The organism is Caballeronia sordidicola (assembly GCF_000729995.1).
GTDB classification, from domain to species: Bacteria; Pseudomonadota; Gammaproteobacteria; order Burkholderiales; family Burkholderiaceae; genus Caballeronia; species Caballeronia sordidicola_A.
Genome location: NZ_JNFG01000206.1, coordinates 1 through 57,671 on the forward strand (window position 1 = coordinate 1; position 57,671 = coordinate 57,671).

The window sequence follows — 57,671 nt, forward strand, 5'->3', positions numbered from 1 at the left end:
GTGCCGTGTTGATCGACGGCAGCGGCCACGGCGTCATAGAACGGAAGTGCGACACCAGCCCGGCAGGACCGTTATTCGGCCATACGGCGCTGAAATCCGGCCAGATCAGCTTGTAATCGAGGCTGCCCAGTTCGTGCAGCGCAATCTGGCGCGCGTAGAACAGCGCGCCGAAGAATGCCCCGAAGAACATGACTTCGGAGAAGATGAACCAGCTCATGCTCCATCGGTACGACAAATCGACATTCTTGCCGTACATCCCGCCTTCGGATTCCCCGATGGAGTCTCCAAACCAGTGCCACAACGTGTACAGCAGCCAAAGCAGGCCGACGACAAATGTGATCGGCGCCCATGGTTCACCATTGACCCACGACGCCAGCGAAGCCATCGAGATCAGCAGCCCGGTGGCGGCCATGATCGGATGTCTCGACGGCTGCGGGACGAAATAGTACGGGCTTTCGTTGTGACCGCTCATTATTGATTCTCCACTTCGATCCAGTTGCTTGAATTTTTTGCTGCCACTGCCGCCGCCTGATTCTTCCCCAGCAACGCCACTGGCGTTATCTCACCACCGCCCGCACCACCAACAGCAACACGACGATAAACAACGCCGCTCCGATAACCGCCGCCGCGATCAGATGCAGCGGGTTCAGCGAGGCATCGCTCTCCAGGTCGCTGCGACGGCGCACGCCGAAGAACGACCAGAAAACCGCCTTCAGCAACCGGAGAAAGCTGTTCTTCGGCGCCGGCTTTTGTGTTTCAACCATCTCACGTCTCCACCGCTTGCACGGCTTATCTCCTACCTCGCCGCGCGTGCTTGCCGAAAGCGCAGTGGCTAACTAAGTACCGCTTCGCGACACCGACTCAGGCGCGGTCAGTTCAAAGAATGTGTACGACAACGTGATCGTTTTCACATCCTTGGGCAGCTTCGGGTCCACTACGAACACCACAGGCATGCGCCGGGTCTCGTTCGGCTTCAGCGTTTGCTGCGTGAAACAAAAGCACTCAATTTTCTTGAAGTACTCGGTGGCCTGCATGGGCGCGTAGCTCGGAATGGCTTGCGCCTGAACCGTTCGGGCTTGCTGGTTGGTCACCTCGTACATCACCGTCATGACTTCGCCCGGATGCACGTCCAGCGTGTTCTGTTCCGGCTTGAACTGCAATGGGCCGCGCGCGTTTGCATCGAATTCGATGGAAATCTTGCGGCTCATGTCGACCTGCGTATTCTTCGCTTCCCGTGCGCCCACGTCGCGCTGCACAAGATTGTTGATGCCGGTAATCGAGCAGATCGCGCGATACATGGGCACCAGCGCAAAACCAAAACCGAACATGGCCGCCGCCACCACGATCAGCTTGACCAGCATCGAGCGGTTGAACGCGCGATCTTCCTTGATCTCCTCAGGCGTCGACACGTTCCCTACCCTCTGGAACGCACGTACTGATCGACAACTACCGCCGCGAAAAACACCGCGGCTACTGCCAGCAGGATCAGGCCAAGCCGCTTGTTGCCCGCGCGAACTTGTGCGGGCGTGCGTTGCTTCTGTGAATTCCGGGTCATCCGTTCAGGCTTTATTCCGCTAGTCATGCGCTTCGCTGTCATTGTCCTGCTTGGCGCGCGTCCCGTTTCGCAAAATCCGGAACGCGCTGCGTGGCTTTATTCCACGTGCGGCGGTTGCTCGAACGTGTGGAACGGAGCCGGGCTCGGCACGGTCCATTCCAGACCTTCCGCGCCGTCCCACGGCTTGTCGCCGGCTTTCTCCAGATCGCCACCGCCCCGATACGCCGGCAATGCCACCGCAAACAGGAAGTACACCTGCGCCAGACCGAAACCAAATGCGCCGATAGTCGCAACCTGGTTGAAGTCCGTGAACTGCGCCGGGTAATCCGCGTAACGACGCGGCATGCCGGCGAGGCCCAGGAAGTGCATCGGGAAGAAGGTGATGTTGAAGAAGATCATCGACGCCCAGAAGTGGATCTTGCCGCGCGTCTCGTTGTACATCCAGCCGGTCCATTTCGGCGACCAGTAATACCACCCGGAGAAGAGCGCGAACAGCGACCCTGCCACCAGCACGTAGTGGAAGTGCGCCACCACGTAATAAGTCCCGTGCATCTGGATATCAAGCGGCGCCATGGAGAGGATCAGGCCCGTGAAACCGCCCATGGTGAACACGAACAGGAAGCCGATGGCGAACAACATGGGGGATTCGAAGCTCAACGAACCGCGCCACATGGTGGCGACCCAGTTGAACACCTTAACGCCCGTCGGCACCGCGATCAGCATGGTCGCGTACATGAAGAAGAGCTGACCCGTCACCGGCATGCCGGTGGCGAACATGTGGTGCGCCCAGACCATGAACGAGAGAATCGCGATGGACGACGTGGCGTACACCATCGAGCTATAACCGAACAGCGGCTTGCGCGAGAACGCAGGGATCACCTGCGACACAATCCCGAACGCCGGCAAGATCATGATGTACACCTCGGGATGCCCGAAGAACCAGAAGATATGCTGGTACATCACCGGATCGCCGCCACCCGCTGCGTTGAAGAACGACGTGCCAAAGTGGCGATCGAACAGCACCATGGTGATCGCGCCTGCCAGCACCGGCATCACGGCAATCAGCAAGTAAGCGGTGATCAGCCAGGTCCAGCAGAACATGGGCATCTTCATCAGCGTCATGCCGGGCGCGCGCATGTTCAAAATCGTCACGACGATATTGATACCGCCCATGATCGACGATGCACCCATCAAGTGGATCGCGAAAATCGCGAAGTCCATGCCCGGGCCCATCTGCGTGGAGAGCGGCGCGTACAGCGTCCAGCCGGCAGCGGTTGCGCCGCCGGGAACGAAGAACGACGTGATCAGCAGGATGGCGGCCACCGGCAGCAGCCAGAAGCTGAAGTTGTTCATCCGTGCGAAGGCCATGTCCGACGCGCCAATCTGCAGCGGAATCTGCCAGTTCGCGAAACCGACGAACGCCGGCATGATCGCGCCGAACACCATGATCAGGCCGTGCATGGTGGTCAACTGGTTGAAGAACTCGGGACGCATGATCTGCAGACCCGGCTCGAAGAGCTCGGCGCGGATCATGAGCGCCATCACGCCCCCTGACAGGAACATGATGAACGAGAACAACAGGTACAACGTACCGATGTCCTTGTGGTTGGTCGCGAACAGCCAGCGACGCCAGCCGTACGGCAGTTCGTGCGCGTGCTCTTCGTGGTCATGACCGTGATCATGAGCGTGGCCATGTTCGTGGCCCGCGGTTACATCGTGTCCGATGCTAGACATGACAATCTCCTAAAGCGAATTCTGCGGCACTTGGGCGTTACGCTACGCCAGCTTCCTTTCAGAAAGAAGCTAGCCGTTTGGGTACGACCGTCAGGCAGCCGGACTGATCTCTACACGCCGTGCTTCTCTCGCGTCGGTACCGCCCGTGATCGTTTCCGGCTTCTTCAAAATGATGCGGTCTTCCGCCACGCCCGCAGCCTTCAGCGCGTCGCGAACAGCCTGTGCACGCGTCTTCGCCAGTTCGGCGTTCTTCGTGGCGGAGCCGGTTGCGTCGGTGAAACCTGACAGCGTCAGCTTTGCGTCCGGATGCGCCTTTGCGTAGTCAGCTGCAGCCTGCACCGCGCTGGCGGCATCGGCAGGCAATGCATCCTTGCCCGTCTCGAAGTACACACTCGCCGGCAACGAAGCCGCAGGAGCCGATGCGTCCGACGCCGCAGCAGATGCAGCCGGAGCCGCACTGGCTGCGTCCGAACCCGCCGCTGCACCGCTCGCAGCTGCGTCCGAACCGGCTGCCGCAGCACCCGCGCCCGCCAGATGATCGCCGCCGGCCGGCATCTTGCCGTTACGTGCGTCGGTAACTTGCAAGGGTTGCAGGATGTCGCCCGTGTGGTTGCCCCAGGTATTGCGTTCGTACGTGATCACCGAAGCGATCTCAACGTCGTTAAGCGTCGCGCCCCAGTTCGGCATCGCGCCCTTGCCCTTGAGCACAATGCTCACGTGGTCCGCGATCGGGCCATTGGCGATCTTGCTGCCATCGAGCGCCGGAAACTGACCTGCGCCCTTGCCGGTTGGCTGGTGGCAGACCGCGCAATTTGACGAGTAGACCTGCGCGCCGCGCGCCTTCAGCTCGTCCATCGTGTAAGTCTTGTTCGGATCGTCCGCGCTGGCCGCCATTTTCTTCTTCTGGCCATCGACCCATGCCGCGTAGTCGTCAGCCGACAAAACTTCGACCACGACCGGCATGAACGCGTGTTCCTTGCCGCACAACTCGGTGCAGAAGCCGCGATACGTGCCGACCTTCTCAGCCTTGAACCACGTGTCGCGCACGAAGCCGGGGATGGCATCCTGTTTCACGCCGAATGCCGGCACGTACCACGAGTGCACGACGTCGTTGGCCGTGGTGATGATGCGAATTTTCTTGTCGACCGGAACCACGAGCGGGTTGTCGACTTCCTGCAGATAAAGTTCGCCAATCGGTGCCTGGCCGTTCGTCTGGCTACGCGGCGTGGACAGCGTGGACAGGAAGTTGATGCCTTCGCCCGGCCCCTTCACATAGTCGTAGCCCCACTTCCACTGATAGCCGGTCACTTTCACGGTCAGGTCAGCGTTCGTGGTGTCTTTCATCGCGACCACGGTCTTCGTGGCCGGCAGCGCCATCAGCACGACGATCACGAACGGGACGATCGTCCAGATGATTTCGACGGTGGTGCTTTCGTGGAAGTTGGATGCCTTGTGTCCCTTCGACTTGCGGTGCATCAGGACCGAATAGAACATCACGCCGAACACGCCGAGGAAAATCACCGTGCAGATGATCAGCATGAACGTATGGAGGCTGTAGAGCTCCTCGGCGATCTTCGTCACCGGCGTCTGGAAGTTGAGTTCATTCACTCCAGGACCGCCGGGAACGTCAGTGACCGCCAGGGCTGCGCCGGCGAACAGGAGTCCGCTTAACGCCAGCACGCCCGAGAGGGCTCGCTTGATTGTTTTCATAGCTTCCTTACCCAAAATTTCCATTCAGACCCTCGACCCCCGTAGGCACCCGTCCGACTCATGCATCGCCTCCCCTGGAAACGATCTACTCGGCGGCGCGTGTCGATGCGTGTGCCGCTTGCTACGTCCTTCCATGCTTCTTGCCTTTTTGCGGCGCGCTGCCATTCGGACACCCTGAATGCGCCCAGCCGGCGCATTTCAGACCATCAGCCGCAGCGCGTCAGCCACATCCGTAACTCGACGGCAAACTGCTTGCGACGATGCTGCGCCAGATATATCCCGACCGGCACCGACTCACCACGCGACACCAGCTTCACCGGATCTCTCGGCGTTGCCCCTGGCTCGACTCTCACCCAGCGCGGATTGAACTCCATCTGTGTAAGCGTTTCAGCATCCATCCGTTCAATCAGAAGCCGGTTGTGAAACAGCAGAATCCGCTCATAGTCGACAGCATGCCGCGCATAAATGACGAACGCGACACCAACCGCCAATAACTCGATACCCGTAAAAGGCAGCACCAGCCAAGCGCCCGCCCACATCAGCAAACTCGCGATCAGCAACGAAAACAGCGCAAGCGACACGTAGAAGGCCACGAATTGCCGCGGTGAGGCAGAACAGTTTCGCTTGATCAACCAATCTTTTACGACCGGTTCAGCGTCCTTCGGCAGATCAGTTGCTTGCATCGCCGTCTCCCGCGTCAGATTTGTCTCACCCGCGCTGCGTGTTGCTTATCTGCTGCCTAACTATTGCTTACCTGCGTATTGCTCACCCGCGCTCACCTGTTAGCCGCCGACAATCTACTCGGAATACGCCCAAAATCATGCCAGCCAGGCGACAAACTGACGCATTATAGGCGCGTTGCCCAGCATCCACAAGCAAGGTGGTGCACGCCGCAAAGCCAAGCCGCACAAGCCTCTGCGCCCTTTTGCCGCATCCTTTTGGATGCTTGTCAACGCGCGTATTCGAGGGGTGGGAATGGCCTTTTTGACTGGTTTACTTGCTCCGTTTTGGGCCTCGTCCTATGTCTTCAAGCCTTACGATACCGTGCCCTTCGGCCGTCATTCGCGGCACCGCCTTCCATGCGTGTCCATAGATCACTTCAAACGTCAGCGGGATCGTGCCGTCTTCGCGGCGGCGCGCTTCAAGCGCCGCGTGAAGCGCGTCACGCAACGCGCGGGCATGCGTTTGCGGCGCAGCGTCACGCGGATAAGCACCCCAGCGGCGCACGTCCTTCAGCAGCGATTCCGGCGACTTGTACGTGATCGTCAGCACCTCCTGATCCATCACCGGAATCTCGAAACCGCTCTCGACCAGCATGTCGCCGAGATCGTGCATATCGACGAATTCGATGGTGTGCCGCTGTGGCGCCAGGCCCAGTGATTTTTCTGCCTGCGCGTACGCGCCGCTGAGCTCTTTCAGTGTGTCGGGACCGAGCGTGCTGAACATCAGCAGGCCGTTCACCTTGAGCACACGGGCCCACTCGGGAAATACGAGGTCGGGCCGTGCGTGCCAGTGCAGCGCGAGATTCGACCAGAGCATCTCGAACGCGCTTGCAACAAATGGCAGGTGAGCGAAGTCGCCCTGCGCCAGTTGCGGGCCGCGCGCGCCGAATGCCTTGCCCAGCGTGGCGGGAAGAAACCGCCGCCAGCCGGCATTGGCTTCGGATTCGGCCATCTCAGCCTGATTCGCCCGGGCCAGCATGGCCGCCGACAAATCCATGCCGAGGACCGATGCATCGGCGAAACGCTCGCGCAGGCCCGGCAGGTCGGCGCCCATGCCGCAGCCCGCGTCGAGCACGCGCACGGGCGTTACCTTGATGTAGTCGAGCCGCTCGCGCATGCGCTGCGCGATCTCGCGCGGCAGGAACGCGACGTCATCGAACGTCGCGGCACGACGGTCGAAAATGCGCTGCAAACGGCGCGAATCGTAGGCTGGACGGCCAGCGTTGGCAGGAGTTGGGGACATGACAACCTACTTTCTAAGAGTGCGAAGTATACTCGGTCGATTCCTGAAACGTTCAGCCAAACCAGGCAGTGCAACGGTTCCCGCCAGTTCTCCGGCGCGGTCGCTCGTTCACTCGGGCCGGATTTTCGCGCTGCCGCACATTATTTGGATCGGACGTATGAAGCTACGGTTTGGTGTCGCATCGTGCGGTCCAGGCTCGCTGCGCGCGGCTTCTGCCACGGCGCTGCGGCGGCTCGGCCAGATGCGCGACATCGCCTTACCCAATCAGTGCGCATTGTGTGGCAATTTGTCGCAGAAGGTGTTGTGTGCCGGCTGCGATGAACAGTATTGGAACCAGACACGCACACGATGCCCGGTTTGTGCATTACCCGTGCCGGTGCGTGCTGCGGCATCGGCCGCATCCGCTGGCGTTAAAAGTGGAGCGCATCTGCCTTGCAGGCGGTGTATTGCGGAGCCCCCGCATTTCGACGCGACCATTGCGCTGGCCGACTATCACGCGCCACTCGATACACTCGCGCTCGATCTCAAGTTTCACTCGCGGCTCGCAACGGCCGACGAGTTCGCGCGTCAGTTGCAAGCCGCATTCGAGAACACCAACGTGGGGGCGCCGGATATCGTCGCACCTGTGCCGCTGTCGCCAAGGCGCCTGAGGACGCGTGGTTACAACCAGGCGTGGTCGATCGGGAAACCGCTTGCGCGCCGGCTCGGCGCGTTGGCTGATGCAACGCTGATCGAGCGCACTAGAGATACGGCGCCGCAAGCAAAGCTCGATCTCGATACGCGGCGCAAAAACGTCGGCAATGCGTTCACGGTGCTACGTGAGATACGCAACCTTCACGTGGCGATCGTCGACGACGTCATGACCTCCGGCGCCACGCTAGACGCGCTGGCCTTTACGCTGAAAGCCGCCGGTGCGCGGCGTGTCACCAACTTTGTCGCGCTGCGCACGCCGCAAGACTAACTTCAAGAGTTATCGCTTATGTTCAACGTCGTACTGGTCGAACCTGAAATTCCGCCGAACACCGGTAATGTGATCCGGCTGTGCGCCAACACGGGCGCCTGCCTGCATTTGATCGAACCGCTCGGTTTCCCTCTCGACGACGCCAAGATGCGCCGCGCCGGCCTCGATTACCACGAGTACGCGCAGATGCATGTGCACGCCAACTGGGACGCGTTCCTCCAAACGGAAGCGCCCGACGTGAGCCGCATGTTTGCGTTCACCACGCGCGGCTCAACGCCATTTTTCGGGCACACGTTCCAGGCGGGCGACTGGTTTGTCTTCGGTGCCGAGACCCGGGGTCTGTCAGACGCGGTGCTCACGCAGTTCACGAACGACCGGCGCGTGCGTTTGCCGATGCGCCCGGGGAACAGGAGTTTGAATTTATCGAATACGGTGGCGATCGTGACGTTCGAAGCCTGGCGTCAAACAGGCTTCGAGGGTGGCGAATAGTCTTTTCGCCCCCCTCACTCCGCTTTTGCGTCACGGCTTAACAACGCGTGAACCGCGTCACGTGGAGCGACGTTTTCGAACAACACGCGACACACCGCGTGCGTGATCGGCATCTCGATGCCATGAGACTCCGCCAGCGCCTGCACGGCACGAGCGCATCGCACGCCCTCGGCCACATGACCGAGCGCCGCGAGAATGTCGGTGAGCGACCCGCCGCTTGCCAACTGAATGCCAACCGTGCGATTACGCGACAAATCTCCGGTGGCAGTGAGAATCAGATCGCCGAGCCCGGTCAGTCCGGTGAAGGTTTCCGCGCGGCCGCCAAGCGCCACACCGAGCCGCGACATCTCGGCCAGTCCGCGCGTAATCAGCGCGGCCCGGGCGTTCAGGCCCAGGCCGAGTCCATCGGCAATGCCGGTTGCAATGGCCAGCACGTTCTTCACCGCGCCGCCCACTTCCACGCCAATCACGTCGTCGCCTGTATAAATGCGCATGGCGCCGTGATGAAACGCGGCAACGGTCCGCTCGCCAAGCGTGGCCGACGCGCTTGCGATCGTCAGCGCCACTGGCAAACCCAGCCCGACTTCGCGCGCGAAGCTTGGGCCCGAAAGGGTGCCGTTGCTTATCTGCTGCGGCAATTCGGCCGCCACCACCTCGTTCGGCAGGCATTGCGTATCGGCTTCGAAGCCTTTGCACAACCAGACGATATGCGCCGGAACAATGCCCAGTTCCCGCATGTTGCGGCACATCGCGCGCAAACCCGCGACCGGTGCTGCAACCACGCACAGAGCCTCTTCGGCCGCACCGTGGGCCAGCGCTGAAGCGAGATCGGGGTCGTACTGAAGCGCTGCGGGCAGCAGTATGCCGCGCAGGTAGCGCTCGTTTTCGTGCGTTTGGGACAGGGACTCGATGAGCGCGCGATCGCGCGCCCAGAGCACCGTGGGGTGGCGAGTGGCCAGATGGCCAGCCAGTGCGGTGCCCCACGCACCGGCGCCGAGAACGGCTACTTGCATGCCCGGCTCCGGAAAGTGCGTAATTTAGTTCAGCGTCGCGCCGTTGGCCACGCCTTCCTGAGCTGCCGACAACTGCGAAATACGTTGTTCGTACAGCGCCTGGAAATTGATCTCGGCGAGGTGGATCGGCGGGAAACCGGCGCGGGTGATGGCGTCGGCAATGTTCGAGCGCAGGTACGGGAACAGAATGGTCGGGCACGCAATGCCGACCAGCGGATCGATTTGATCGGCGGGAATGTTGCGGATATCGAAAATACCGGCTTGCTTCGCTTCGATCAGGAACGCGACCTTTTCCGAAACCTTCGCGGTCACGGTGCCCGTTACCAGCACTTCGAACACGCTTTCCGCCAGGCGCTCGGCCTTTACGTCTACTTCCACTTCCACCGACGGCATTTCCTGCTCGAGGAAAATGCCCGGCGAATTGGGCTGCTCGAGCGACATATCCTTCAAATAGATGCGCTGGATGTTGAAGAACGGCTGGTTGTTGTCGTCAGACATGGTTGATTCCCTTGATTATTTAATGTGCCGCTCGCGATTTTTCCGGTTTTTTCCGGCTGAAAACCGCGGGCAGCTTAATTGCGCAGCGAACGCATTCACGCCGACGCGCCCGGCCTGGGCGATCCGCTGCTTGTTCAGGCGGCTTCGAGCAGCGGCACCAGGCCGCCTTTGCGATCGAGCGCGGACAGATCGTCGTAACCGCCAACATGCGTCTCGCCGATAAACACCTGGGGCACCGTTCTGCGCCCCGTACGCGTCATCATTTCGTCACGCCGCGCCGGATCACGGTCGATCAGCACCTTCTCGACGTTTTCCACGCCGCGCGACTTTAGTAGACGTTCGGCCATCTGGCAATACGGGCACACCTGCGTGCTGTACATGATCACTTTATTCACTTTACCGCTCCTTGTTTCACGACCGGCATGCCGGCTTTCTGCCAGGCATCCAGCCCGCCCTGCAATACGTGGACTTCGGCGTAGCCGGCATTGCTCACGATCTGGCTCGCCTTCTGGGACTGTTGGCCGGTCTGACACACGAGCAAGACCGGATTGCTCTTATTCTTCGCGATTTGGCCACTTTTTGCTTGAAGCTCCGAAATATCGAAGTTTCGCGCCGCCGGCAGATGCCCTTTCGAATACTCGGCGGCCGGCCGAACGTCGATCACGGAAGCGTTGCGGCGATTGATCAGTTGAACTGCCTCGGGAGCGGTAACACTCCCGCGGCCACGCCGGGCAAACGTCGGCCAAAGCAGCAACCCACCAGAAATGAGGGCGACGGCGATAAGAACAAGGTTGGTGTAATCGGTGAAAAACTTCACGTCGGGACCGCCGGATTGGGAGTGTGGAAAAATGAAAGGTCGAAAAAAATCGGGACAATCCAGCCATTATAAAATAACCATCCTCCGCGATGGACTCGACCGATCGGCCGAGTTGCGCCGGAACGCATTGCCGCACAGAATCGATGCCAGTTTCCAGCTTTTTTGCCGCTTCCTAACTAACCGACCTCTCAACGGACATCATGTACAAGCTAGTGCTCATCCGCCACGGCGAATCCACGTGGAACAAGGAAAACCGATTCACAGGCTGGGTCGACGTCGACCTGACAGAACAAGGCAATCGTGAAGCCCAGCAGGCCGGTCTGCTGCTGAAGGAAGCCGGCTTCAGCTTTGATCTGGCTTACACCTCGGTGCTCAAGCGCGCGGTCCGCACGCTCTGGCACGTGCAGGACCAGATGGACGAAATGTATTTGCCCGTCGTCCATTCATGGCGGCTGAACGAGCGACATTACGGTGCGCTCTCCGGCCTGAACAAGGCTGAGACCGCCAAAAAATACGGCGACGAGCAAGTGCTGATCTGGCGCAGGAGTTACGACACGCCTCCGCCTGCACTCGATCCGTCCGACGAGCGCACCGCATTCAACGACCCTCGTTATGCGAAAGTGCCGCACGAGCAGTTGCCATTGACCGAGTGCCTGAAGGACACGGTTGCCCGCGTCATGCCAATCTGGAACGAGTCAATCGCGCCGGCCATCAAGTCGGGCAAGCGCGTGCTGATTGCCGCGCATGGCAATTCCATGCGCGCGCTGATCAAGTATCTGGACGGCATTTCCGACGATGACATCGTTGGCCTGAACGTCCCGAATGGCGTGCCGCTGGTATATGAACTCGACGAGAACCTGAAGCCGATCAAGCATTACTATCTCGGCGACCCGGAGGCGATTGCCAAGGCGCAAGCGGCGGTTGCGAAACAAGGAAAAGCGGGTTAACGGCCTCTGTTCCAAGATTGACCGGCAGTCGCGGGTGCTTTGATCCGGCACTCGTGACCGTTGGCTTGAAGCATCGTCGGGGGTTTTCCTCGCTGCGCAAATCGCTCGAGGCGCTAAGCACAGAGGAATCTGCCGTGCGGGGTCGCGTGCGTGCTCGCACTCGGCACCCGTGATCCATCGGCCTCGCGGCGCGGCTTTAACGCGACGCCACCTCTTGCCTGCACGCTTTATGCCGGCACAGTCCAGATTTGGCCAGCATCCGGGCAAGCGCACGGACGCTTCATTCCATCGGCTCACCAGCGTTTATCGTCCGAATGGGCGAAAATAAGCGGCCCAAATTCTCCCTTCGCGGATCCTCTTTAAACCGGGCCCGACATTTGCGGTCGGATAATGGTTTGGAAACCGCCGCACACAAAAAGAACCCGCCCATTCAATTTCCGGCGAAGCCCTTTAAGCTGCGTTTAAGTCGTGGTCCGAGGCTTGCAGTTATACTGCCCAGTCAACCACGACGCAGCCTAATCCGCTTCCGACCGCAACAGACTCTATGCGAAAGAACCTGAAAAACATCGGCCTGATCGCCGCGGGCCTTGCTACCGGCGTATTTGCAACGCTGCAACTGTCCGCATCCGCCCAGCAAGCCGCTACCGCGCCTCTCCCGCTAGATCAATTGCGGTTGTTTGCCGAAGTATTCGGGCAGATCAAGCATGAATACGTCGAGCCGGTCGACGATAAAAAACTTCTCACCGCGGCTATCAAGGGCATGGTGTCGAGCCTCGATCCGCATTCGTCATATTTAGATAAAACCGATTACGAAGAGCTTCAGGAGCAGACCAAGGGTCGCTTCGCGGGCCTGGGTATCGAGATTTCGTCGGAAGATGGCTTGATCAAGGTGATTTCGCCTATTGAAGATACGCCGGCGTTCCACGCCGGCATTCGTCCGGGCGACCTGATCACGCGCATCAACGACAAGCCGGTACGCGGCATGACGCTGGATAACGCCGTCAAGCAAATGCGCGGCGATCCGGGCACGAAGGTCACGCTGACCATCTTCCGCAAGACCGACGACCGGACCTTCCCGGTCACGGTCACGCGCGCAATCATCCGCGTGCAGAGCGTGAAGATGAAGGTTCCGGCGCCGGGTTACGGCTACATCCGGATCACGAGCTTCCAGGAACGCACCGTGCCGGATCTCGCCGCGAAGCTGCAGGATCTCGCGCGCCAGCAGCCGGACCTGAAGGGCCTCGTGCTTGACCTGCGTAACAATGGCGGCGGTTTGCTGCAGAGCGCGGTCGGCGTAGCCGGTGCGTTCCTGCCGGATAACGCCGTGGTGGTGTCGACGAATGGACAAATCGCGGACGCGAAGCAAACTTTCCGCGATACGTACGACAACTATCGCCTGCCCTCCTTCGACTCTGATCCGCTGAAGAATCTTCCGGAAATCTTCAAGAAGGTGCCCATGGTCGTGTTGACCAATGCGTACTCGGCGTCGGCCTCCGAGATCGTCGCGGGCGCGCTGCAGGATCATCATCGCGCGTTGATCGTCGGCAAGACCACATTCGGCAAGGGCTCGGTGCAAACCGTCCGGCCGATGACCGCCGACACAGCGCTGCGCCTGACCACAGCGTATTACTACACGCCGAGCGGCAGGTCGATCCAGAACAAGGGCATCCGCCCGGACGTTCCAGTCGATCAATACGCCGAGGGTGATCCGGACGACGCGCTCGTCACGCGCGAAGTGGATTATTCGAACCACCTGGCCAATACGCAGGACCCGGACGAGAAGAAGGAACAGGAAGCGCGCGAAGCGGACCGGCTCGAGCAACTGCGGATTCTTGAAGAGCAAAACGACAAGAAGACGCCGGAGCAGCGCCGCAAGGATCGCGAGCGCAAGCCCGTCGACTTTGGCACGTCCGATGACTTCATGCTCACGCAAGCGCTGAACAAGCTTGAAGGCAAGCCGGTGCAGGAATCGAAGTCTTATTCCGAACGCAAGCTCGCGCAGGATAAGCCGGCTCCGTCGGCTTCGGCTCCCATCGCTGTCAAACCAGCGTTGCCGGCTACACCAGGGGCGGACACGCCTGCGTCAGGTGTGCCGGGTGCCAACGCTACGCCGGTGCCCGCATCTGCACCGGCGCCCGCTTCGGCTACACAGTAAGTTTTGTCTCGGTTTCAGTCGGCGCGGGCTTGATATCCGCGCCGACTGATTCAGCCGCAACCAGCAGCGAATTCACCTCACCGCTTTCCGGCAAAACATCGCGCCGCGCCAGTCGCACTCCTCCGCCTCCCATTGCCCCCGCGTCCGTCCCCAGCATCTTGTGATTGCATGGGACCGGAGCAAGTACTCCGCACCAACTCACCTCGACACACGATTAAAATAGCGGTTTCGCGACCGCGCGCCTGCGCCCGTTTCCTGCAGCCAGCGTTCCGGTCGTAGCCCACTTGAGCGCTCGATGAACGACGATCAGCTTCTCCGCTATTCCCGGCACATCCTCGTCGACGAAATCGGCATTGAAGCGCAACAACGCTTTCTCGATGCACACGCCATCATCATCGGTGCGGGTGGGCTCGGGTCTCCGGCTGCGATGTATCTGGCGGCGGCGGGTGTCGGCGAGATCACGCTGGTCGATGCCGATTCCGTCGACCTCACCAATCTCCAGCGCCAGATCCTGCACACAAGTGCATCGGTCGGTGAACCGAAGGTGGAGTCGGCCCGCGCTACGCTCGCCGCGCTCAACCCCGGGGTGAAGGTGACCACAGTCGCAGTTCGCGCCGATACGGCGTGGCTCGACGCCCACGTCCCGAACGCCATCGTGGTGCTCGATTGCACCGATAACTTCGCCACCCGCCACGCGATCAACGCAGCCTGTTTCGCCCACGGCGTGCCGCTCGTCTCCGGTGCAGCACTTCGCTTCGACGGCCAGATCAGCACCTTTGACTTTCGGTCGGCGCAATCGCCCTGCTACGCATGCGTGTTTCCGCCGGACGATGCGTTCGAGGAAGTCGCGTGCTCGACCATGGGCGTCTTCTCGCCGACGGTCGGGATCATTGGCGCCATGCAGGCGGCCGAGGCGTTGCGCGTGATAGGCGGGTTCGGCACGACGCTCGAAGGCCGCCTGATGATGCTCGATTCACTGCGTATGGAATGGAACACGATGCGCATTGCGCGGCAGGCAAGCTGCCCGGTATGTGGAACGCACGCACAGAAATAGTCTGTTCAAGGGCGACGACAGCACCATGCCAAAGCCCCATCTACCCGCCACGCGAACGTCTATTCTCTCTGCCGTCTCAAATTTAAGAGTTCTCCAATTTTCCTAAGCGCCGAGCCAGCCTATCTTGGTCACGACGCTTTTGACGCAATTGGAGAACACATGAACGAGACTGAAACCCGGCACACTCAACGCGGCAGGACCGAAACTGAATTCGCTCAGCCTGGTGTTCCGTCCCAGACCGGACCCGAAGGCATCCTTTACGATTTCAATTACGGCTGCCGCGTGCAAGTGCCTGTAGACGGATGGCGCGTCCGGATGATCGACCTCGACACGTTCAATGTCCTTCTCGACGAAACCGCGGAAGCCAATGCGGTGATCACAAGCAGGCGCAAATATTTCGTGCGTTTCCTGCTGGAAGTATTCGATGGCAAGCGACTCGTGTTCCGCCATTTGTTCGATGCAACCAACCAAAAAGTGCGTATCCACATGCGCTCGCTGGCCTTAGGCGATTCGCTCGCATGGTTGCCGGTCATCGATGCATTCCGTGAGCAGCATCAATGCGAAATCCACGTGCCGTTGCCGCCGCATTTGGAAGCGCTTTATCGCAACAGCTATCCCCACTTTCACATTGCTACAGAAGCCGAACCAGATCGCAACCCAAACAGCTTCTACGCGACGTATTACGTCGGTCTGTTCAAGCCGTTCTCGGAACGCGATCATCAACCCACCGATCCGCGAGTAAGCAATCTGCAGGACATCGCCGCGTATCTGCTCGGTGTGCCGTGCCAGGAACGCAAGCCGAATCTGGTCATCGCGGATAAGACGCGCAAGATTGCCGACCGTTACGTATGCATCGCGACGCAGGCCACCGCGCAATGCAAGTACTGGAACAACCCGCGAGGCTGGGCAACGTTGATCGAGCATTTGAAAGCGCGGGGTTATCGGGTGTTATGCATCGACCGTGACAAGCGGTACGGCAACGCGCAGCACGTGAACGCCATGCCGGAAGGCGCCGAAGACTTCACCGGCAACCGGCCATTGCAGGAACGCGTAAGTCTGCTGCATCACGCGGATTTTTTTATCGGATTGGGGAGTGGGCTGTCGTGGCTCGCCTGGGCGGCAGGCACGCCCGTCGTCATGATCAGCGGTTTCTCGCATCCGTCGACCGAGTTCCACACGCCGTATCGCGTGATCAATTTTCACAGCTGCAATAGCTGCTTCAACGATACGACCGCCGAGTTCGATGCCGAGAATTTCGCGTGGTGCCCGCGCCGCTTCGACAAGCCGCAGCCGTTTCAATGTACGTCCATCATCACGCCTGAGTTCGTGATGCGCGTCGTCGATAAACTCATCGACGAGCGCAGCCTCGCTCAGACCTTCTGAAGCAACGCCAAAGCGGCGAGCAACTCCGCGGGTTCATACGCGGCGAGCACGTCCGCTACCGGCTTTTGCAGCGCCTTCAGATCCGCCCGCAGGATCTCCTGCTTGACCACGAGCAACTGGCTTGGGTGCATCGAAAACTCGGTGAGGCCCATGCCGAGCAGCAGGCGCGTCACGGCAGGGTCCCCAGCCATTTCACCGCACACGGACACCGGGACGCCCGCGACCTTCGCTTCACGCAGCGTGAACGCGATCAGGTGCAAGACCGCGGGATGCAGCGGGTCGTAAAGATGCGCGACGGCGTTATCGGCACGATCGATGGCCAGCGTGTACTGGATCAGGTCGTTGGTTCCGATCGACAGGAAATCCAGCCGCTTCAGGAACAGCCGCACGGCAATCGCGGCCGCCGGAATCTCGATCATCGCGCCGACCTGAATGTTGCGATCGTACTCAATACCCGCGTCGTCAAGCTGACGCTTCGCTTCGTGGATCAGGTCGAGCGTCTGGTCAATTTCCTGCGCATGCGCAAGCATAGGGATCAAGATCTTCGCGCGGCCAAACGCCGATGCCCGCAAGATTGCCCGCAATTGCGTCATGAACATCTGCGGCTCGGACAGGCTCCAGCGGATCGCCCGCAAACCCAGCGCCGGGTTTTGCGCGGTCTCGTAACCGTCGCCGCCGCTCATGGATTCGAGCGGCTTGTCCGCGCCCACGTCGATCGTGCGAATGGTGACCGGCCGGCCCTTCATCAACTCGATCGCACGCCGGTAAGCCGCGAATTGCTCTTCCTCTTCCGGCAGCTCGTCCTTGTGATTCATGAACAGGAATTCGCTGCGGAACAGGCCCACGCCCATTGCGCCCGCATCGAGCGCGGTCTTGGCGTCGTCGGGTAATTCGATGTTCGCACACAAGTCGATCTTCGTGCCGTCCAACGTTTGCGTTGGCGAAAACTTGAGGCGCTGCAGCTTGCGCTGCTCCAACACCTTTTCGCTCTGCCGATACGAATACTCTTCCAGCACGATCGGCGCCGGATCGACGATCACAATGCCGTGATCCCCATCGACAATGATCAAGTCGTTCTGCCGGATCAGCGTGCTGGCCTGCTGCACGCCGACCGATGCGGGAATGCCGAGACTGCGGGCGACGATAGCCGTGTGCGACGTGCGGCCGCCAAGGTCCGTCACGAAACCCTTGAACGCCTGGGTCTTGAACTGCAGCATGTCGGCGGGCGCTATGTCGTGGGCGACCACGATCATGTCGTTGTGGCCGTTGGTCGCCGCCCCATCCACTACCAGCGTAGCCGTGGAGGGCGCACCGGCCAGTGCCTTCAGCACGCGTTCCACGACTTGTTGAATATCGGCTTTGCGCTCGCGCAAATATTCGTCTTCGATATCGTCGAAATGGCGGCTGAGGATTTCAAGCTGCTCGGTCAGCGCCCATTCCACGTTGTAGCGGCGCGTACGCACGAGATCGATGGTTTCGTGAACGAGCATGGCGTCGTTCAGGATCATGGAGTGGACGTTGATAAACGCGCCCATCTCACTGGGGGCATCCGCAGCCAGATCGTCGCGCAGAGCGTCCAGCTCCGCGTGCACTTGCGCCTGCGCTGCGTGAAAGCGTTCAATTTCACTGTCGATGCGATCCGGTTCGACCAGATAGTGATCGACATCGAGTGCAGCCGCCGCGATCAAATACGCGCGGCCGATGGCGATACCGCGCGAAACGGGAATTCCATGCAGCGTGAACGACACGCGCACCTCTCTCTAGTTATGGGTGTCTCACGGTTTGTCGACCACCGGCTGGCGATGCGAGTCCGCGCACCATTATAAATTCGAACGCGATTCGGCACCCTTTGCGGTGCAGCAAGTTTCTGTCACAAAATGACGTTTTTTATTGCACGCTGTGTCAGGGTCACTCATGTCCGCGTCGGTCATGTCGGTGCAGTGTCTACGGACACAAAAAAGCCGCGTCGATGCGCGGCTTTTTTCAGTGCTGCAGGCAGGACAACGTCATTGTCCTTCGCCAAATTTATCTGCGATGAGCGCAAGGATGCCCTTCATTGCTTCGGCTTCGTCGGAGCCTTCGGTTTCAATTGTCACCGTGCTGCCGATTCCCGCTGCGAGCATCATCACGCCCATGATGCTTTTCGCATTGATCCGGCGGCCATTGCGGCTCATCCAGATTTCGCATTGAAAATTTCCTGCCAGTTGTGTGAGCTTGGCCGAAGCACGCGCGTGCAGCCCCAGCTTGTTCACGATGGTTGTTTCCTGTTGCAGCATGATGCTCCGGGCGCTAAGTGAGAGGGCTGACACGATGCAGCTGGGTCAATGCTTTTTTAACGGACTTTTCAACGTGCTGCCAGTGTGCTGCCAGCAGGGCAACTCAACTCAGCCGGACGCGACTCAGTGACTTGCCACCTTGGCGGGCATGCAACTGGTCGCGGCAGCACCCACAGCGCAACTGGTAACGGCAGCAGCAGCGGCGGCTGCCGCACTGGCGATTGCGCAAGGGTTGACGGGCGTCGAGGCATCGAGTTCCTGAATGCCCTTCGATCCCCCCTGCAGCGACTTTTCAGCCAGCGTGTCGAGCGGCGTGGTCCTGTAGCAGACCGCGCGCACCAGCATTGGCAGATTAACGCCGGCGAGCACGCGAACGCTACCGCTTGCCAGGCTTTGCGCGATATTCGCAGGCGTTGCGCCGAACACGTCCGTGAGGACGATCGCACCGTTTTCTTCCTTCAGACGGTCGATTTCGGAGCGTGCAAACGCGCGGACTTCGACGGGATCGCAATCCGGCTTCACATCGATCGCACCGATGCGAGCGGGCAAACCGCCGTAGATGTGGGTAATGCACTCACGTAACGCCGAAGCGAACGGAGCGTGCGCAATAATTAGAATGCCAGCCATGTCAGAGTGTGCTGCCCCAAAACGACGAGATGCGTCGGAAATCGTGGGAACTTGCGTTATATATGCCAATTGCGATGCCAAATACTGCAAAACGCGACTGCAACATCGATCCGGGTGCAGAAATCTCAACAATCGCCTATACGTAAGCTTAGTCGGATTTTGCACGCTATGCTGCAGCGCAACGCGCTGCAGCAAGTTTCCACTTTCAATTTCGGGGCCGGATCGCGCCACGAAACGAATCTCATGAGGGGGAGATTGTAACAGTCTGGGAGAAATCAACGGGCGGACTGCCCTCTTCGACAGTCGCCTCTAATTTCTCGCTTCTTGTCCCTGCTCACACGACTAAGCCGCCGCTCGTTCCAATGCATCGATGAACATGCCGGCGACATCGAAACCTGTCTGGTCCATGATTTCGCGGAAGCACGTCGGGCTGGTCACGTTCACTTCGGTCAGATAGTCGCCAATAGCATCGAGCCCGACCAGCAGCAAGCCGCGCGCGAAGAGCGTCTGTCCCAGCGTTTCCGCAATCTTGCGATCGTTTTCCGTGAGCGGTTGTGCGCGACCCAATCCGCCCGCTGCCAGGTTGCCGCGTACTTCGTTGCCTTGCGGAATCCGCGCAAGCGAATACGGCACGGGTTGTCCGCCGATCAGCAGGATGCGTTTGTCGCCATCGGTGATCTGCGGGATGAACTTTTGCGCCATGACGCTGCGCGCGCCGTTATCGCTGAGCATTTCCACGATCGTGCCGAGGTTCATGCCATCGGCCTTCACGCGAAACACCCCCATACCGCCCATGCCGTCGAGCGGTTTCAGGATCACGTCGCCGTGTTCGGCATGGAAAGAACGCAGGCGCGCGGCATCGCGGGTAACCAGCGTGGGCACGACGAACTCCGGCCACTCGCCGATCGCCAGTTTCTCGGAGTGATCGCGGATCGCGCTCGGCTTGTTGAAGACGCGTGCGCCGGTCCGTTCGGCCAGTTCCAGGAGCCATGTGGATGTCACATATTCCATGTCGAACGGCGGGTCTTTGCGCATCAGGACCGCGCCGAAATGCTTGAGGTCGAGGATCTCCGGCGCAGCAGCTTCGTACCACGGCGAGCGCGCGGAATCGGCTTCGTCGCCGACTATGGTCACGCGCTGCACTGCCGCTTCCACTTTCGTGCCGACCCAGGCCAGATGCTGCGGCTCGCACACATAAATCGTGTGTCCGCGACGCGCGGCTTCGGCCATCATCGCGTAGGTCGTGTCTTTGTAGATCTTGAAGTGATCGAGCGGATCGGCGATAAAAAGGATGTCCATAAGCGTCCAGAGCGGCCGTTCGGCCTTGATTTGATCGATGTAAATACGCGTTGCCGTCAGTCCTGCAATACGCGATTTCTAACACGTCGCGCGCCTTCGCGCCTGAAGTGCAAAACGGCCGCAACTTTGTGCGGCCGTCGTGATGGGGTGAAGCTTAGACCTGAATGGCTTCGGGATCGGTCTTTTCCAGCTCCACCGATGCCGCGAGCAACCCCAACCTCGCCACCACGCCATACATATAGAAGCGGTTCGGCGGCGCGGCGCCGGGCTTCGCGTGGGCGTCGGGCAAGGCCGTGTGCTCGAAGCCGAGGGGCACGAAATGCATGCCCGGTGCGTTGAGGTTCTGGTCGCGGTCACGCGAATCATGCACACGATAAAACCCGCCGACCACATACCGGTCGATCATGTAAACCACCGGCTCGGCGACCGCATTTTCCACGCGCTCGAACGTATGCACGCCTTCCTGCACGATCACGTCGTGGACTTCGAGGCCATCCTTCGCGTCGTTCATCTTCACGCGTTCGCGCTTGGTCAGCGCGGCGACTTCGGACGCATCGTGCACCGTCATCACGCCTTTGCCGTAGGTGCCGGCATCGGCTTTGATCACGACGTACGGCTTTTCACTGATCCCATACTCCCGGTACTTCTTCGCAATCTTCTTTAACACGCCATCGATTGCATCAGCCAGCGCTTCCTCGCCGGTACGCGCCTCGTAATCCACGCCTTCCACGTGCGCGAAATACGGGTTGATCATCCACGGATCGATCTCGACAAGCTTCGAGAATTTCTTCGCGACGTCGTCGTAGCAAGCAAAGTGATTCGATTTGCGGCGCACGGCCCAGCCGGCGTGCAACGGCGGCAGCAGGAACTGCTCGTGGAGATTTTCCAGCACCGGCGGAATGCCGCCCGACAGGTCGTTGTTCAGCAGGATCGAACAGGGATCGAAGTTTTTCAGGCCCAGCCGGCGCGGCGTGCGTTCGAGCGGTTCCAGGACGATCTTCTGCCCGTCGGCGAGCGCGATGGTGACCGGACCGTGAATGTTTTCATCGAGCGTGCCGAAGCGGATGTTCAGCCCGGCCTGACGCATGATGGTCGCGAGCCGCGCCACGTTCTCGAGATAAAACGCGTTGCGGGTGTGGCGCTCGGGGATTACGAGCAGGTTCTTCGCGTCGGGGCAGATCTTTTCGATGGACGCCATGGCGGCTTGCACGGCAAGCGGCAACACTTCCACCGGCAGGTTATTGAAGCCGCCGGGGAACAGGTTGGTATCGACGGGAGCGAGCTTGAAACCGGCGTTGCGCAGGTCTACCGAGCAGTAGAACGGCGGGGTATGTTCCTGCCACTCCAGCCGAAACCAGCGTTCGATGGACGGCGTCGCGTCGAGTATCTTTCGCTCGAGATCGAGCAAAGGGCCGTTTAAAGCCGTAACGAGGTGCGGAACCATTGATGACTCGCGGACTTAAGAGGAAAGATTGTAGAACAAACGCCCCACGTATTTGGGTATGAACTCCCTTTTCCCAAGCCTATTCGCACGGTTCGTGCCGCTGTTTGCACCAATGCCGTCCGCCAGAAACCGTTACCTCGTACAAAATCGGGACAAAAACCAAGGCAAAAACCAAGACAAAAACCAGGGCAAAAAAATACCCGCCGGTAATGGGCGGGCAAAAATCGCTGCGCTTGTCTCGGAGCCGCATTGCTGTAGCTTGCGCTCGATCATGGGGATGACGCCGCGGCCTCTCGCGCCGGGCATCACCCCATCCAAAAAACTTCTTATTCGACGTGCTCGCCATGCAGTGTCACGTCGAGGCCTTCACGTTCCTCTTCTTCTGTGACACGCAGACCCATGACCATGTCGATAACCTTCAACAGGACAAAGCTGACCACACCGCTGTAGACCAGCGTGGTGAGTACGCCCTTGGCTTGCAGCAGGATGCTGCCGTCCGCGCCGCCAATGTCCTTGACCGCGAAGATGCCGGTCAGGAGCGCGCCGAGAATACCGCCCACGCCGTGGACGCCGAACGCGTCGAGCGAATCGTCGTAGCCGAGCTTCGTCTTGAGCCACGTCGCCGACCAGAAGCAGACCACGCCAGCCGCAATACCGATCACGATGGCACCCGTCACGCCGACATAACCCGAAGCCGGCGTAATGGCCACCAGGCCGGCCACAGCACCCGAGATGATGCCGAGCACCGAAGGCTTGCCCTTGGCGAGCCACTCCGCGAACATCCAGCCGAACGCGGCGAATGCGGTAGCGACTTGCGTCGTGAGCATCGCGAAACCGGCACGGCCGTCAGCCGCCACTGCCGAACCCGCGTTGAAGCCGAACCAGCCGACCCACAGCATCGAAGCACCGATCAGCGAGAGCACGAGGTTGTGCGGCGCCATGACTTCGCGGCCATATCCGACTCGCTTGCCGAGCACCAGACAGCAAACCAGACCTGCGATACCGGCGTTGATGTGAACCACCGTGCCGCCTGCGAAGTCCAGGATGCCAGCGGCCGACAACCAGCCCGTCGGTTCCCAGACCATGTGAGCGATCGGCGAGTAGACGATGATCGTCCACAGTCCCATGAACACGAGCATCGCGGAGAACTTCATCCGGTCGGCGAACGCGCCGGCAATCAGCGCCGGTGTGATGATCGCGAACGTCATCTGGTAGACGAAGTAGACCGTCTCAGGAATCGTCGGAGCCAGGTGGCTGACGGTCAGAGTGGTCGCCTTGTCGCCGTGGATGTAGTTCATGCCGTGCAGAAACACCCGCGAGAAGCCGCCGATGAACGCGTTACCCGGCGTGAACGCAAGGCTGTAGCCCACCACGGTCCATAGGATCGTGACCAGGCAGCAGATCGCGAAGCTCTGCATCACGGTCGCGAGCACGTTCTTCTTGCGGACCATGCCCGCGTAGAAGAGCGCGAGGCCCGGGATCGTCATGAACAGCACGAGGGCGGTGGAGGTCAGCATCCAGGCGGTGTCGCCGGAGTTGATCTTCGACGAATCAACAGAGAACGGTTCCGTCGGTGCGGCGGGCGCCGCTGCGGCATCGGATGCGCCGGAAGCCGGAGCGGCCGCCGATGCTGCGGTGGCCGCACTGGCTGTATCTGGCGCGCTTGCAGGCGCTGCCGCGGTCGTGTCTGAAGCCGCGGCCGATGCAGCCGCCGGGGCGGACGCATCCTGCGCCATCACGGTGCCGGCGCTGACTCCCAGCAGCGACCCCGCCATCAACAAGGACATCAATAATTTACGCATTCTGCTGTTTCCTCTTATCGCCGTGTCTTTTATTAGAGAGCGTCCGCGCCGGTCTCACCGGTGCGAATGCGAATGACTTGTTCAATCGGGGTGACGAAAATCTTGCCGTCGCCGATCTTGCCCGTGCGGGCCGCACGCTCGACCGCTTCGATCGCTTGGTCGACGATGTCGTCGGAGACCGCTGCTTCGATCTTCACTTTCGGCAGGAAATCGACCACGTACTCGGCGCCGCGATACAGCTCCGTGTGGCCTTTCTGGCGGCCGAAGCCTTTTACCTCGGTCACGGTGATGCCCGAGACGCCAATAGCCGACAACGCTTCGCGTGCTTCGTCGAGCTTGAACGGCTTGATGATTGCGGTAATGAGCTTCATTTATCCCTCGCTGTGGTGTCGAACAGAGTTGGCGCTATCGCGCCTTAATCTGGTCCCATGCCTGATCCCTCGCTGCCTCATGTCCGTCGCGAGCGGCGTCTGATGCGCCACGCCGCATTGTCAACCGCCCGGAAAAGCGCGCACGGACAAGGCCCGGGGCACATATGCAACTCGTATGCCATGCGCGCGTCCGCGGCCTGCTGTCTGGCTCGCAAGGCCTGTAATGCGTGGGGTAGACCGGATGGCCAGCGCCGCTTGCGTTCGCTGGCGCGCACCGTGGATCGTTGCTAGAGTGCTCGCAAGGTCCAGGCAAACGGACGTGTTCCAAAGCGCAAAATTTTGCCGCGCAGGCGCCTCGAAGTTCTCGTGGAGCGCAAGAGTACGCACCAAAATGGATCATCCGGTTTGCCGGAGCACTGAGCTAACAATGAATGCACTTTTATGGTGCGCAAGAGGAAAATCGTATGAAACAACCCAACGACGTATTCAATGATTTCCAGGCCAAGATGAGCGAACTGCTGAAGAATTCGCCGGCCAAGGACATTGAAAAGAATATGAAAGCCATGCTGTCGCAGGGTTTTTCGAAGCTGGACCTGGTGACACGCGACGAATTTGATACCCAGACACAAGTGCTCGTGCGTACACGCGCCCGGCTCGAGGAGCTGGAACAACGCGTCGCGCAACTGGAAGCGAAGCTGGGCGGCGGACCGACGGCGTCTGGTTCTTCCAGTGCCCAGGACTGAAGTGCAGATGTTCTAAAGCGTGTCATCGGCTAAGCGAGCCGTGATGTTGGGTCATTAAACCGTTGCCTCTGCTTAGCGAGGCAACGGCAGCGGGGAAAAAATCATGTCGCTTGCCGTGGTGCGCAGCCGCGCGCCCGCCTCTGGGCGCGCGCCTGAGGTGACCGTAGAGGTTCATCTCGCCAATGGATTACCTTCGTTTTCAATCGTCGGCTTGCCCGATCTCGAAGTTCGTGAAAGCCGCGAGCGGGTACGCGCAGCACTCCAGAATTGCGGTTTCGATTTCCCCGTTCGCCGCATTACCGTCAATCTCGCCCCCGCCGACCTGCCGAAGGAATCCGGCCGCTTCGACTTGCCGATCGCATTGGGCATTCTGGCGGCGAGCGGCCAGATTCCGGCCGATGCGCTGCTGCATCGAGAGTTCGCCGGAGAGTTGTCGCTGACCGGTGCGCTGCGCCCCATGCGTGGCGCGTTCGCCATGGCGTGTGGGGCTGCGCGTCAATATGCGCGCGCCGGGTTGGCGCTCGAGGGCGCGTCAATCCGCGATACCGATCCCCGCATGCCCGAAATCTATCTGCCTCTTGGGAGCGCGGCGGAAGCGGCGCTGGTGCCGGGTATCGATGTATTCGGGGCTGCTGATCTGCCCGCTTTGTGCGCACACCTCAGCGGTTCGGCCGACGGCCGTCTAACGCCTATCCGCGGAGCGGCGCCCGATTCTCCGCTGCGCAGGCGCGCGCCGTTGCCCGATCTCGTCGATGTGATCGGCCATCCGGGCGCACGCCGCGCGCTCGAGGTTGCGGCAGCAGGCGGACATCATCTATTGATGGTGGGGCCGCCCGGTGCGGGCAAGTCAATGCTCGCCGCCCGGCTACCCAGCCTTCTTCCGCCCATGACCGATGACGAAGCGTTGTCGTCGGCGGCCATACTCTCCGCCAGCATGCTCGGGTTTTCGCCCTCGCAATGGCGCCAGCGACCGTTTCGCGCGCCACATCATTCATCGAGCTCCGTCGCGCTGGTAGGCGGGCGCAATCCGCCGCAACCCGGCGAGATCACGCTCGCGCATCTCGGCGTGCTGTTCCTCGATGAACACCATGTTTCGCTTTTCGACACAAAGTTGCTCACAACAAAAATACAATGTTTTCAATGCGTTGCTTGAAAACATGAGCAAACCATTGTGAGCAACCCAAGTTCGACCAAATATTGGAAAAAGATAGCCGCCCACTCCCGCTGGACAACAGCGGGAGCTTCTACAAGTCACTCTCTCATAACGCTCCGTAGCCGGGCCAATGCATCGGGAGAACGTTTTTCACCGTCGACCTTCGACATCTCATCCACCAATCCAATCATGCCAGCCATAGCAGCTTTGGCGAACTCCTCCGGGCTCATACTTTCCTTCATCGCTTCTAGTTCCGTCACCGTGGCGCGTCCGCTCCTCGCCAGCTCACTAATATTGACTTCGTCGAGCTTCCCTTCTGCAGCGCCGGAAAGCGCGAAGGCCCAATCGACATAACGTTGGAGAGACTTAATATCTTTATGCCCAGTTCGTTGCATTACTTCGTGCGCGAACTCTTTCCCCGTTATCATTAAATCGGCAAAATGGTCTGCGTCGCGCAACCGATACGCTCGAATTAAGCGAAAAACTGCCATCGTAATATATCGATGTCTGAAGAGATGGGGGTGAGCTCTACCTACGAACCCGGCCGCCTTTCTAAGCAGATGAAGTTCCAAGGTAATTGTGTTGGGTCTAATCGGTTTCCCTGTTTTTTCGCTGACAAACAAAACACCGTGGTCCCCTTTTAAAAACTTCTTAGACACAATCGTTTTTCTATAAAATTTAATATACTCAATTATGAAATCCAAGTCGGAATGCTTAACTGGGATTACCCGCCATTCCGGCTCGCCTCCTCCGCGCTTGAAGGTCGGCATTCTCAAGAACGGCTCTGTCATCTCTTTCGCGTTCAGTATATCTTTGACGAGCATGTTTGCGACCTCAATGCGTCTCGCGCCGGTAACCTCCAGAATTCGCAAAAGAGTTAGACGCCGGCGTTTCAAAAAGTGACTAGATTTAATTTCGCCTGCTGTTCTTCGCATCTGAGCGATATAGTCCTCAGGCACCGGATAACGCACGTGCGCAGGACTTTTAGGCGGAAAGCAATTGTGATGCCAATAATATCGGGTGGTTTTTCCACCATTTTTCAACATGACTTCGTAGCTTCGCCTTTCACCGTTGATATACGGCCCGTCTAACGACACCAAGTCAGGAATATTGCAGCGCGTTCCGATATAACTAAGAAAATCAAGGGTCCTCCGCCCGATATCACCGACTCTGCGCGTAGAGCGGGCAGGCTCTGAGCCGTTCATCTCATCCGTAAGACTCTTGATAAAGTCTTCAAATTGAGCGTTAGAAAGCTCGTGAAAGTCAACGCCCAATGCATAGCACTCACGGACGACGTGGGAGAGCTGTGAAGCATAAGCTCCCGGCGTCCCCCCGTTGTCAGCGAGTGACAGGCCTTTGCGCGCGAGAGTCTGCATATATCCCGCTAGTTCGATGCACCAAGAACCGTCAGGCCAGCAAGGTAGGGGCAAACCTCCCACTTCTTGGCCAACCACTTCGCCGGAAGCCGTTGCGGAGCGAAAGAGTTTCGTTCCCTTCGGTGCCAGTACGAACGCTTGCTTTCGCATCGCGCGCGGGTCAAAGTCTACGCGCGCAGTTGTTTTAGCCATCTTTCCGCTTCGCTCCCTTTCTTGACGACAGGTCGCGTGGCCATACTGAACATTGCGAGCAACGTCGCTTCGTCCTTGTTCCATCGTTCGACCAAGGCTGGGTCGCGGCTAAGATTCGCGAGAGCTCGAGCCTTCTTAAGCGCGGCGTGGAATGCGTTCGTAATTTGCCAACAGTCGACTAAGCTTTGCACCCGGCTTAGCTCTGCGGTCTGCAACTGGCCCTCCAGCCCTTGTTTCGTTCTACGGTCTGGCTTGATTTTTTTTGCTTCCACTGCCTGCAACCTGCTCAACGCCTTCCGACGTTTCTCATCAAACCACTCGAATCCGCGGTCGAATAATCGCTCCGACATCCGCTGGACCGTGCACCGCGATGTGGCTACGACCTCTGCCTCTGGCCGAGAATACGATGCGAGGCGGCTCTGCCGCTTCAAGGCGAACATCAGCGGTTCATCCCCTACAAACTTTTCCGGTCTTTGAGCTATTGCAGTTAGCAGCTTTGCTAACGCCACCACACTCCGTTCGTTGCCTGTCGAAGGCTCGCGCTTCAGTTTCAACTCCGACCGTTCGTCTTCGGCGCTCATGCGGCCCTCCGTAGCTTGACCACAATCTTGTAAGGGAAATCTGCAACGAACGGGAAAAATTCCGGTTCGACCATAACGCCGCTATCAAGCTCGCTCTCGAGATACGCTTCTAGGGTGTCATAGTCGATTAGCGAGAATTTGCGCGTTCCGAACTGCATGCCCAGATGCGAAGCCAAGTGCTCGTAGGCCGCTTCATGAATCTCAACTACGCGGGCCTCCTCGGGAAGTCGAAGCTCTTCGGTCAGAAAATACGCAGCAACTTCTCGATACATATCTCCCGCCACGTTGTTCGTCAGGTAGTACCACAGGTGCTCGGCGTCAACGTGCGCAACAAACCATCGCAGGGTATCCAGGTTGCGCGTTCGAGCACTGAAGAAAAATGCGATGATGAAGAATCGACGGAACTGATGCTCACGAAGGTAGTGACGCAAGCCTTTGTCGTCGAGTGGGGTCTCAAAAAAGTCGCAGAAAGCGTCCAAGCACCCATTGAACGAACGGCTGGTGGGTATACACATTCCCCGCGCAGCCGGCAGTGCAAATAGATTGCCATTTGCATCCAGCAATCTTGCCTCCACAAGCTTGTCGTGAAATCGCTCGACCTGCGTAATGTGCACTGCTACAACAGGTGGTATCGGGCGGGTTTCTTTCTCTCTAACACCAAGCGCTCCCGACTTAGCATTCTCGAAAAGAATGGACTGGCGGGATTCGTCTAAACATGTCTTCAAGCGCAATCGCAGCAACTCAGACTGCCTCCGTGCTGTCATCGGCCCCATCACATGAGACATCGCACCATAGAAAACACGAATGTTTTGCAGCAGTCCGCGTCCATGCCTAAACTCTGCAAAGAACCGTTCCCGCTCCCACGCGTTCATATCCCGAGCACGCTTGTAGTTCTTGCCAGCATAGGCGCCGCCAGACCTCATCCGCAAGCACCAGTGCTTCACCCCCATCGCGACGGCTCCCGGTGTCAGGAAATCGCGGATGTCGTGACGCAACAAAAGGGCATAGCAAGTGCGATTTTCGTCTCTAGCCGCCACGAGAATATTGAAATAACTGTCCAGCAAGTCGTCACCATGTTCGGCACAAAAGGCTGTTGCTTGCTTGATTCCGTCCAAGACTTGCCAGAATGGTGGATTCCGAAATCTCCCCACACTTGCCATACGCTCAGGTGCAACAGGCTTATAGTCCTGCGCAATTTGAAAAGCATCATTAGGCAATGAAAATCCAGCAAGCTCGAGATTCAGCATTGCCTGTACAGTTCGACATCCGGTCCGAAGATACTTGGCGCTAGGGCCCTCGCCTTCTCCAGTTCGAACGTTGATTCCCCCGTACTCTCTCTCGTAATCGTCAATCGGATAGAGGCATAGTTCTTCGAACCTTGGTTTCCTCCCTCCTCCGACTAAAGTTTCCGGGTATATCTTCGACGAAATACTTACCGTATGGGGTACGAAGCGAAAGCCACTCTCGTCTCCATGCTTGTAACAGCCTTCAATCCACAACACGGCCTTCCAAAGGGCCAAACGGTCTGACTCGACTTTCAGTGTCCAGTCCTCCGCTGGTATCGCGTGCTCTCTGAAAGCGACATGCCTCGCGACTAACTTGCCTGCGAGAGGCTCAAGCTCGTGCAGTCGCTGGTTCAACCATCCGCTGAGTCTGCTCGTCCAGTCGTAAATAGCTTCCGAGTCGTCTGGTCCCCGCTCGAACCGATAGAGCAGATTCGCTATATCGTTTTCGGTAAGCACGCCAAATCCGTAGGTCGCGAGCTTAAGTTCGCCTTGGTTCAATAGAAAGTAGTCGATGATTCGACAACCTTTTCTTACCGTATTGCGTGCTGCGGCATCACCTATCGGCTTTCCTCCCACTGTCACTGGGTGAGTTAGCACAATGAGATATGTCTTAAAAATCTTCAACGTATCTGCGTACTTGGAATCGGTGAGCAGCCCGCTTCCAAAGCGAACAGCCCAGTCGATATATGTGTTCCCTCCGTGACCGTCCGGAAACAGCAATTTCCAGACAGGGTCTTCGAATTGGCTCAGCAACCACCATGCGTCCCGATACAAGCCAGTAACATCCGTTATCCGCTCTAGCGTCTCGTAGAAATCTTGCGGCATACCTTTAAGCATACAAGGCCTCCTTTTCTATCAAACAAGAAGACGCTTTTTGTCGAGCCGACCGGAGCATAGCCAAGAAGTCGTCTCGGGGAGGCTGGCAGTTTTCGATGTACTCAGCCACCGACTCCGCATAGCCGTGCCACATCGTAGCCAGACTACTTGTCTCCACATCGGAAACTTCCTTCATAGCAAGGCGCAAGCTTTCAAGTATCGTTAGCGTCGGAACGCTTATCGATAGTACTACCTCATCGTCGAGATGCTCGAAGCGTCCGGTGGACCGTTGCGCAGAATGTTCCCTCGGGCGCCACTTAAGCGCATGGTTGTCAATGAACTCTGACAATTCATCAAGGGTCGTAAAGCCTGTCGCTGGCAGTACGTATGAACTATCATCGCCCAACGCCTGCACAAGCAAGCCACACTGAAACAATCGAATCCACCTATTTTCAAAGAAGTTTAGAAGGGGGGCTGGTATGTATCTCCGAATGAGACTGATGTCAAATTTTTCGTGACCTAGGTTCTCGGCAAGTTTCCGAATGTTCGGCTCTTTTATGTACCCGTGGATACCAACACTCGCGCGAAGCGTGGTTAGCGAGAAACGAGAGCTCAAGCGCTGCGCATCACCTTGCGACATACAGTCGTTAGCCATGAATCGCTCCTTCAGCTTATCGTCGGCACGGGCGTATGCAACCTCATTCGATGGAGACACGGTCTGGGGGTATGCGAATCCTGCGCCGCAATGTAGAAACAGGTATCGCCAAATGGGATTATTTTTCCCCTTAAGGTATTGCCGAACTGGGTGCGTCAATTCAATGACCTGGGCCATCAATTCAGCATCTACATCAGAAAGGTGTATTTGTTGTTGCGCCTTCTCGGGCCCCTTTCGAAGTTTATCTCCGTCAAGCAACCATCCAGCATCGGTTTCTACAATCCCAGACGATTGGTTAGTGGAATCAAAAAGTTTAAGCTCGTGGAAGAAGCCGGCCGTCAGCCTCGGATGTGTCATGACTAGCAGCGTCATGTAAGGAATAAGAGCTCCTTTTGTGGGCAGCGCCAGCAGGTCATCCGCGATGTCGCCCAGCGGCATCGGAAAGTACTTGTACAATGGAGTATCTCTACTGGGTTTGAAGCCGTACTGTTCCAAAGTGGCACATGCGTTCGCCTCCCAATTAACGTCGTCTCGGCCAGGCGGGGGCGTCCTTTTTACCCCTAGTCCGTTAAGTACCGCCGCAGTTCCAAGTTTGGCGAGTTCCTTTCGTCGTTGGAAGCGTACCCATATATCGCGCACCTCCATTTCCGCCCATCGGCGAATAAGTTCGATGTCAGCGCCAATCCGTCGAAAAATGAGGTCTGTGGCCTCTTGATTGCTTATTTGCAATGGAACGTCTGTCAGCAGTTTGGCGATGACAGTGGTCCCGTCGGATTTACTTCGACGATGCGTGTTTGAACGGTCTGAACCTGACGATGGCAAGCCGGGGGGCTTGGCTCTTTTCGCGAACAATCCGTCTCGACTCAAATAGCTACGGAACAGGTGTCCAAAGCGACTCCACGAGACTCTTAGCCACTCATACTCCTTATCTTGCTTATCGGCTTCCATAGCCACATGTCGCAGGAACCTACCAAGAAGAATAGTGGCTTGCGTGATGTCGCTAAATGACTCGACAACCCATCCTTCCGGCAGATTGACCAGAAAATCGCTGAACTCTTGCGCTAGAGGCACTGCGCCGTCCGTTCGGTTTCGCCTAAAGCGGCGACATCCGTCGACCAATGCAACAACAAAATTTCTTCCGAAACGTAGATACAACTCTCGGAAGTTGTACCACGCTGTCGACCCACCGACATTCGTGATACCCCAGCCGCGCCAGAGGTCGATTTGAACTGGGTCTAGCGATGCGGTTTCGAACCGTTCACTCGTTTTCGTGCGCCACATCACATATTCAGCCGAGCGGAGTGCCGGGATATCGATTTCTGATTCTGGTATCGCCCGCTTGAGTATTCGCCTCCAAGCGCGTGCATGCGAGTTTCGATTTGCATAGCTTGCAACCATGAAACGCTCGGAATACAAGACTCCCAGAAACTCAACCATCGCGTTCCGAGAGGTGAACTTGCCGTTTCGCAAATCCAGCCTCTGTCCAGTCAGTGCCAGATAGGCCTCAAGCAAGCGAAAGAGCAACTTATTTTTGCGGGCGTCAAATTGATTGCAAACCTCAACTCCAATACGACCCAAGCGCGCACGGGCTTTATCGCTAAGATACTCGAACGGATATTCCACCTGCCAATCAATCGAATAAACTATGGAGTGCTGATGATTATGCCATTCCTCTTTGATACGATATCTGGGGGCGCGTGCTCGGAGACTCATTGCCAACCTTCTATGAAGAAAACGTGCGCGAAATGTGCGCGATGTCATCGCTGATTCTCACGCACACTCAAGCCTCCGAGGCGTAAGCTGGGCCGTGTGCACAGATGAAAAGCGGGTCAACCTCCCCTCATTTGAGAGGAGCCTGCGACTTCGAGACTCACTGAATTCGAGTGAACAACACCGCATCATGGCATCGCACTTTAAGGGCGGATGTCACCTGCCTTATCATCAACCGCAGAGTTTCTCGCTTCAATACACCTCGCCTTTCATGGTTGTTTTCACCGACTCCCCGCTAACGGTCACTAAGTTAACCAGACAGAAGACACCGATGATGATTGACGAGCAGCTGGCTGCACACCGCACTCGGTCACGCCTAACTCACCGCGAAACGCTCGCGCTCCTACTGGTGCGCTGACCTTCTGCGACGAATTCTCCATGCACTCCCCTATACGTTCATATAGGGGAATCCGCCAGTTGGATGGCTATCGTGGTAAGCTCAGCATGCCGTTCGCCCGACCCGAAGCAGATTTATACAGTTGCTATATTCGAACATACACCGTGTAGATGAAACAAACGACATTGAGTAATCCTTTTTTAATTCGTTTTTCTTCAGGCCTTTAAAAAGCTTAAATATAGGCGGAAGGGAATGGGTACTCGATGTGCGTGGAATCTATAGGCGCCTATGACATGCCTTGACGATGTCCTGAGTAACGTTCGAAATTTTTCCTAAGGAAGTCACGGTACGCTTCTAAGCTGGCCAGTTTAAGCTTGAACTCCTGGGACAATCCCTTCGCCCTTCTGACGAAGGTCGGTCTGGTAAATACATCAAAGAACACCATTCGCTCTGCGCCCACGACGATGGCTTGCACCATTCGCACACAACTTCCAGCGCGTCCCTCAGGCCCTCACGCTGCAAACATCTGTTTGCGAATTGACTGTGAAACACCTTGTTGCGAACAGCGGTAGCATCGTCGACTCCTAGGCGAAGGTTGGTGTATTCCGTACCAGTCATCGCTTCGACTGTGACCGGCACTAGCGCATTTATCCCTTTCTCGAAGCCCCCGACATATGTTCTAGCACTTCGGCCAAGCGTCTCCCTCAGGGCAACTACGTTGTGCGCGGAGAATGGCATCGCTTTGAAAAACAAGATAGGTGAACAACTTCCGAAGCTGCCCCCCATCTTGATGACAGACAGCGAGAACGCATCGACCGAACTCGTGTTGAAAGGACATACACGACGTCATCTTCTAGAAATGGTATTTGTCGCCACGACGTCGGAACGCCTCTGCTGACCCCTCCATGATGTCAAGCACAGCCTTCGATACTGCCGACCGGTCCAGGCCCCCGCTCGTCAGACATGCCCCGCGGCCATCATGAGCCTCAAGCGCATAAATCAGTTCCGCATCCGCATTCACTGGGATATTTGCATTGTGTGTCGCGACAATAATCTGCCGCTTCTCTTTTGCTGCCCGCAAGTCTGTCACCAGCGCACGATAGATGAAATTCGAATCCAATTCATCTTCCGGCTGGTCTACAACCACAGGCCCTTCTCCTCTGGCCAGAAGCAGATTCAGCAGTACGGTGTTTCGCTGCCCCTCCGACAAGGTGCCATTCGTGGTACCTGCAGAAGTACCATCATCCCTCATTAATTCGACGTCCACTACGTCATTGATGCGTGTAACGCGCGCGCTCTCCCACAACGGCAAGTTACCCTCACCAAACATATGTCTTTCGAGCGCCGGCTGCAAATCATCCATCATCTCGCCGTAGAAAAACGGGAGAGCTCTAGGGTCATCCTTGCATCTCTCGACCAGTTCCCAAGGGGACGTCGTTTTGTCGCTGCGAGACCACAGCTCAAGTATGTCTTCGCCAATCTCATCCCATTTGCGTGCGAGCTTCCCTCTACCGTCTTTGGGGCCCATGTCCCGCCAGAAGCGCATAAATTCGCTGGAGTCCGCCATATAGGATACGTGGACTTTAAGCCGCTGCGACGTGATAGCGGACTGCAGCGAATCCGCAACGCGCTCACGAAGTTTGAATTGTTCCCGCCAGACAGCATGTAGCTTGCCGATTGCCGCGTCGAGCTCGCTTGCAATCACACTGATGCTGTCCAGCTTTGTTCGAAGCTCGTCCACGAGGGTGAGCTTATCCAACTTTCGTTCGTCAAGCTCCTTTATCCGAGCGGCTTCTTCCGGAGAGACACCGTTCGCTGTACACGCGATTTTGAACTGTTCGGCAGCTTCAAGAATGGACTTTCTGATATCCGCAGCCGCTGCTTCACCAACGGCAATCAATACTGCCGCCTCGTAGCGAGCAATAGCTTGGTGCATTTCCTCCGCGAGTTTTAGTCGGGCGACGTCAACCTGGGCCACTGCGCTCTTAAACCAGTCGGGATGTGGCCAGTCACTCAGGTCATCAGGTAATGCAGGAGCGGTAGTGGATAAGTCTGCTGCTTCACTCGTCAGGCCATCGACTAGAGAACGACTACCGTCCACAAGCCCGTCCAGAAAACGACCGGCGGTGCTCGCTGCCTGACTGCGGCCCAACCAGCCCTGAACCGACTGTCGCGCTGTGAGTTGCCTAGTAAGTTCAGTCACCTCTTGCACGGCGACCTTGAGTTGGCTTGAAATCTCGGCTGCCTGCCGGCTCGCTTGCAGGCGCTGAAGAACCTCTGTGCGCAAGTCTCGTTCTTTGGCAGCCAAGGCTTCGAGTTCCGGGCCGCAGGCGGCGTCCAGAAGGGCCACTATCTGGGTTTGCCCCCCACTGCCGTCGGTCATAGTGCTCAGCTCGCCTTGACCGAAAAATTGCACATGAAGTTGGTGCAAGACAGTCGGTAAATCATCCACATCTCGGCCGTCTATTCGTCTGGGCTCCGCTCGGTTGGACGGCGTGTAGACCAATACATCAGTCACGCCCGGCTGTGTTTGAAACTCTACGCGGACCTCTCCGCCCGGCACCGCAATAGTAGAGAGTAACTGCGCCTGCTTCCGGCCCAACTGCGTATTTGAATCGCCAATGGCACGCTCGTCTGTCGTGAAGGCAAATCGCAGATACTCAAGCAGCGTCGACTTTCCACTACCACGCCCACCGATGACGCAATTTAAATTTTCCGAAAACTCAAGTCGTTGGTCCGCGATGAACGTGGCACCCTTGACTTCAATGGATTTGAATCTGGGATGGGCCTGCTCGTCACTCGGCTTGCGGCCAAGCAATCGCACCCGCGACGTCGAGTCTAGAAATGCTTGCCGCAGCGCCTCTATCGAGGGCCGTGACATCTTTACCCAAGTATGCCGATATCCTAGTGAGTTGGCACGTGGGTTCCCGTCTTCATCGGTTGCCAACGACTTGGCATCCGATGACATTACGCAGGCGGGATGACGGTCCTCCCGGGACCACTCACGGTTTCTTCCTCCAATAATGTCCTGATAGTGGGTTGCCGGAGGGTTGGATGTAACTTCGACCGCATATAGCTCAGGGTTCTTGTAGTCCTCCAGATTGCGAGGCTGAGAAAGAATCCCGTCAGTTTGGTCCGCATGCGCGGCTATAACGATGCCGCCGTGCTCATCCTGAACAATCTCTATTAACGTTTTCAGACTGACATTCTGGCCCGCCATTCGCAAGGGTTGCGGTTGGCCGGCTCTGAACCGCTGAGTCTCCACAAGCCCAAGTTTTGCGAGAATCATATTCACTCGACGAACGTGCGACATCTTTATGGCTGGAGCAAACAGGCAGAGGACGTGATATCCGATGTCGACTTCAAATCCAGGAAGGATATGAAGCGGTCGCCGTCCGAGTGCTTTCGCGACAGACCGATTCTGCTCAACAAGATGAGTCAGAAACCAATCCCGCGGCTCGACTTTTTGGGAGAAGTTATGGTCCGTAACCCCGATAAGCTCCAGTTCCAGGTCATGGCAACGTCGCAGAAAAAGGCAGGCTATTTCCTGTAGTCGTTTCTCGTCAGGTCTGCTAGGGCCAATGTTCCCGCTAGCATCCGGAGGTGGTGGTGTCAGAGGGCGGCGAGGGTCGCCCAGTCTAGTTGCATCGTCGGACCAATTTGCGTTGTCCTCCGGCGTCTGAACCTGGAAATCGCATTTCAGCCATCGCATGCCTTCATACTGCTCCATCGCCCTCTCCCGCACTATATTCAATTTTCATCGGCCCCAATGCTAGCATCGGCCTTATAGAATCACTGCTTCCTAGTCAGCTGCGTTGACGAATCGTCCGTCGTGAATGTACGCATCCCCGTTGGATACCGACTGCGTAACACCTTGAGTCGATGGGACAAGCACGGCAAGGTGGAATATCAGGAACATTTTCGTCATTACTTGCGACGGTAGTACGGTGACAGATTTTTCAGGGTTGGAGGCCATCCGACCGCGGTTCGCTCTCCGCGTTTTGCTCGACTCCGGTATCGAGCAACAACTTCTGCGAGGCTGCTTTTTCCATCGCGGCCAGCCGCTTCTTGACGCCAATCTTTGAATCGCGGCCGAGTGCGGCACGGTAGGCCTCAATTGCTTCGGCTGGCCTGTTCATCTTTTCCAGCAACTCGCCCTTGAGGCGATAGCCGCCCGCCAGCCACCTGTCGTCCTGCCCCGGTTGGAAAGCGGCAATCGTTGCTTCGACAACACCGAACGCGCGCTGAAGTGCCTTGTCGGACTCGTCCGTCTGGACGAGTTCCCCTGCGGCACGAATGCGTGTCCATGGGTCGCCTTTGGTAAGGCGCGTGGTCATGAATTTCTTCGCGTCGAGAAACTCTCCGGTCGGAGAGTACGCAAACTTCCCAAGAGAATTAATTTTCGCAAAAACACGTTTGAGCTTACCGTCGTCGGTTTCAAACGTGTATTCCGAACTCCAGCCTGCGACAGGCGTGCATGAGGCCAACACCCGCTTCTGTGCGACGTCATGTATCTCGAGGATGAAGCTGTCCTCGTTGCCCGAATTGCAGGTCTGGCTTGCGACGTACCGGCCGCACGGCGAGATACTAAAGCCGGCCAGATTCGCCTTGTACGCGCGCCAATACACCTGCGTGCCCGTCGTATCGAAAATGACTAGGTTGGCGGAAAGTTCCGCGGCCTGCCCGGCATCGTTCACCCCGAAAACGCCCGTGTCCGAAACGTCGACAGAGAAAGGGCGCTCTAGGTTGCGGACCGTGGCCACAATCCGGCCGGTCGAGTTGTCGCGAAGCCGGACACCTCTTTGGCGCTTCTGCGAAGCATCCGGCCCCGGGTCCCAGTACCCGACAGACCAGTGCTTGTTGGGCGAGTGTTGCGCCAGTCCGAAGTCCATCATGTCGTCGATTTTGGATGGAAGCCGGATAGGCTTCCGGCTCAGCTCAACAGGCTCTTTGTCCATCGCTTCGGCGGTCGGTACGCTTGCCACCGGCCGGGGCGCCGGCGCAGGAGCGGTCCGAGATATCAGTCCAAAGAACCCCAGGAGATTTTTTAAGAGTGCCATGCCGCGCCTTCCCGTATGAGGTGGTCCCGATGGTCACGCGAATTATGCGCGATAGTCCACACCAGACATCGTGGCGTGGCCTGTCGCACGTCTCTTTACCGCCCTGCTCATAATGACGATTAGGGGCGGTAACGGTCAAACGATTCATGCAGTAAGCTCAATGTTTCGCCGTCGTAGCGGAGATATGACCACGCGTCAACGCTCGCGCCGTCCATTCTGCCCCGGTTGTGAAAGCGCGCATATAAGAGATGCTGTTGCGTATCCGACAGAAACCGGCATAGCAGGTCGCGCCGCAGATAAAGTCCATAACGTCGCTCCGCATTTAGATAGAACGCGGCAAGCTCTCCGCTGCGGTCTACCCAGCCGGACTGTTTGTCCCAAGTCAAGTCGAGATGCTCGATGAATGCTGGCGCGGGAACATGGAGGTTCGTCTGGCGCTCATCGGAAGCGTAGTCGTAGTCCCACTCTCTCCCTCTCATCAATTCGACTTCAGCGGCCAGAAGACCGTTCGACCCGAGATATACATGCTCCTGAGCCACACACTGCTTAAACGGTACCGACCGAGGGTATTCAGCGAAGAACGCCCTGTAACAGTGATTTCCTTGAGAGTTGAACGCATGTGTCTCGGTCAAAAAACGCTTGCTGACACTCCGCTCCGCCGAAATTATTACGCACGCGTAATCCACCGTCACGTACCGATGCTTGCTTGCACCGAAATCAGCATCGTCATCCCGCTCGTTGTCAGTTGCGTAAAAAGAGATACACACCCATTCCCGACCGTCTGGGGATGTACGTTGCAGACAGTGCTCGTGGGACGTGAGGTCGCCATGGTCGAGCCAAGCGATATCGCCTATCGCCGAGGCGTCGGGAAACGGATAGCGGGCATTTCCCAAAACGGTCTCTGGATAAGATTGGGGCTCAGAGATATCGCGGACATCGGTTACGTCAACCTTCCGCAATTCGATGGACCAGAAATCTTCGGCAGCAAGTGGCGGCTCGGACCCGTATGTGGGTTTCAGCGGGACGTTTCTTGCCAAGATACCGACGAGACGGTGTAAAGCTATCCAGTAGTATTTCTTTCCTAGCCGTTCCACGTGACCCGCGCGTGCGCGACCAAAGCCGTAAACATTCTGAATCTCACGGTCATAGCTCACCGCAAGGTTGTTTTCTCCTGGGTATCCCAGCTTGATTGCCTCGAGCATCATCCATGAGGCGACGTTCTCTGCAGATAGTCCCGCTGCGGTCAGGTCAAACCTTCGGAGCTTCGACAAAACGACGTACCGCCAGAAATCAGTTCCCATGTCACCGCCAAGCTTCATATTGCTAGGCAGATGTGCAATCTTGGTCATCGCCTCTGCATCAACGTAACTAGGCCAGCGCTCCGGCATTTCGAGCGGAACGCGAAATGCGTCGACGCGGGTCATGACATCGGGCGGAAGCTGTGTGGTCATTGCAAGCTGGGCGGCAAGCATCCTCACTGTCTCGCGCACCATTATGTTTGCAATACCGAAGGCAGGCGCCGCCAGTTCATCCAGCAGGCCCACGAAGTCAGCTTGCCGTTCTCCGGCCAAGAGGCACGCGCTGTAGACAGCCAGTGTGAACGATTCAATTATGTAGTCGTCGTCAGACTCTTCCACGAGGTTCGCGGTTTGCCCGGCGAGGAAAGGGTAGAGGCTAAAAACACGTGTTAGGCCCTTCGTAGCGTGGTCGCGCACACGGCGGTCGGCGCAACTCGTCGCCCACATGAGAACAATGCATAGCAGTCGCCGGCTCTCCTCCGGCCACCGAGCGATATCGGCCCGGAGGGCGGCCTCCAGTATCGACCTGACGACACCTTTACCGTCATATGAACGATAAAGCGTTCTGGACAAGTAAACATCGCGTGAGACCAGAGTCTGATTGCCAAAGAGCCGATGCAACCAATCCGCGTTCAAGCCGTAGCTTGGCAGCAGTGACACTTTGAATGCGGTCTCATACACTTTCTCCCAAAGGCCATGCGAAAACAGACAACGGCGAAACGCTTCCGTGGTCGCATGCGAAACGCTGTTACGCGAACGCCAGACGATGCTCTCAACCAACGCGGCGCTAGCGGATTCTTCGTTGACCGCAAGCGAGGCGTCGGTTATCTCAATGCCTGCGCACTCGGGAAGGATTGCCGCGACAGCCTCCAGTAGCCCCGCGTCTCGGGGAAGAAGACGGCCCAGTTCATCCCGAAGCTGGGAGACATCAAGCGAACCGTCCGCCGTGCAGCGTTCAAGAAGGTTTATTGCTTTGAGATAGTCACCATACTTTTGGTAGCCGAAACGGACAGACCAGTTGTCGCGGCCATCCTCAGTCAGTATCAGCAGACCCTCCCGGCGCATTTCGTCTAGCATCACCCCGGGTGTTATCTCGCCGGCTAGGATTGGGATTAGCGACGCGGCGGCCGCCGCATAATCGACGCTTTCTGCGGAGTCTGATTTCCACGCTTGCGATATCGCAAGCATGCAGCGCCGAATTTGATTGGCCGGATTCGAAAATCCTAGCCGGGCCCGAATCGCAGAGGTACAGAGGGCCATGTACCCTTCGAACAGGTCCGTGAAACCCGGCGCTGACAAATCCAAGGATTCGCCGCCATTCGCCTTGACGGTTTTGCATGCAAGGTGGAGCAGCAGTGGGTTGCTTACCTCGTCGGAAAACAACGGTGTGATTTCCCTTTTCAGTCCGTACGCTGCGCAAAACGCCTCTAACGCTTCGACCTGCCGACCGTCAAATCCGCGGTGTTTGAAGGCGAACCCCGGAAAGCGGGCGTCCACAACCAAGTCGCGATATGTGTCTCGTGTGGAAACACAGACGAGAAGTTGGGGGTACGGGTCCAGCTGTGTCAAGAACTCAGGAAGCTTGTCCTTCCAGCGGGCCGCATTGGGACTCTCGTTGAGCGCGTCGATAAAAATGACGAACGGCAGACCTGTCGAGTACGCGCAAGCAGAAAGGCATTCGAACAATTCATCTCGACTGATTCCCCCACCGAAGCCCAGTTTGGTTCGGATAACCTCCCAAGGCTCACCGCCCGAGAAGTCATCTCCGAAAACCACTAGCGAATAACCACCTGAGTCGAGTCTCCGCTGCGCCGCGCTTACGAGCGCGTGTGTTTTCCCGACACCTGGAGGCCCTTCCAGCAGCAGAGACCTTGCTGTCGACGCTCGCACCGCGGGAGTCTCCAACAGCCTACTCAGGTCAGTGATGTCCTTAACCGCATCGCGGCTCGCGTCAAGATTGCCCGCAGGGAAAGCAACCATGTATTCAGCTTGAAACTGTCGGAAACTTGGCGTGTCTTTTTCCGGCCCATGCTTGTCGCAGAATTCCTGATACTGCCGCCGCTCAGCCTCTTCGGTCAGCGGCAACAGTGTGCGAAGACCGTCTTGTAGTTTGTCCACAAGATGACTTACAAATCCGGGAGTGCGGCTCTCGGTGAGCAAGTCGACGACGACAGAGAGCGTCGCAATTGCTGACGTGCAATCGTCAGCGCTCAAGCACGAAAACACATCTTTCCCGCGCCTTAGCAGGCCGGCGAAGTCCGAGCGAAACCGAGACACGTTGCTGCGCACCCATTCATCCGGGGATGCAATGCGTCCGAAGAAATCCAGCGCCAAGTGTGCTTCGGTTTCTACATCCAGAAGCGAGGAGAACCGAGGACCGGCAAATGCCTTTGCTTGTTCGATGCCATTCGCAATCTGATGCTCCGGTAACACGGAATCATTGAACCAATATCTGCGGACCCCGCCGTTGCTGTCGATTGATAACAGCTTACGCAAAACCTCGGCACCAGCGACAAGAATGATTTGGGTTGGTCGCCCCTTCGCCGCCGACGCGGCCTCCTCCTCAGCTTTCCACGCATTGAACCGCGAGGTCTCACTAGTTCCGTGTCGTCCGCCCGAACGGGTTCCGGTGAGGTCGAACGGAATGTAGACGTGGTATTCCGTAAGCGTCGGGTAGTTCTCTAACGCCGTGCGGTATGAACTCTTTATTTGTGAGAATTCGCTAGAACCCAACTGAAAGAAGTACTTCGCCTGTAATCCTAGAACGTCGCCCGACACGCCCTCAAAATACGCCTCCACACCTCCATCGCCACCATCGCCTCGGAGCGACACGAATTTGTCACTGGATGTCGTGTCCGTCGTCAGCTGGAACAACAGTACGCATAGAGATTCAAATGAGTCGCGCTTGCTTCTCGGCTCGGCTCGAATATGATGGAAATCGACGGTAGTCACGGGATGATATTGAGCTCGGAAATATTAACTGTAACTGCGAACGGCCTTGTTATAAAGGCATTCACTCGAACGGCATCTTGCTGTGCTCGAAATGTTGCCGGCACTGGCGACCGGGACTGCGTTCACTGCCTGCCGCAATTCCATTGCGGGTCAGCTGCGGACCGCCATGTTCCGCTGAGCGTTGCGTCGCATGCGAGTGCATCGCCGGGACCTGGGCTGATACCACCGTGTTTCCGATTGAGCGTTCCACGCGGAATGTAGCCGCTTATTTATGCATGGCGCGTCGTCCTCCATCTGGGAATTGAGCGAGTCCGATGTGTCGCTTGATATAGCAGCGACGGTCTAGGCGGGACCTAATCGCCCACGTAGACCGTCGTTTTTGTTTTTCTAGTTCGCGGAGGCACAGAGATGGGCTGGAAACACACCGACACTCGACGCGAGGAGCTCTACGAGGAAGTGTTGGCGGAGCCGGTTACGAAGGTTGCGAAACGCTATGCGCTTCCGACGTTGGACTGCGGAAAATATGCCTGGACCTCGAAGTGCCGCTCCCACCGGTCGGCTACCGGGCAAAACTGGCTGCAGGCCGGCCCGTGGGAGGCCACCGCTTGGCACGACGAAGGGACCAACGACTTATCGGCGTTCTAGGTACGTTGGGCCGTTGGACGATGTATTCGATGTCCGATATCGTGAAAGTCTTGACGAGGACTTGCCGCATCGCCCTGCGATTCCAAACCTACCCCTGCGGACCTCCTTAGAGGACTGTTTGCCGCTAGCCAAGCGAGTCGCGAAGAAGCTCGAAGGCAAGCGTTTGCGACGCAAGGGGCTGGCAGCTCTGCGACGGACCCGAACTCGTGTGTGTTGCCGCGTCACAGACGAACAGCTTCCGTGCGGCGCTGCTTCTCAATCTCGTGCTCGAATTACTGTTGGCTGCTGGCTACTGGCTTTCCGGTAGCGCTAAGAGTGACAGCCCCGCATTCCTCGCCATACTCGGCCTGAACCTTTCGTTCAATGTCCGCGAACGTAGCCGGCGGGAGCCAATGCCTCTGATGCGCGAACAACGATATAAGAACGAAGAAGTTGGACTCAACTTCCACACCCAGCAGTACGAATATCATCCAACGGGTGAGTTCGATATTACGGTGACCGAGCCAAATAGCAGCGATGAGTTAGCGAAAACTGACGACAGTCGGAGCGCGTCCGTTGAAACCAAAATCGTGGCTTTCGTCGGCCGACTTCGTGAACTGTCGATACGCCGGCGCGTGAAAGCCGAAATTGATGCCAAGCGCCAAGTTATCGCGGAAGCCAAGGCCGCGGAGGAGCGGCGCCTAGCTGAAATACGGAGGAAAGCACTCGAACGTCTCAAGCAAGTTGAAGAGTTGGCGTCCAAGCTCGAGCGGGCAAATCGGTTGAGGAGCCTTGCCGAAGTTCCGAACCGAAAAGCTGTCTTCAAGCGACGGAGTGATTGACGCGGACTGGATTCGTCGCGCGGCAGACTGGTTGGACCCGACGGTCGTGCGACGCTGGGACGACGTGGATGTGCCGTGCGGCGAGACGGCCAACTAGCGCTGGCCCCCGCAGTTCGGTTGTCCCAGCCGCCTTGCGTTGGCTGTAGATTTTCAGATGCACCTCGCAGGCGGTGCGCCCGTTAGCTACCGTCGAGAGTTCCGGTCCTTGCTATATGGCCGGACCTCGCCCAGTCCACATAGACATTGAAGCGTTCGCGAAAAATTGGTTTGATGTTTTTCATCTGAGGTCGCAGCCTGCGGCCCCCTCTCTAAGTATTGGAGCGCGCTGGTGTCATACGGTGTCGAGCGCGACATTGTTTGTGTCGTTCTTTATTTTGAGCAGCTTCTCGCAATAACGGCAACACGCCCACAGACTTGAGCTTCGACGAAGCCTCGGTTGCCAATGCGGAAAGCCGTTGGTTGCTATGAGAAAATTGACCCAAGTCGCGCTACCCTCGTGCCTGCGTTTGACCGATGCTCAGTTGCATTCGCACCTGCCGGCCGCGCACTGGTGCGCATGGGCGGCGGAAATACATGGCCGACGAAGCCAATACCCGAGATGGTGCGAGTACGTCGCCGAAAATGTACACTTCCGTGCGCAGTTCGGCATTCGAGGTGCCGTGGTCGAGCAAAGGGGACATCGTAGCGAATTCGAATTACAACGCAACGGGAAGGGCCATGTCTTGGGAAATGAAAGAACAAATAGCGCACCTTAAGAAGCTGCTGGAGTCAGGCCTTATTGGGACGTATCGTAGCTTTGAGGTCACCGAGATTGTTGGGTTCTACAAGAAGGGACCCGCTACCAACTTTCTCAGTCTGCTAGTAGCGGAGCCCGAGGCCCCGGGGCCGATTTCCAAGCGGCCTTTCCTCAACGACACACGCATCCGGCTGCCGGCAACGGGTTGGGACTTTGGCGTCTCACGGTTTCGGGTCAGCCCCGAGCAGGTTGTCGAGGGACTTCACAGGCTGGACTCCACTGGAGAATGGAAGCCCGCATCGTCACCCCTAAAAGTCGGGAAGCTGACTGCCGTTCCTCCGCAGTTCGTGCCCGCAGACTCGTACCAGCCACATCCGTGGAATGGCATCCTAAAAAACAACTTCTTCGATGGTTCACACGTTCTTGAACTGTTCGACCGAAAGAAGTCCGAACATCGCTTTCTGCTCGATGAGCCCTACTTGCTCAGAAAACTTGCGGAGCTCGTACGGGCCTATGTGCCAATGGGAATCGATGGTCTCTCTGACCGCATAGGTAATGTGCTCATCCAGTTGCCGGTAACAGTGGCTGCCATCAAGTTTGGCGGAAATCAAGGCAACAACTTTGTTTTCGAACCTACATGGCACCCGGACGTACCTGCGCGTCCCCTTCGGGTCTCCTGGGAGGTTTATGAAGATTCGACCATAGAGAACTTTGCATCGACGGCGGTCACTGCCGGCCCAGCGAGCCTTCCCATTCATGCGAAGCGAACCGGGGCACGCTACATTGTCTGGGACGATGTGAATGACGTTATCCTAGGCGCATCAGCCCAGAGCGCGTTCTTCGGCGGTCAGTTCAGTGTGACCAGTCACATCATTAATCCGAAAACGCGCGAGTTCCTCGCGCCACCCGTGGAAGGAGGCGAAGCTGAGCTATTCACCCTGGTCCTCCGGGATGACCCTCAGCCCCCCGCGAGCGGACCGGGTCCGAATCCACGCGAGCCTTGGCGTTCCAAACGGATTTTCCGAGACAGCCTGTCGGCGCTGCAGAGCCGCAAAGAATTTGTTCAGTACAAGGGCGCGCCTGACGCGGGCCGAAGCCAAGCTTTGGCCGATGTACGGTGGCTAATGGATACGCATGGCCAGAGCGGCGTATGGCTGTGGGACCCATACCTTGCTGCCAACGACGTGCTAAGCACTCTATTTATGTCCCCGTGGCCTGCCGTCGACCTGCGCGGATTAAGCGATGGAAAGACGCCCAAGGTTTGCAAGCACTGCGGAAAGAGGCCCGACGACCCGCGCAGCAATGCCGCGCACGAGTGCGCCGGCGGCCAAAAGGGCTCAGGTCGCCAGTCATGGCAACTGGAGCAAAGGAACGTACTTGAGATGTCTAAGGGCAACTGTCAGGGACTCAACCTTGAATTCCGCGTTCGTGCGGGCGGAGCCGGCTGGCCATTTCACGACCGGTTTCTAATATTTCCGGGCGCGTCCGGCGGCGCCATGGCGTGGTCGCTGGGAACATCGGTCAACAGCCTAGGGCGGCAGCACCACATTCTTCAGAAGGTCCCCGACGGCGAGCTAATCCGCGAAGCCTTTCTTGAACTGTGGAATTTGCTCGAGGCCCCGAAATACCTTGTTTGGAAGACCCCATGAACGAAGCTTTCGTCAGTCTCGCGCGCGAGGTATTTGCCGCTGCTTGCGGTGCCGGACCGTCCAGGTTGCCAGCACAGACGGCCCAATTCATCCGGAATCTTGACGGCGGTGCGACGCCTCCATCCGACTCATTGGACGGTCTCGGACAACTGCTCGCGGAGGATTTTCCGTTCGTGCATCAACGCTCGCTCGTCAACGCGCAATGCGATGATGCAACGCGCTCTAAATGGGAGGCTGCGGTGCGCGCTGGTTTAGCGTGTCTGCGCAGCTGGACGCCATGCAATCCGCTCGCATTCAATGAGCTTTGCGCAGCGCTACTCATAGTCGAAATGCTCGGTCTCGACTCGGCCGACGTTAAGCACGTTGCGGCACAGTTAGGAAATGACGCGCTGGCAGACGGGTTGCGTCGTCTCATTTGCGAAGCGGAGGTCAGTGCCTTCCCGCGCGGATACCCCCGTATCCCTGACGCGGAGCACCAAATAAAGTTATTCGAGCAACAGGGAAATTTCCTCGGGGTCAGTCATGTTCTTCCGCATGCAATGCCTGAACCGCGGCCAATGCTTTGGGCCGCGGTAAGACTTTTGTGGCGACTCGACCCGGCAAAACTCGCCGATGCAGTGGCCATCAATGATAGCCTTTTTCTCACCCAACTGATTCGCTTCACCCTTCACGACGACTTTGCTGCATTTGCGCTCCTCGCACCTACTATGTGGGTGAAATATGCCAGCGTTGAAGACATGGAGAATGCCCATCGACGCGGCAGCGCTGCTCACAACTGGGATGACCTTTTGCGCCAGCTACTTCTGCAAGTGGCGGATACGTCCGCCTGGTCCGGATGGATGGACGCATTGCTGCGGGCGCCGTACGGTGGGTCCCTGATGTGCATCGCGCTGCCCAAAGTGCTCGCGTCTTTGCAGGAGCATCATTGGACCGCTTTCATCGCCGCGCCGCATTTAAGCTATTCAAAGAGGGCCGCAGCGCCGATGGCCGCCATCATGGCAGCGTTCGCCCAAGAGGTGGGAGAAAGCGCGGCTAGCGCAATGTGGTCAATCTGCTTCGACCGATGGACCGACTGGAACTACGGCAAGAACGAGCACCAGGTCTACCTGTTTGCTCCGACGGCTTGTGCGTTTGATTACCCGGTGGCAATGTACTACTCGCAGATGCCGAGTCACGAACGCGATGAGTTGGAGGCAGCGCTGACCTTCGCCGTAGATACGATTGAACAACAATGGTTCAATTCATCGACCGACCTCATCACTGAAAGAAACCGATTGTTGTCGCGCCTGCGGCTTGTCGTGCATGGACGCAAGCTTGCTGACGGAGATGCCGAACTCCTGCCCCCAGAAATTCGGCCCCCATCTGACTACACCCGCGTTCGTTACTCATACCACGACGTCCAAGCGCAGGTATGAAGCGAAGATGCCCTGGACAGTCCCGGTTTGCGAAGTAACTTTAAGTCGCTGCAGTGGGTACGAATTCGAGTCCGAACCATCCTCCTCGACTTACCGATTGACGCATGTAAGGCGCCGGCCGGAGTCGCTCGATATCACGTTACCTTTTCAATCAGCATGTTGGCAGGCACTCCGCCGTACTGGATGAGTTTGTTCGCACACCGGGCAGTGCAGTTCGGTAGGCGAGTAAGAATCAGCACACACGAGCATCAGCGTAATATCGAGCTGGACGCGAACCAAGGAAAAGCCCCAATGGACGATGTCATCCAAGATTTTCCCGAAGAAGGCCAGTCGCAAGAAATCGGGCGGTATGCACGGTCCGTCTTCATGAACGCGAAGCCTTCTGACTGGATTGAGACCGAACTCGCGGGTGATTCTGACTTCGGTTTCGACTATCAAGTGCAGGTCAAAGTTAACCGGCAGGTCAAATACACCTTCCGAGTTCAGCTAAAAGGGACCACCAAGCCAAGGTGGATAAACGACGGGCAAGTGCTTTCATTCCGACTGTCCACGCAGGCGCTGAACATGTATGTGCAGACGCCAGAGCCAACGCTCCTTGTGGTATGTGTCGTCCCCGAGGATTTGCCGCGACCGTATGCCGGCGAGGCATATTACGTGTGGGTCGATGATGCGTTGCCCGATGACTTCGTGAAACCCGCCCTCGGAACAGAACCGCGGGCTAGCCATGCGATACACCTCCCGGTAGCAAACCTGCTCACGTACGAGAATGATGTAACGACTCATCTTGACGCGCGCAATCGGCTCTTTCGGACCGCAGTCGACATTAGCGATTTAGTGACTGCATCGACTGGTTCCGACTTCGGGACGCCATATGGAGCCATTCAGGCACTCGAAACGGCATTGTCCACACGTCCGAGCGTTATAACCGCCCTCATCGAAGAGTCGGACATATGGCCAGCACCGCCTGAGGGCACCGCCATCAGCGATTTGCTTGCAATCGCGGAAGCGATGCGCAACGGTTCCTGGGATAGGGCCACACAAATGCACCGTCGCATCAGGCCGGAAACCTTAAACAACTTAGAGCTTGCTGAATATACATTTCTGGATGGTAAACTGCTTAGCCGAAGCGGCAAGTTTAGCCAGGCCATTGAGAAATACGAGGCAGCTTCTCGTCTTGTCCCTACCAGAGACGTATATATAGTTGCGGCCGCCGAAACGCGCTTCGTTCGGATGCACCCCTGCGACGACGCAGAATGTCGCGACCTCCTAACTCAGCTGGATAGCAGAAACTCGGTTGTCGCCAAAGTTCTCGCTGCACGACTATTGATAGCGTTAAGCGATGAGGCCGCAGCCGATTCCCGAATATCGAGTCTGCCGGCAACAGACCGTGCAATCCTGCTGGCATCGTTGCACGTTCATCGTCGGCGCTTCTCGAATGCTATAGAAATTTGCTCCGAATCCCTGCGTACCACCACGTTATCTCCGCGCGAGCGCGCGACGTTGCTGCTTATGCGTGCCAGAAGTCGATGGTATGAAGCAGTAGGCCCATTGCCGGATGAAGTTGAGTTGCCACTATCGGGGCCGGCCGACGCGAATTTGTCGCTATTACAGATGGTATGGGAAGATGTCATGGAAGCCTTCCCTCTGTTACGGGAACTTGGCTGGCCAGCAAATGTTGAGTTCCTCTCCGACGTTGCTGGTAGCACGGCCATGATGCTGAATCGAGGGTCGGAGCTCTATCCTTACCTTGAGGACGCCGCCCAAGCTCTTCCTTGGAGTGTGGGACTGCAGCAGGCTTTCGAGGCCTTGTGCGTTTCACTTGGTCGCTTCAAAGAGGCCCTCATCCCCAACTCCCGGCTCCCAGAGTCGCCTTCAGTAATTGGCCGTAGAGTGACATTGTTTCACCAGGCGGGGGACCTTCCGGCGTGTTGGGCACTTGCCGACGACAAGCTGACCGTTCTCAGTGAGTCGACCAATGTCGCACCTGTCGCCATCGGCATGGGAGCGACTGCCGCAACACAATGCACAAAACCTCTCGTTTCAAGTCGTCTCCTGTCGGTGCTCGATAGCAGACAGGATTGGGGCGAGTACGCGACGTTCTTCAGGACCGCAATCGAATCGCAACGTCGCGGCGTCGACGCGACCACGTGGGTGGAGGCTCTTCGCTTAGCTCGAACAAAACATCCTGACTCGATATTCATCGCACAGAACCTTCTTGGCAGCCTCAACGCAAACCTCGCAGAACATGCACCGGCAGTTCTGGAGACGGCCTCATTCCTTCGCAAAACGCAGCAGCTCAACTTCAATGACACTCTGAAGGTCATCAAAGCCTGTTTCACGCTCGAACGTTGGGGTGACGTGGATGTAGAGGCAAGTCATGCTATCGAGCGCTTCGGCAATTCCGCGCGTCTTCTAGCGATGCGCGCTATCGCCTTGGATAACGCAGGCAAAACCGCCGACGCACTGGACGAATACGAACAAGGGTTTTCCTCCGATGACGCTGCCCTCGAGCTACTGCGCGCATATCTGGGCCTATGTATCCGACTCTCCCACTTCGACCGAGCTATCAACGCAATAGAAAGATTGTTGTCCCGCGTTCGCGGGCATGATGAAATTGTCGAGTTGAAGCGCTTGCTTATCGTTATCAAGGCTGAGGTAAACGCGTCGCCCCAAGAAATGGAAGCGCTCCTTCGCGACCTCTCCTTTACCGTCGCGCAAGACGACGCGGAGGAAGAAGCCTTGTATCTCAGCATTGCCACAAACCTCACCTTCATCCGCGGACTGAAACTTTCCGACGATATGTGCAGTGACTTTCATACAAGGTCAAACGCATATTCATCCCGTTTTCCCGACTCACGTAACTTCATCGTCCTCAGCACGCCTCCGGAAGACTCCGGCGACAGGCTTCTAAAAATCCTTGAGCCGATACTTGGAGATTGGCGTGCCAAGGGTCGTGAATATCTTCGCCGCGAACGCGAAGTCAAAGATGGCAGACTGCCAATCCCGTATATCGTCCGCGCCGGCTATGCCTTGCACTACGTGGGTGACCCGCTAACACTCTGGGAAATCGGAAAAATCTCAAGAGCGGAGTTCCGCCAGTTCCATCTGACGATGGCAACCGAAGACATGCCCGAAGCGCTCTTCGAGTCCTACTCTCGACCGCCGTTGGTCGATTTGACCGCGCTATTGGTTTTGCTCGACTTGGATATGCTCGACACGGTGTTCCATTTGTGGCCAAGCATCGCTATCGGACGGCTGACCGTCGCTTACCTTTCGCAGCTTTCGAGCAATCGAATCGAATCCGCCCGGGGCCACGATACCGCCAAGCGTCTGATATCATTTATTCAGGATAACCTTTCACGGATTGAGCAACCCAAGGCACACATCAGCGGTGCCTCAGGACACATACAGCCGATACATCTGGTACAAGAGGCCGAAGCCCTAAGAGAATCAGGTTTCTCGCTCTACGCAGATGATTTTTTCGTACGCGTATTTACCTCGACTTCTATAAGTTTAGCGAACTCATTTTGCACGCTGGACGTCCTACGCTGGGCAACGGAGCGAAAGTTTCTCGACCTCCAGCAAGTCAGCGGAAGGTATTCCCTCCTATGCCGGTGGAACGTTGCGATAGTCATTCCGCTACAAGTCTTCCTAGAACCCGTTCTTAGGGAACCATTTTCCTTGGATTCGCTTGAGCAGGTCGCATTCAATCTTGCGCATGTCGAAACATTCGACGTCCTATCTCGCGCTGTCTGGTGGCCCGATAAGGACTACCTTCAACTGCTGAATCATGTCCGAGCCGTAATCGTCGTGTTGCTTCAGAACGCCCGTGTTCCCTTGAACCTTGTTGCATCCGTATGGAGTGCATGGCTGATGAAGGTACAGTTCGCAAAAGCAGGTTTATCGCGACTTGATAACCGTGCCGCAGCTATGTTTTTTATCGCTGTGCACGCGGAGTCCGAGTTGCTGAAGAGAGCTTGGATTTGTTACAAGCTCACGGTGGAGCTCGAGCACGGCAACAGGATGGAAAAGGCTCATGAAAGAGAGGCCATAAGGCACCTCGCGGCTTTCGCCAACGAGTTCGCACAGTCGCAGAGCACGCCGAACAGCCAAACGATGCTTCAAAGGCTGCAAGATTGTGTTACCCCCGGCACTGAGGAAGCACAATGGTTTTCTGAAGGACTGATGGACGCAATGGTTGGAATCTTCACGCGAGACCGTCAACAAACCGACGCAATTCTTGGGATGGCCGCCTCGGCCGTGACAGAGTACCAGCGCAAACTCGGCAAGACCTAGCTACACCATATCCCTCCCATGGCGACGTCGTACCGAAATTCGCCCGGCGACAGTGAAGAACTACCGTTGCTTTGGTAGCGCCTCTGTTCTGTGGACGTGTCGGCATGTCGACTTCGGGCGAAGCTGCAAAAACCCACAGAAAAGGCTATGTATAGATGTGCGCAACCGCCCGGCCAATTCCTTGATAGACATCAAATACTATGACTCCTGAGACCACACCCGAAGACGATTACGACGCGCAATCTCGCGTCCCAGACGGCGCCGGACTATTCATTGTCACTTCGCGTCTGAACATAGACATCTATCTGAACGAACGCAACGGTGAATTTCCGCCCGCGATGTTTTCATCCTTTACACTTCTCGAGGCATGGTGTGCATCGGAAGGTTACATCGCCGAGAGTGTCGGGAAAGTTCCTCCTGACGAAGCAAGACTCGTCCGCGCTTCGTACGACAACTTCACCTATGAGTCCATTTGGGTTCATACAAAATCTGAGCGATATCGCAGAGCAATGAACGCCCATTTCACAAAAGGATTTGGCGAGCGCGACGAGAATGGAAAGCTGACAAAGGTCGGAAAATTGAAGCTTCTGTCCGCTCTTCGGCGCCTCCATGCGGACCATGTTATCAATCGCGCACGTTTGGCGAGTCTGCCTGAAAGTTGGGTTATGCTAATGCCAGTTGGCGGTGACTCCAACTCAAGCTATGGGTCAATTGTTGAGAGAAAACAGCCCGCATACCCGGCTGGAACATTGAGTGCGAAGATTGACCCGCTAATCCTCGTGAAAATTTTCGCGATGGCGAAAGTGCCGCGGAACTTGGCCCAACTGGAGAAGCTTGTCTCTCTGGTGTCCGGTCAGATGGTCGAAAGCAACTTTAAGGCAGATGTTCTCGCGCAGATGCGCGTTAATTATCTACAGATGAACTCTGCTGCCGGGAACTCAATCCTCACGCAATAGCTGTAAGTCATCGCGAGCCGCCTTCCCCGCCCATCGCAACATTCGCGTTCCGAGTTGCTTCGATATGACCGACGGGGAGCGGCCTCCATTGATGCCGCTCGCGCAACCGCCCGCCGAAGCGTATATGGACCGATGCAAGCGCCGGCTTGCGGCTTGCATGCCTTGCAACGTCCGGAGCTCGAGCTATCACGTCAACGGGCGAACTCAGTTCAATATTTTTATCTTCAGCGCCCTCGTCGTCGCCGGCGCGACAGAAGCTGTGGCCGACGCGTCAATTAAAAACTCCGCCCGGTCTTTGGCACCAGCAAGCCACGCCGGAGCGCGACCACGGCCGCTCCATGTAGCGCCCGACTTCGGGTCACGGTAAAGCGCCGGCTGCGGTCCTTTCGGCTGTCCCTTGCCCGCAGATACACCGGTTGCCTTAGATGTCTTCTTGCCGGCAGCCTTCGCCTTACTCACAGCTCCCGCCGTCGCCGCAACAGCCACTTCTGCAGCGCCTGCAATCAAAAATTTGCTGCGGTCTTTGGCTTCAGCAATCCATACCGGGGCGCGACCGCGGCCGCTCCACGTCGCGCCGGACTTTGGGTCCCGATACATCGCCGGCTGCGGGTCGCGAACGTAATTTCCGGCAGTCTTTGCTTTGCTAACAGAAGCCGGTTTCGTTGTCGCCGTACTTCCGTCAACCAGAAACTTGTCTCGGTTCTTCGCGCTTGCAATCCAACCTGGCGCCCGGCCGTGTCCGGTCCAAGTTGCACCACTCTTCGGGTCCCGGTATTTGACCGCAGCAGCGCTGCCTTTGCTCATGGTCTTAGCAACTGCCTTATTCGCGCGCTGCTTGCCGCCAGCGTGTGCGTCAATATCAGCAGCGGTCAGGCCGTGCTTTGCCATCAACTCGCGAATCTTTTCGATGACGCCCGACGATTGCTTTGCGATGAGAGCTTCGGCTTGCTGTTCCAGCTTCTTGATTTTTGCCTGCAGTGATTCCAGAGTTGCCATCTTTTTCTCTCCCGTTGAACTGCTCGCACTATGCCACGCACCCACCTCTGTCGTCATTCTTCCAGGAATTTAGCTTAACGATTCGATTGTCATAGCCCACCTTCGCGAACTTCAGGAAAGTGGACGTCGATTCCTGGCCCATGCCTTCCGCCCGAGTTCAATCGACAACGGTCCAAACGGTCGAGATACCTCTCGCGATGAAATGGCGATAGCATCATGCTTTCCTCACACTAAACTTCTCCTGAGAAGTTGCGCAAATGCCCGCCGCTCAATCTGCCGCTTTCCAGCATGACCAACCACAAGTTTCAAATGACCTCTACAGTCGGAAGCCTTTTGCTGAGCAACTCGCTAGCTTATTGGTACTACCGCCAAAGAGCCCTGGGGTTGTCATAGGTGTTGAAGGGCCGTGGGGTTCAGGTAAAACAACCGTGGTGCGTTATATCATCGAGTCGCTCAAGACGGCTGCTGACGGAGCACCAATCGTCGTCGAGTTCAACCCATGGATGCTCGCAGGTGCGGACGCGCTGGTTGAAGCCCTTTTGACCGAGCTCGCTTCCGGCATCGGGATGAACGCAGGCAAGAAGCGCGCGAAGAAATCGCTGGACGCAGCAGGAAAAATACTGGGATACGCTGGGCTACTACGCCACCTGAAATATCTCAAATACGTTCCCGGGGTAAGTCTCGTGGGAGTTGCTGCGGATACTGTCGGTACCGCGCTTCACGAAGCAGGTAAATTGGCGAACAAGGCCGGTGAGAATGCGGATAACGCGAAGAAGATAGTCGAAGAAGCTGAGAAGCTCGTATCCGTCAAAGCTGGGCTAAGTGAACGAAAAAGAGAGGTTATCAAAGCGCTCGCCAAGCTTGACCGCAGCATTGTCGTCATTGTAGACGACCTTGACCGCTTGACGCCTGATGAAATCAAGGCAGTGTTCCGCACAATCAAGGCAGTCGCGGACTTCCCACGCGTCGCTTATTTACTCGCGTACGACCGAAACGTAGTTAGCGAAAGTCTTGGCGGTGGCCCGGTCGCAGGGGGCAACGCCTACATCGAAAAAATCGTGCAGGTTGCGTACCCCATCTCACCTGCATTTCCGTGGCAGTTGCAGTCTCACATTTCCGGCGAGCTTGCCAGCCTGCTGAAGCGTATCCATCGCGAACTCGAGCCCTTCGAGTCCGAGCTGCTGGGGCGGGCCACCACGCTGACGTGCAGCCTCTGTCGGTATCCGCGGGATATCGTGAGGCTCATGAATCGCCTCACGCTTAGCCTGACCAGCACAACCCACGAAGTCAACGCGTCAGACGTCATCGTGGCCGAAGCGCTCTTCCAACGATTTCCAGGAATCCGCGACGCGGTAGTCCAGCACCCCGAGCAGTTCACGGGGTTCTTCTGGTCAGTGGAGGAAGAGGCCAGCTCCACCGATTGGTCAATGTATTTTTCGAACACGAAAGAAGAGAGGCGAACGGCGTGGCAGGCGCACTTGCCGCCAGACAATGCTGACAAGGCGGTTGCGACGGCTGCGCTCAAGTTCCTCTTCCCAATTACGAACGGCACCGGTTCGAATTCGCCGCTCCGTAGCCATCTCCGGATATCTGAACTGTCTCGGCTCATTCGATTCTTCACTTTGACCTCAGTGACCGGCGTCCAGGAGGTCGCTGATATCCACGAAATGCTAGCTGAGCCAAGCCAGCTTGGAGACATGCTAAACGACCTGGATTATGCAAGAGCGACTGAGATGGTCAATCACATGACTGCGTATATCGACACTGCGAAATCCGTCGACTGCAGAGGAGTCGTCCGAGAGCTCATTCGGTCGTGCACAGAGGAAGGACTTCACACATCATCTACGCGCGAATTTAGTCGCGCCGTCGCCACCCTGGCCGCGAATTGCATTCAACGGGGCGGGGCTCAGATATTCTCTATCGCCGTCGAATTCGTCAACAGCGTTCCTCTTACGTACGGATTGGATTTTCTCGTGACTGCCGGCACGCGCCACGGGGAGATTCGACTTGTTGACGGGTATAGGATTGAAAATGCCCCCATGTACATCGATGACGCACAAATCTTGTCAACTTGCGTTGCTTCTTGGCGCAAGCGGGCAGAAGAATCGATTATGTCTGGTAGCGTTATTGAAAGTGACAACCTATTCCCCACTCTCTATGGCCTGTCTCACGTCGGACGCGACTCCCGTGATATCGATGCAATCAATGCATTCCGAGCGTTTTGTCTCCAGGTGGCAAGCGGGCTAGAGCACTTTTTGGATAGGGCACGTCCGTATAGAGAGCTTCAGCTTCAAACGTTCTTCCTCTATGTCTGGGACGCGGATGAGATGGCGACACTTGTCGAACAATCGCCCTTCGCCACTGAATTCGCTTGGTATGCCGACCAACTTCGGACAGACCCAGTGGCGCGCAAATTTGTCCAAGACAGGTGCAACGCTTGATATCGCGGCCCCGTGTTATTCGCGAAATGATGGCGGCCGCCTCTGCGGCTTCGATTCAAATGGCCGCAAACGAAGGCTCCGCCGGCAACCCCAAGGGCTCCCGCTGCACTTTGGCCTGTCGCCTCGTGCGCTCGTTAATCACCTGATGGCGCCGGTGGTCGGCCATCTTCTTCCAACCGCGAGTTTCATCCAGCGTTTGAAAACACCCGACGCACAGTTGGGTCTTGCCATTGAAAGCACACACGTCAATGCAGGGGGACTTGACTGTGATGACTCAGGTCACCGCCTGTGAAGATTGCACTTCGACTGTGACATGCGACAGCCCCCTCCTGCCTCGAACACGACGGTTGCAGCAAGGGAAGCTCAGCGGTATGCGCCGTAACACTTCTGTGGCCGATGCTGACATGTGGTGCATTTCGATTGTCGGAGAGCACAATCCTGCAGCTCGTCGTTCAACAGGGCCGCATCAGGCTACATCGTCGCGATGCAGTCCGTTTTTGAATCCAGGCGCGAGTAATCCCCGTATATGAGCTCAAGACCGCGCAACCACGCGTGGTAACTCAGGGGGAGTACATGACGAATTACAAGACTATGTTCGTAGCTGTCACATTGTCGGCAGCTGTTTCAGGTGCCTTCGCCGCCAGCGACACAGTCATGGTCGGCGGTCAAGCCATGTATCCGAGCAAGGACATCGTGGACAACGCGGTCAACTCGGCTGACCACACCACGCTCGTCGCTGCGGTCAAAGCAGCTGGTCTCGTCGATACCTTGAAGAGCGCAGGGCCATTCACGGTGTTCGCACCAACAAACGAAGCGTTTGCTGCATTGCCGGCTGGCACAGTCGACACGCTCGTCAAGCCTGAAAACAAGGCGATGCTGACAAGCATCCTGACCTACCACGTCATTCCCGGTCGCTACGACTTCCGTAAGCTCGACGCGGCTATCAAGGCAGGTGGTGGCAAGGCGGAACTGAAAACAATCAATGGGGAGCCGCTGACGTTCACCGAGAATGGTCCGCACAACATCGTAGTCATGGATGCCGGCGGCCACACCGCCGACATATCAACTTACGACGTGACGCAGAGCAACGGCGTCATCATGGTGGTCGATAAGGTTCTGATGCCGAAGTAACGGGCAGGCGCGCACCGTCTCGGGTCTGAATTCAGCGCAGCCCTGTCATTTTAGGTGTCGAGCCACGACTTACCCACACACCTCGCATCTGGACACAGGGCATGTTTTCCCCGTTCAGATGGGAGTGGCTGCTTGCGCTCGCCGCTACGCAAGCACTCAGTGTTTAGCGGTATTTGAGACTTCGGCGCGGCTAACGCATGAGCCGACATCACGGGAGAAACACCATGGAAAAGTTGACGATGAAAACGTTGGTCGCGCGTGTCGCT

The 57,671-nt window shown here is 57.4% G+C and carries 43 protein-coding genes and 1 pseudogene (1 of these 44 running past the window's edge); 16 read left to right on the plus strand and 28 right to left on the minus strand.

Annotated features, from left to right (window positions below; translation table 11 throughout):
• The 8 genes from FH08_RS0143235 to FH08_RS0143275 all read right to left on the minus strand — a co-directional run.
• Nucleotides 1–472 (minus strand): cytochrome c oxidase subunit 3 (locus FH08_RS0143235; RefSeq protein ID WP_031364331.1); only part of this gene is annotated, 472 nt, incomplete at its 3' end.
• Nucleotides 473–557: 85 nt separating this feature from the next.
• Nucleotides 558–764 carry a DUF2970 domain-containing protein gene (locus FH08_RS0143245; RefSeq protein WP_031364332.1) on the minus strand — a complete coding sequence of 69 codons (207 nt, stop codon included), beginning with the start codon at nucleotides 762–764 and terminating at the stop codon, nucleotides 558–560.
• A 72-nt stretch (nucleotides 765–836) separates the two neighbouring features.
• The gene (locus FH08_RS0143250; RefSeq protein ID WP_031364333.1) at nucleotides 837–1,409 is read right to left on the minus strand and encodes a cytochrome c oxidase assembly protein; all 573 of its coding nucleotides are present in this window, start codon (nucleotides 1,407–1,409) and stop codon (nucleotides 837–839) included.
• A gap of 5 nt (nucleotides 1,410–1,414) precedes the next feature.
• Complete coding sequence (locus FH08_RS52810) at nucleotides 1,415–1,555, minus strand: cytochrome oxidase small assembly protein (protein ID WP_089165287.1); 141 nt, start codon at nucleotides 1,553–1,555, stop codon at nucleotides 1,415–1,417.
• A 96-nt stretch (nucleotides 1,556–1,651) separates the two neighbouring features.
• Entirely contained in the window at nucleotides 1,652–3,289 is a 1,638-nt protein-coding gene (ctaD, locus tag FH08_RS0143260) for a cytochrome c oxidase subunit I (protein ID WP_031364334.1), read from the minus strand.
• A 90-nt stretch (nucleotides 3,290–3,379) separates the two neighbouring features.
• Nucleotides 3,380–5,023 carry a cytochrome c oxidase subunit II gene (gene coxB / locus FH08_RS0143265; RefSeq protein WP_031364335.1) on the minus strand — a complete coding sequence of 548 codons (1,644 nt, stop codon included), beginning with the start codon at nucleotides 5,021–5,023 and terminating at the stop codon, nucleotides 3,380–3,382.
• A gap of 182 nt (nucleotides 5,024–5,205) precedes the next feature.
• Nucleotides 5,206–5,682, minus strand: coding sequence for a DUF2244 domain-containing protein (locus FH08_RS0143270; protein ID WP_031364336.1), 477 nt, complete (start codon nucleotides 5,680–5,682; stop codon nucleotides 5,206–5,208).
• A gap of 310 nt (nucleotides 5,683–5,992) precedes the next feature.
• Nucleotides 5,993–6,964 (minus strand): methyltransferase domain-containing protein, encoded by a 972-nt coding sequence (locus tag FH08_RS0143275; RefSeq protein WP_031364337.1) that lies wholly within the window; start codon nucleotides 6,962–6,964, stop codon nucleotides 5,993–5,995.
• Between the two features lie 157 nt (nucleotides 6,965–7,121).
• Between FH08_RS0143275 and FH08_RS0143280 the strand changes: the two genes are divergently transcribed.
• Together FH08_RS0143280 and trmL are read left to right on the plus strand one after the other, a co-directional pair.
• Complete coding sequence (locus tag FH08_RS0143280) at nucleotides 7,122–7,925, plus strand: ComF family protein (RefSeq protein ID WP_031364338.1); 804 nt, start codon at nucleotides 7,122–7,124, stop codon at nucleotides 7,923–7,925.
• Nucleotides 7,926–7,943: 18 nt separating this feature from the next.
• Nucleotides 7,944–8,414: a tRNA (uridine(34)/cytosine(34)/5-carboxymethylaminomethyluridine(34)-2'-O)-methyltransferase TrmL gene (gene trmL / locus FH08_RS0143285; RefSeq protein ID WP_031364339.1), complete on the plus strand. Its 471-nt coding sequence runs from the start codon at nucleotides 7,944–7,946 to the stop codon at nucleotides 8,412–8,414.
• Nucleotides 8,415–8,428: 14 nt separating this feature from the next.
• Here trmL and FH08_RS0143290 read toward each other — a convergent pair whose 3' ends face one another.
• The 4 genes from FH08_RS0143290 to FH08_RS0143305 form a co-directional block, all read right to left on the minus strand.
• Nucleotides 8,429–9,427, minus strand: a complete 999-nt coding sequence (locus tag FH08_RS0143290; protein WP_031364340.1) for an NAD(P)H-dependent glycerol-3-phosphate dehydrogenase — start codon at nucleotides 9,425–9,427, stop codon at nucleotides 8,429–8,431.
• 24 nt (nucleotides 9,428–9,451) lie between these two features.
• The gene (gene secB, locus FH08_RS0143295) at nucleotides 9,452–9,925 is read right to left on the minus strand and encodes a protein-export chaperone SecB (RefSeq protein WP_031364341.1); all 474 of its coding nucleotides are present in this window, start codon (nucleotides 9,923–9,925) and stop codon (nucleotides 9,452–9,454) included.
• A 134-nt stretch (nucleotides 9,926–10,059) separates the two neighbouring features.
• A complete protein-coding gene (gene grxC, locus FH08_RS0143300; protein WP_031364342.1) occupies nucleotides 10,060–10,320 on the minus strand; it encodes a glutaredoxin 3 in 261 nt (86 codons plus the stop codon).
• A complete protein-coding gene (locus FH08_RS0143305) occupies nucleotides 10,317–10,742 on the minus strand; it encodes a rhodanese-like domain-containing protein (protein WP_031364343.1) in 426 nt (141 codons plus the stop codon). The genes grxC and FH08_RS0143305 overlap by 4 nt, the downstream gene beginning before the upstream one ends.
• A 200-nt stretch (nucleotides 10,743–10,942) precedes the next feature.
• On the opposite strand from FH08_RS0143305, the gene gpmA reads away from it, so the two are divergent.
• The 4 genes from gpmA (at nucleotide 10,943) to FH08_RS0143330 (ending at nucleotide 16,281) form a co-directional block, all read left to right on the plus strand.
• Complete coding sequence (gene gpmA, locus FH08_RS0143310) at nucleotides 10,943–11,689, plus strand: 2,3-diphosphoglycerate-dependent phosphoglycerate mutase (RefSeq protein WP_031364344.1); 747 nt, start codon at nucleotides 10,943–10,945, stop codon at nucleotides 11,687–11,689.
• Nucleotides 11,690–12,233: 544 nt separating this feature from the next.
• Nucleotides 12,234–13,844, plus strand: a complete 1,611-nt coding sequence (locus FH08_RS0143315) for a S41 family peptidase (RefSeq protein WP_031364345.1) — start codon at nucleotides 12,234–12,236, stop codon at nucleotides 13,842–13,844.
• Nucleotides 13,845–14,139: 295 nt separating this feature from the next.
• The gene (locus FH08_RS0143325; protein ID WP_031364346.1) at nucleotides 14,140–14,898 is read left to right on the plus strand and encodes a HesA/MoeB/ThiF family protein; all 759 of its coding nucleotides are present in this window, start codon (nucleotides 14,140–14,142) and stop codon (nucleotides 14,896–14,898) included.
• Between the two features lie 159 nt (nucleotides 14,899–15,057).
• Nucleotides 15,058–16,281: an autotransporter strand-loop-strand O-heptosyltransferase gene (locus tag FH08_RS0143330; protein WP_051888973.1), complete on the plus strand. Its 1,224-nt coding sequence runs from the start codon at nucleotides 15,058–15,060 to the stop codon at nucleotides 16,279–16,281.
• On the opposite strand, the gene ptsP is transcribed toward FH08_RS0143330, so the two are convergent.
• The 7 genes from ptsP to FH08_RS0143370 form a co-directional block, all read right to left on the minus strand.
• Nucleotides 16,269–18,029, minus strand: a complete 1,761-nt coding sequence (gene ptsP, locus FH08_RS0143335) for a phosphoenolpyruvate--protein phosphotransferase (RefSeq protein WP_031364348.1) — start codon at nucleotides 18,027–18,029, stop codon at nucleotides 16,269–16,271. The two genes, FH08_RS0143330 and ptsP, sit on opposite strands and share 13 nt — an antisense overlap.
• Nucleotides 18,030–18,287: 258 nt before the next feature.
• Entirely contained in the window at nucleotides 18,288–18,557 is a 270-nt protein-coding gene (locus tag FH08_RS0143340) for an HPr family phosphocarrier protein (RefSeq protein ID WP_031364349.1), read from the minus strand.
• Nucleotides 18,558–18,680: 123 nt separating this feature from the next.
• Nucleotides 18,681–19,184: a PTS sugar transporter subunit IIA gene (locus tag FH08_RS0143345; RefSeq protein WP_031364350.1), complete on the minus strand. Its 504-nt coding sequence runs from the start codon at nucleotides 19,182–19,184 to the stop codon at nucleotides 18,681–18,683.
• A gap of 342 nt (nucleotides 19,185–19,526) precedes the next feature.
• On the minus strand, nucleotides 19,527–20,483 hold the full coding sequence (gene gshB / locus FH08_RS0143355) for a glutathione synthase (protein ID WP_031364351.1): 957 nt from the start codon (nucleotides 20,481–20,483) through the stop codon (nucleotides 19,527–19,529).
• A 154-nt stretch (nucleotides 20,484–20,637) separates the two neighbouring features.
• Nucleotides 20,638–21,927: a glutamate--cysteine ligase gene (gshA, locus tag FH08_RS0143360; protein WP_031364352.1), complete on the minus strand. Its 1,290-nt coding sequence runs from the start codon at nucleotides 21,925–21,927 to the stop codon at nucleotides 20,638–20,640.
• 326 nt (nucleotides 21,928–22,253) lie between these two features.
• The gene (locus FH08_RS0143365) at nucleotides 22,254–23,729 is read right to left on the minus strand and encodes an ammonium transporter (RefSeq protein ID WP_031364353.1); all 1,476 of its coding nucleotides are present in this window, start codon (nucleotides 23,727–23,729) and stop codon (nucleotides 22,254–22,256) included.
• A gap of 32 nt (nucleotides 23,730–23,761) precedes the next feature.
• Complete coding sequence (locus FH08_RS0143370) at nucleotides 23,762–24,100, minus strand: P-II family nitrogen regulator (protein ID WP_031364354.1); 339 nt, start codon at nucleotides 24,098–24,100, stop codon at nucleotides 23,762–23,764.
• A 464-nt stretch (nucleotides 24,101–24,564) separates the two neighbouring features.
• Between FH08_RS0143370 and FH08_RS0143375 the strand changes: the two genes are divergently transcribed.
• Both FH08_RS0143375 and FH08_RS0143380 read left to right on the plus strand, forming a co-directional pair.
• Entirely contained in the window at nucleotides 24,565–24,843 is a 279-nt protein-coding gene (locus tag FH08_RS0143375; protein WP_031364355.1) for an accessory factor UbiK family protein, read from the plus strand.
• A gap of 103 nt (nucleotides 24,844–24,946) precedes the next feature.
• Nucleotides 24,947–25,966 (plus strand): annotated as a pseudogene (locus FH08_RS0143380) (YifB family Mg chelatase-like AAA ATPase); the annotation flags it as partial.
• A gap of 128 nt (nucleotides 25,967–26,094) precedes the next feature.
• Here the strand turns inward: FH08_RS0143380 and FH08_RS0143385 are convergent.
• The 7 genes from FH08_RS0143385 to FH08_RS0143425 all read right to left on the minus strand — a co-directional run bounded on the left by FH08_RS0143385 (nucleotide 26,095) and on the right by FH08_RS0143425 (nucleotide 42,319).
• On the minus strand, nucleotides 26,095–27,564 hold the full coding sequence (locus tag FH08_RS0143385) for a site-specific integrase (protein ID WP_031364357.1): 1,470 nt from the start codon (nucleotides 27,562–27,564) through the stop codon (nucleotides 26,095–26,097).
• Entirely contained in the window at nucleotides 27,540–28,145 is a 606-nt protein-coding gene (locus tag FH08_RS52815; RefSeq protein ID WP_031364358.1) for a hypothetical protein, read from the minus strand. The genes FH08_RS0143385 and FH08_RS52815 overlap by 25 nt, the downstream gene beginning before the upstream one ends.
• Nucleotides 28,142–30,268: a hypothetical protein gene (locus FH08_RS0143395; RefSeq protein ID WP_031364359.1), complete on the minus strand. Its 2,127-nt coding sequence runs from the start codon at nucleotides 30,266–30,268 to the stop codon at nucleotides 28,142–28,144. The genes FH08_RS52815 and FH08_RS0143395 overlap by 4 nt, the downstream gene beginning before the upstream one ends.
• Nucleotides 30,261–32,615: a hypothetical protein gene (locus FH08_RS0143400; RefSeq protein WP_031364360.1), complete on the minus strand. Its 2,355-nt coding sequence runs from the start codon at nucleotides 32,613–32,615 to the stop codon at nucleotides 30,261–30,263. Before FH08_RS0143400 ends, FH08_RS0143395 begins: the two co-directional genes overlap by 8 nt.
• Nucleotides 32,616–33,862: 1,247 nt before the next feature.
• On the minus strand, nucleotides 33,863–36,739 hold the full coding sequence (locus tag FH08_RS0143415) for a TrlF family AAA-like ATPase (protein WP_031364362.1): 2,877 nt from the start codon (nucleotides 36,737–36,739) through the stop codon (nucleotides 33,863–33,865).
• A gap of 229 nt (nucleotides 36,740–36,968) precedes the next feature.
• The gene (locus FH08_RS0143420; protein WP_152603064.1) at nucleotides 36,969–38,069 is read right to left on the minus strand and encodes a hypothetical protein; all 1,101 of its coding nucleotides are present in this window, start codon (nucleotides 38,067–38,069) and stop codon (nucleotides 36,969–36,971) included.
• Between the two features lie 119 nt (nucleotides 38,070–38,188).
• Nucleotides 38,189–42,319: an ATP-binding protein gene (locus FH08_RS0143425; RefSeq protein WP_031364364.1), complete on the minus strand. Its 4,131-nt coding sequence runs from the start codon at nucleotides 42,317–42,319 to the stop codon at nucleotides 38,189–38,191.
• Nucleotides 42,320–43,170: 851 nt separating this feature from the next.
• Here FH08_RS0143425 and FH08_RS0143440 point away from each other — a divergent pair.
• From FH08_RS0143440 to FH08_RS0143460, 5 genes are all read left to right on the plus strand, one after another.
• Complete coding sequence (locus FH08_RS0143440; RefSeq protein ID WP_031364366.1) at nucleotides 43,171–43,785, plus strand: hypothetical protein; 615 nt, start codon at nucleotides 43,171–43,173, stop codon at nucleotides 43,783–43,785.
• A 573-nt stretch (nucleotides 43,786–44,358) separates the two neighbouring features.
• Nucleotides 44,359–46,170 (plus strand): VPA1262 family N-terminal domain-containing protein, encoded by a 1,812-nt coding sequence (locus FH08_RS0143445; RefSeq protein ID WP_235210689.1) that lies wholly within the window; start codon nucleotides 44,359–44,361, stop codon nucleotides 46,168–46,170.
• On the plus strand, nucleotides 46,167–47,585 hold the full coding sequence (locus tag FH08_RS0143450; protein WP_031364368.1) for a hypothetical protein: 1,419 nt from the start codon (nucleotides 46,167–46,169) through the stop codon (nucleotides 47,583–47,585). The genes FH08_RS0143445 and FH08_RS0143450 overlap by 4 nt, the downstream gene beginning before the upstream one ends.
• A gap of 291 nt (nucleotides 47,586–47,876) precedes the next feature.
• Nucleotides 47,877–51,881, plus strand: coding sequence for a tetratricopeptide repeat protein (locus tag FH08_RS0143455; RefSeq protein ID WP_031364369.1), 4,005 nt, complete (start codon nucleotides 47,877–47,879; stop codon nucleotides 51,879–51,881).
• Nucleotides 51,882–52,081: 200 nt separating this feature from the next.
• The gene (locus FH08_RS0143460; RefSeq protein WP_031364370.1) at nucleotides 52,082–52,837 is read left to right on the plus strand and encodes a hypothetical protein; all 756 of its coding nucleotides are present in this window, start codon (nucleotides 52,082–52,084) and stop codon (nucleotides 52,835–52,837) included.
• A gap of 204 nt (nucleotides 52,838–53,041) precedes the next feature.
• On the opposite strand, the gene FH08_RS51510 is transcribed toward FH08_RS0143460, so the two are convergent.
• On the minus strand, nucleotides 53,042–53,833 hold the full coding sequence (locus tag FH08_RS51510) for an H-NS family nucleoid-associated regulatory protein (protein ID WP_081889788.1): 792 nt from the start codon (nucleotides 53,831–53,833) through the stop codon (nucleotides 53,042–53,044).
• Nucleotides 53,834–54,090: 257 nt separating this feature from the next.
• On the opposite strand from FH08_RS51510, the gene FH08_RS0143470 reads away from it, so the two are divergent.
• Nucleotides 54,091–56,274, plus strand: a complete 2,184-nt coding sequence (locus tag FH08_RS0143470) for a KAP family P-loop NTPase fold protein (protein WP_031364372.1) — start codon at nucleotides 54,091–54,093, stop codon at nucleotides 56,272–56,274.
• A gap of 55 nt (nucleotides 56,275–56,329) precedes the next feature.
• On the opposite strand, the gene FH08_RS0143475 is transcribed toward FH08_RS0143470, so the two are convergent.
• A complete protein-coding gene (locus FH08_RS0143475; RefSeq protein WP_051888977.1) occupies nucleotides 56,330–56,545 on the minus strand; it encodes a DUF1289 domain-containing protein in 216 nt (71 codons plus the stop codon).
• A 302-nt stretch (nucleotides 56,546–56,847) separates the two neighbouring features.
• On the opposite strand from FH08_RS0143475, the gene FH08_RS0143480 reads away from it, so the two are divergent.
• Together FH08_RS0143480 and FH08_RS49035 are read left to right on the plus strand one after the other, a co-directional pair.
• Nucleotides 56,848–57,405, plus strand: a complete 558-nt coding sequence (locus tag FH08_RS0143480; RefSeq protein WP_035568770.1) for a fasciclin domain-containing protein — start codon at nucleotides 56,848–56,850, stop codon at nucleotides 57,403–57,405.
• Nucleotides 57,406–57,629: 224 nt separating this feature from the next.
• On the plus strand, nucleotides 57,630–57,671 hold the beginning of the coding sequence (locus tag FH08_RS49035; protein WP_035568772.1) for a hypothetical protein. Its footprint extends 243 nt past the window's final position; 42 of the gene's 285 nt are visible here — the first part of the coding sequence; the start codon lies at nucleotides 57,630–57,632; its stop codon lies off the right edge, out of view.

Coding starts and splice junctions, on each gene's coding strand:
- FH08_RS0143460 (WP_031364370.1), top strand. CDS start 52,082: ATGACTCCTGAGACCACACCCGAAGACGATTACGACGCGCAATCTCGC.
- FH08_RS0143340 (WP_031364349.1), bottom strand. CDS start 18,557: ATGCTGCAACAGGAAACAACCATCGTGAACAAGCTGGGGCTGCACGCG.
- gshA (WP_031364352.1), bottom strand. CDS start 21,927: ATGGTTCCGCACCTCGTTACGGCTTTAAACGGCCCTTTGCTCGATCTC.
- ctaD (WP_031364334.1), bottom strand. CDS start 3,289: ATGTCTAGCATCGGACACGATGTAACCGCGGGCCACGAACATGGCCAC.
- FH08_RS0143365 (WP_031364353.1), bottom strand. CDS start 23,729: ATGCGTAAATTATTGATGTCCTTGTTGATGGCGGGGTCGCTGCTGGGA.
- FH08_RS0143455 (WP_031364369.1), top strand. CDS start 47,877: ATGGACGATGTCATCCAAGATTTTCCCGAAGAAGGCCAGTCGCAAGAA.
- FH08_RS0143400 (WP_031364360.1), bottom strand. CDS start 32,615: ATGAGTCTCCGAGCACGCGCCCCCAGATATCGTATCAAAGAGGAATGG.
- FH08_RS0143385 (WP_031364357.1), bottom strand. CDS start 27,564: ATGGCTAAAACAACTGCGCGCGTAGACTTTGACCCGCGCGCGATGCGA.
- gpmA (WP_031364344.1), top strand. CDS start 10,943: ATGTACAAGCTAGTGCTCATCCGCCACGGCGAATCCACGTGGAACAAG.
- FH08_RS0143375 (WP_031364355.1), top strand. CDS start 24,565: ATGAAACAACCCAACGACGTATTCAATGATTTCCAGGCCAAGATGAGC.
- FH08_RS0143315 (WP_031364345.1), top strand. CDS start 12,234: ATGCGAAAGAACCTGAAAAACATCGGCCTGATCGCCGCGGGCCTTGCT.
- gshB (WP_031364351.1), bottom strand. CDS start 20,483: ATGGACATCCTTTTTATCGCCGATCCGCTCGATCACTTCAAGATCTAC.
- coxB (WP_031364335.1), bottom strand. CDS start 5,023: ATGGAAATTTTGGGTAAGGAAGCTATGAAAACAATCAAGCGAGCCCTC.
- trmL (WP_031364339.1), top strand. CDS start 7,944: ATGTTCAACGTCGTACTGGTCGAACCTGAAATTCCGCCGAACACCGGT.
- FH08_RS0143480 (WP_035568770.1), top strand. CDS start 56,848: ATGACGAATTACAAGACTATGTTCGTAGCTGTCACATTGTCGGCAGCT.
- FH08_RS0143415 (WP_031364362.1), bottom strand. CDS start 36,739: ATGGAGCAGTATGAAGGCATGCGATGGCTGAAATGCGATTTCCAGGTT.
- FH08_RS0143325 (WP_031364346.1), top strand. CDS start 14,140: ATGAACGACGATCAGCTTCTCCGCTATTCCCGGCACATCCTCGTCGAC.
- FH08_RS0143445 (WP_235210689.1), top strand. CDS start 44,359: ATGGCCGACGAAGCCAATACCCGAGATGGTGCGAGTACGTCGCCGAAA.
- FH08_RS0143345 (WP_031364350.1), bottom strand. CDS start 19,184: ATGGCTGGCATTCTAATTATTGCGCACGCTCCGTTCGCTTCGGCGTTA.
- FH08_RS0143330 (WP_051888973.1), top strand. CDS start 15,058: ATGAACGAGACTGAAACCCGGCACACTCAACGCGGCAGGACCGAAACT.
- FH08_RS0143280 (WP_031364338.1), top strand. CDS start 7,122: ATGAAGCTACGGTTTGGTGTCGCATCGTGCGGTCCAGGCTCGCTGCGC.
- FH08_RS0143395 (WP_031364359.1), bottom strand. CDS start 30,268: ATGCTTAAAGGTATGCCGCAAGATTTCTACGAGACGCTAGAGCGGATA.
- FH08_RS0143470 (WP_031364372.1), top strand. CDS start 54,091: ATGCCCGCCGCTCAATCTGCCGCTTTCCAGCATGACCAACCACAAGTT.
- FH08_RS0143290 (WP_031364340.1), bottom strand. CDS start 9,427: ATGCAAGTAGCCGTTCTCGGCGCCGGTGCGTGGGGCACCGCACTGGCT.
- FH08_RS0143275 (WP_031364337.1), bottom strand. CDS start 6,964: ATGTCCCCAACTCCTGCCAACGCTGGCCGTCCAGCCTACGATTCGCGC.
- FH08_RS0143370 (WP_031364354.1), bottom strand. CDS start 24,100: ATGAAGCTCATTACCGCAATCATCAAGCCGTTCAAGCTCGACGAAGCA.
- secB (WP_031364341.1), bottom strand. CDS start 9,925: ATGTCTGACGACAACAACCAGCCGTTCTTCAACATCCAGCGCATCTAT.
- FH08_RS0143245 (WP_031364332.1), bottom strand. CDS start 764: ATGGTTGAAACACAAAAGCCGGCGCCGAAGAACAGCTTTCTCCGGTTG.
- FH08_RS52810 (WP_089165287.1), bottom strand. CDS start 1,555: ATGACCCGGAATTCACAGAAGCAACGCACGCCCGCACAAGTTCGCGCG.
- FH08_RS0143450 (WP_031364368.1), top strand. CDS start 46,167: ATGAACGAAGCTTTCGTCAGTCTCGCGCGCGAGGTATTTGCCGCTGCT.
- FH08_RS51510 (WP_081889788.1), bottom strand. CDS start 53,833: ATGGCAACTCTGGAATCACTGCAGGCAAAAATCAAGAAGCTGGAACAG.
- FH08_RS52815 (WP_031364358.1), bottom strand. CDS start 28,145: ATGAGCGCCGAAGACGAACGGTCGGAGTTGAAACTGAAGCGCGAGCCT.
- FH08_RS0143270 (WP_031364336.1), bottom strand. CDS start 5,682: ATGCAAGCAACTGATCTGCCGAAGGACGCTGAACCGGTCGTAAAAGAT.
- FH08_RS0143420 (WP_152603064.1), bottom strand. CDS start 38,069: ATGGCACTCTTAAAAAATCTCCTGGGGTTCTTTGGACTGATATCTCGG.